General features: G+C 37.6%; 52 protein-coding genes and 1 pseudogene (1 of these 53 running past the window's edge). 25 read left to right on the top strand and 28 right to left on the bottom strand.

Features of this window, described 5'->3' with window-relative positions; all coding sequences use genetic code 11:
* From B554_RS0108335 to B554_RS0108315, 5 genes are all read right to left on the bottom strand, one after another.
* Window positions 1–569, bottom strand: the 5' portion of a protein-coding gene (locus B554_RS0108335) for an RluA family pseudouridine synthase (protein ID WP_019457709.1). It extends 70 nt beyond the left edge of the window; only the first 569 of its 639 coding nucleotides appear in the window; its start codon is at window positions 567–569; the stop codon falls past the left edge of the window.
* 132 nt (window positions 570–701) lie between these two features.
* Complete coding sequence (locus B554_RS0108330; protein WP_019457708.1) at window positions 702–1,406, bottom strand: phosphopantetheine-binding protein; 705 nt, start codon at window positions 1,404–1,406, stop codon at window positions 702–704.
* A 63-nt stretch (window positions 1,407–1,469) separates the two neighbouring features.
* Complete coding sequence (gene hemL / locus B554_RS0108325) at window positions 1,470–2,768, bottom strand: glutamate-1-semialdehyde 2,1-aminomutase (protein ID WP_013197129.1); 1,299 nt, start codon at window positions 2,766–2,768, stop codon at window positions 1,470–1,472.
* 42 nt (window positions 2,769–2,810) lie between these two features.
* Window positions 2,811–3,422 (bottom strand): thiamine phosphate synthase, encoded by a 612-nt coding sequence (gene thiE / locus B554_RS0108320; protein WP_019457707.1) that lies wholly within the window; start codon window positions 3,420–3,422, stop codon window positions 2,811–2,813.
* Window positions 3,423–3,536: 114 nt separating this feature from the next.
* Window positions 3,537–3,920 (bottom strand): DUF962 domain-containing protein, encoded by a 384-nt coding sequence (locus tag B554_RS0108315; protein WP_081400334.1) that lies wholly within the window; start codon window positions 3,918–3,920, stop codon window positions 3,537–3,539.
* Window positions 3,921–4,085: 165 nt separating this feature from the next.
* Between B554_RS0108315 and B554_RS0108310 the strand changes: the two genes are divergently transcribed.
* Entirely contained in the window at window positions 4,086–5,549 is a 1,464-nt protein-coding gene (locus tag B554_RS0108310) for a CYTH and CHAD domain-containing protein (protein ID WP_019457705.1), read from the top strand.
* 40 nt (window positions 5,550–5,589) lie between these two features.
* Here B554_RS0108310 and B554_RS0108305 read toward each other — a convergent pair whose 3' ends face one another.
* Window positions 5,590–6,222, bottom strand: coding sequence for a hypothetical protein (locus B554_RS0108305; protein WP_004700077.1), 633 nt, complete (start codon window positions 6,220–6,222; stop codon window positions 5,590–5,592).
* A gap of 104 nt (window positions 6,223–6,326) precedes the next feature.
* Between B554_RS0108305 and B554_RS0108300 the strand changes: the two genes are divergently transcribed.
* On the top strand, window positions 6,327–6,716 hold the full coding sequence (locus B554_RS0108300; protein WP_004700075.1) for a DUF3144 domain-containing protein: 390 nt from the start codon (window positions 6,327–6,329) through the stop codon (window positions 6,714–6,716).
* A 60-nt stretch (window positions 6,717–6,776) separates the two neighbouring features.
* Here the strand turns inward: B554_RS0108300 and B554_RS0108295 are convergent, their stop codons facing one another.
* The 4 genes from B554_RS0108295 to B554_RS0108280 all read right to left on the bottom strand — a co-directional run bounded on the left by B554_RS0108295 (window position 6,777) and on the right by B554_RS0108280 (window position 13,100).
* Entirely contained in the window at window positions 6,777–9,539 is a 2,763-nt protein-coding gene (locus B554_RS0108295; protein ID WP_019457704.1) for a M16 family metallopeptidase, read from the bottom strand.
* A 122-nt stretch (window positions 9,540–9,661) separates the two neighbouring features.
* Window positions 9,662–10,477 (bottom strand): PhzF family phenazine biosynthesis protein, encoded by an 816-nt coding sequence (locus B554_RS0108290; protein ID WP_019457703.1) that lies wholly within the window; start codon window positions 10,475–10,477, stop codon window positions 9,662–9,664.
* Between the two features lie 150 nt (window positions 10,478–10,627).
* Window positions 10,628–12,022: an L-cystine transporter gene (locus B554_RS0108285; protein ID WP_004700069.1), complete on the bottom strand. Its 1,395-nt coding sequence runs from the start codon at window positions 12,020–12,022 to the stop codon at window positions 10,628–10,630.
* A gap of 196 nt (window positions 12,023–12,218) precedes the next feature.
* Window positions 12,219–13,100, bottom strand: coding sequence for a LysR family transcriptional regulator (locus B554_RS0108280; protein WP_019457702.1), 882 nt, complete (start codon window positions 13,098–13,100; stop codon window positions 12,219–12,221).
* A gap of 96 nt (window positions 13,101–13,196) precedes the next feature.
* Between B554_RS0108280 and B554_RS0108275 the strand changes: the two genes are divergently transcribed.
* The 4 genes from B554_RS0108275 to B554_RS19225 all read left to right on the top strand — a co-directional run bounded on the left by B554_RS0108275 (window position 13,197) and on the right by B554_RS19225 (window position 15,612).
* Window positions 13,197–14,375 (top strand): YbfB/YjiJ family MFS transporter, encoded by a 1,179-nt coding sequence (locus tag B554_RS0108275; protein WP_019457701.1) that lies wholly within the window; start codon window positions 13,197–13,199, stop codon window positions 14,373–14,375.
* A complete protein-coding gene (locus tag B554_RS18605) occupies window positions 14,372–14,497 on the top strand; it encodes a hypothetical protein (RefSeq protein WP_019457700.1) in 126 nt (41 codons plus the stop codon). Before B554_RS0108275 ends, B554_RS18605 begins: the two co-directional genes overlap by 4 nt.
* 214 nt (window positions 14,498–14,711) lie before the next feature.
* Window positions 14,712–15,107, top strand: coding sequence for a hypothetical protein (locus B554_RS0108265; protein WP_004700063.1), 396 nt, complete (start codon window positions 14,712–14,714; stop codon window positions 15,105–15,107).
* Between the two features lie 376 nt (window positions 15,108–15,483).
* Window positions 15,484–15,612 (top strand): hypothetical protein, encoded by a 129-nt coding sequence (locus B554_RS19225; RefSeq protein ID WP_263440612.1) that lies wholly within the window; start codon window positions 15,484–15,486, stop codon window positions 15,610–15,612.
* Between the two features lie 91 nt (window positions 15,613–15,703).
* Here the strand turns inward: B554_RS19225 and icd are convergent, their stop codons facing one another.
* Window positions 15,704–16,960, bottom strand: coding sequence for an NADP-dependent isocitrate dehydrogenase (gene icd / locus B554_RS0108260; protein ID WP_019457699.1), 1,257 nt, complete (start codon window positions 16,958–16,960; stop codon window positions 15,704–15,706).
* 200 nt (window positions 16,961–17,160) lie between these two features.
* Here icd and B554_RS0108255 point away from each other — a divergent pair, with 200 nt between their 5' ends.
* On the top strand, window positions 17,161–17,949 hold the full coding sequence (locus tag B554_RS0108255) for an rRNA large subunit pseudouridine synthase E (protein ID WP_019457698.1): 789 nt from the start codon (window positions 17,161–17,163) through the stop codon (window positions 17,947–17,949).
* Between the two features lie 120 nt (window positions 17,950–18,069).
* On the opposite strand, the gene B554_RS0108250 is transcribed toward B554_RS0108255, so the two are convergent.
* Together B554_RS0108250 and B554_RS0108245 are read right to left on the bottom strand one after the other, a co-directional pair.
* Window positions 18,070–20,307, bottom strand: a complete 2,238-nt coding sequence (locus tag B554_RS0108250) for an NADP-dependent isocitrate dehydrogenase (protein ID WP_019457697.1) — start codon at window positions 20,305–20,307, stop codon at window positions 18,070–18,072.
* A gap of 400 nt (window positions 20,308–20,707) precedes the next feature.
* The gene (locus B554_RS0108245) at window positions 20,708–22,411 is read right to left on the bottom strand and encodes a M61 family metallopeptidase (RefSeq protein ID WP_019457696.1); all 1,704 of its coding nucleotides are present in this window, start codon (window positions 22,409–22,411) and stop codon (window positions 20,708–20,710) included.
* A 171-nt stretch (window positions 22,412–22,582) separates the two neighbouring features.
* Between B554_RS0108245 and B554_RS0108240 the strand changes: the two genes are divergently transcribed.
* From B554_RS0108240 to B554_RS0108200, 9 genes are all read left to right on the top strand, one after another.
* Window positions 22,583–23,902 carry a D-alanyl-D-alanine carboxypeptidase PBP6B gene (locus B554_RS0108240; RefSeq protein ID WP_019457695.1) on the top strand — a complete coding sequence of 440 codons (1,320 nt, stop codon included), beginning with the start codon at window positions 22,583–22,585 and terminating at the stop codon, window positions 23,900–23,902.
* A 98-nt stretch (window positions 23,903–24,000) separates the two neighbouring features.
* Window positions 24,001–25,287: an NAD(P)/FAD-dependent oxidoreductase gene (locus B554_RS0108235; protein ID WP_019457694.1), complete on the top strand. Its 1,287-nt coding sequence runs from the start codon at window positions 24,001–24,003 to the stop codon at window positions 25,285–25,287.
* 135 nt (window positions 25,288–25,422) lie between these two features.
* Complete coding sequence (locus B554_RS0108230) at window positions 25,423–25,905, top strand: FKBP-type peptidyl-prolyl cis-trans isomerase (RefSeq protein WP_004700040.1); 483 nt, start codon at window positions 25,423–25,425, stop codon at window positions 25,903–25,905.
* 102 nt (window positions 25,906–26,007) lie between these two features.
* A complete protein-coding gene (gene phrB / locus B554_RS0108225; RefSeq protein ID WP_019457693.1) occupies window positions 26,008–27,450 on the top strand; it encodes a deoxyribodipyrimidine photo-lyase in 1,443 nt (480 codons plus the stop codon).
* A gap of 194 nt (window positions 27,451–27,644) precedes the next feature.
* Window positions 27,645–28,385 carry a hypothetical protein gene (locus B554_RS0108220; protein WP_019457692.1) on the top strand — a complete coding sequence of 247 codons (741 nt, stop codon included), beginning with the start codon at window positions 27,645–27,647 and terminating at the stop codon, window positions 28,383–28,385.
* Window positions 28,385–29,281: a hypothetical protein gene (locus B554_RS0108215; protein ID WP_019457691.1), complete on the top strand. Its 897-nt coding sequence runs from the start codon at window positions 28,385–28,387 to the stop codon at window positions 29,279–29,281. The genes B554_RS0108220 and B554_RS0108215 overlap by 1 nt, the downstream gene beginning before the upstream one ends.
* Window positions 29,268–30,518, top strand: coding sequence for a glycosyltransferase family 2 protein (locus B554_RS0108210; protein WP_019457690.1), 1,251 nt, complete (start codon window positions 29,268–29,270; stop codon window positions 30,516–30,518). The genes B554_RS0108215 and B554_RS0108210 overlap by 14 nt, the downstream gene beginning before the upstream one ends.
* A complete protein-coding gene (locus B554_RS0108205) occupies window positions 30,519–32,363 on the top strand; it encodes a hypothetical protein (RefSeq protein ID WP_019457689.1) in 1,845 nt (614 codons plus the stop codon).
* Window positions 32,341–33,246 (top strand): hypothetical protein, encoded by a 906-nt coding sequence (locus tag B554_RS0108200; RefSeq protein WP_019457688.1) that lies wholly within the window; start codon window positions 32,341–32,343, stop codon window positions 33,244–33,246. The genes B554_RS0108205 and B554_RS0108200 overlap by 23 nt, the downstream gene beginning before the upstream one ends.
* A gap of 7 nt (window positions 33,247–33,253) precedes the next feature.
* Here the strand turns inward: B554_RS0108200 and wecB are convergent, their stop codons facing one another.
* Together wecB and B554_RS0108190 are read right to left on the bottom strand one after the other, a co-directional pair.
* Window positions 33,254–34,390 (bottom strand): non-hydrolyzing UDP-N-acetylglucosamine 2-epimerase, encoded by a 1,137-nt coding sequence (wecB, locus tag B554_RS0108195; RefSeq protein ID WP_019457687.1) that lies wholly within the window; start codon window positions 34,388–34,390, stop codon window positions 33,254–33,256.
* Window positions 34,391–34,392: 2 nt separating this feature from the next.
* Window positions 34,393–35,610, bottom strand: a complete 1,218-nt coding sequence (locus B554_RS0108190; RefSeq protein WP_025465154.1) for a tetratricopeptide repeat protein — start codon at window positions 35,608–35,610, stop codon at window positions 34,393–34,395.
* Window positions 35,611–35,860: 250 nt separating this feature from the next.
* Here B554_RS0108190 and B554_RS0108185 point away from each other — a divergent pair, with 250 nt between their 5' ends.
* Together B554_RS0108185 and B554_RS0108180 are read left to right on the top strand one after the other, a co-directional pair.
* Window positions 35,861–36,562 carry a VIT family protein gene (locus tag B554_RS0108185; protein WP_019457685.1) on the top strand — a complete coding sequence of 234 codons (702 nt, stop codon included), beginning with the start codon at window positions 35,861–35,863 and terminating at the stop codon, window positions 36,560–36,562.
* Between the two features lie 111 nt (window positions 36,563–36,673).
* Window positions 36,674–37,720 carry an NAD(P)H-dependent flavin oxidoreductase gene (locus B554_RS0108180; RefSeq protein ID WP_019457684.1) on the top strand — a complete coding sequence of 349 codons (1,047 nt, stop codon included), beginning with the start codon at window positions 36,674–36,676 and terminating at the stop codon, window positions 37,718–37,720.
* 42 nt (window positions 37,721–37,762) lie between these two features.
* Here B554_RS0108180 and dusB read toward each other — a convergent pair whose 3' ends face one another.
* A complete protein-coding gene (gene dusB / locus B554_RS0108175; protein WP_019457683.1) occupies window positions 37,763–38,788 on the bottom strand; it encodes a tRNA dihydrouridine synthase DusB in 1,026 nt (341 codons plus the stop codon).
* An 82-nt stretch (window positions 38,789–38,870) separates the two neighbouring features.
* On the opposite strand from dusB, the gene B554_RS0108170 reads away from it, so the two are divergent.
* Window positions 38,871–40,076: a DUF1615 domain-containing protein gene (locus tag B554_RS0108170; RefSeq protein WP_019457682.1), complete on the top strand. Its 1,206-nt coding sequence runs from the start codon at window positions 38,871–38,873 to the stop codon at window positions 40,074–40,076.
* On the top strand, window positions 40,046–40,702 hold the full coding sequence (locus B554_RS0108165; RefSeq protein WP_004700012.1) for an HAD-IB family hydrolase: 657 nt from the start codon (window positions 40,046–40,048) through the stop codon (window positions 40,700–40,702). The genes B554_RS0108170 and B554_RS0108165 overlap by 31 nt, the downstream gene beginning before the upstream one ends.
* Window positions 40,703–40,727: 25 nt before the next feature.
* On the opposite strand, the gene proB is transcribed toward B554_RS0108165, so the two are convergent.
* The 8 genes from proB to uvrB form a co-directional block, all read right to left on the bottom strand.
* Window positions 40,728–41,861 (bottom strand): glutamate 5-kinase, encoded by a 1,134-nt coding sequence (gene proB / locus B554_RS0108160; RefSeq protein WP_019457681.1) that lies wholly within the window; start codon window positions 41,859–41,861, stop codon window positions 40,728–40,730.
* A 15-nt stretch (window positions 41,862–41,876) separates the two neighbouring features.
* Entirely contained in the window at window positions 41,877–43,097 is a 1,221-nt protein-coding gene (gene cgtA / locus B554_RS0108155) for an Obg family GTPase CgtA (protein ID WP_019457680.1), read from the bottom strand.
* 164 nt (window positions 43,098–43,261) lie between these two features.
* Window positions 43,262–43,936 (bottom strand): hypothetical protein, encoded by a 675-nt coding sequence (locus B554_RS0108150; protein WP_019457679.1) that lies wholly within the window; start codon window positions 43,934–43,936, stop codon window positions 43,262–43,264.
* 11 nt (window positions 43,937–43,947) lie between these two features.
* On the bottom strand, window positions 43,948–44,682 hold the full coding sequence (locus B554_RS0108145; RefSeq protein WP_019457678.1) for a hypothetical protein: 735 nt from the start codon (window positions 44,680–44,682) through the stop codon (window positions 43,948–43,950).
* A gap of 151 nt (window positions 44,683–44,833) precedes the next feature.
* Complete coding sequence (locus B554_RS0108140; RefSeq protein ID WP_019457677.1) at window positions 44,834–46,291, bottom strand: glyceraldehyde-3-phosphate dehydrogenase; 1,458 nt, start codon at window positions 46,289–46,291, stop codon at window positions 44,834–44,836.
* A 216-nt stretch (window positions 46,292–46,507) separates the two neighbouring features.
* The gene (rarD, locus tag B554_RS0108135) at window positions 46,508–47,455 is read right to left on the bottom strand and encodes an EamA family transporter RarD (protein ID WP_081400332.1); all 948 of its coding nucleotides are present in this window, start codon (window positions 47,453–47,455) and stop codon (window positions 46,508–46,510) included.
* Window positions 47,456–47,562: 107 nt separating this feature from the next.
* Window positions 47,563–48,150 carry a lipocalin family protein gene (locus B554_RS0108130; RefSeq protein WP_019457675.1) on the bottom strand — a complete coding sequence of 196 codons (588 nt, stop codon included), beginning with the start codon at window positions 48,148–48,150 and terminating at the stop codon, window positions 47,563–47,565.
* A gap of 94 nt (window positions 48,151–48,244) precedes the next feature.
* A complete protein-coding gene (gene uvrB, locus B554_RS0108125) occupies window positions 48,245–50,266 on the bottom strand; it encodes an excinuclease ABC subunit UvrB (RefSeq protein ID WP_019457674.1) in 2,022 nt (673 codons plus the stop codon).
* 234 nt (window positions 50,267–50,500) lie between these two features.
* On the opposite strand from uvrB, the gene B554_RS0108120 reads away from it, so the two are divergent.
* The 3 genes from B554_RS0108120 to B554_RS0108110 all read left to right on the top strand — a co-directional run bounded on the left by B554_RS0108120 (window position 50,501) and on the right by B554_RS0108110 (window position 54,234).
* On the top strand, window positions 50,501–51,637 hold the full coding sequence (locus B554_RS0108120; protein WP_019457673.1) for a GGDEF domain-containing protein: 1,137 nt from the start codon (window positions 50,501–50,503) through the stop codon (window positions 51,635–51,637).
* 194 nt (window positions 51,638–51,831) lie between these two features.
* Window positions 51,832–52,623, top strand: coding sequence for a hypothetical protein (locus B554_RS0108115; RefSeq protein WP_019457672.1), 792 nt, complete (start codon window positions 51,832–51,834; stop codon window positions 52,621–52,623).
* Between the two features lie 174 nt (window positions 52,624–52,797).
* The gene (locus tag B554_RS0108110; protein ID WP_019457671.1) at window positions 52,798–54,234 is read left to right on the top strand and encodes a diguanylate cyclase domain-containing protein; all 1,437 of its coding nucleotides are present in this window, start codon (window positions 52,798–52,800) and stop codon (window positions 54,232–54,234) included.
* Between the two features lie 32 nt (window positions 54,235–54,266).
* Here B554_RS0108110 and B554_RS0108105 read toward each other — a convergent pair whose 3' ends face one another.
* Window positions 54,267–54,446: a hypothetical protein gene (locus B554_RS0108105; RefSeq protein WP_002118942.1), complete on the bottom strand. Its 180-nt coding sequence runs from the start codon at window positions 54,444–54,446 to the stop codon at window positions 54,267–54,269.
* A gap of 207 nt (window positions 54,447–54,653) precedes the next feature.
* On the opposite strand from B554_RS0108105, the gene B554_RS0108100 reads away from it, so the two are divergent.
* Complete coding sequence (locus B554_RS0108100; RefSeq protein ID WP_019457670.1) at window positions 54,654–55,889, top strand: pyridoxal phosphate-dependent aminotransferase; 1,236 nt, start codon at window positions 54,654–54,656, stop codon at window positions 55,887–55,889.
* A 52-nt stretch (window positions 55,890–55,941) separates the two neighbouring features.
* Here B554_RS0108100 and B554_RS0108095 read toward each other — a convergent pair whose 3' ends face one another.
* Entirely contained in the window at window positions 55,942–56,352 is a 411-nt protein-coding gene (locus tag B554_RS0108095) for a GFA family protein (protein WP_019457669.1), read from the bottom strand.
* 187 nt (window positions 56,353–56,539) lie between these two features.
* On the opposite strand from B554_RS0108095, the gene B554_RS0108090 reads away from it, so the two are divergent.
* Window positions 56,540–56,977 (top strand): PaaI family thioesterase, encoded by a 438-nt coding sequence (locus B554_RS0108090; protein WP_019457668.1) that lies wholly within the window; start codon window positions 56,540–56,542, stop codon window positions 56,975–56,977.
* Between the two features lie 15 nt (window positions 56,978–56,992).
* Here B554_RS0108090 and B554_RS0108085 read toward each other — a convergent pair whose 3' ends face one another.
* Window positions 56,993–57,421, bottom strand: a complete 429-nt coding sequence (locus tag B554_RS0108085; protein ID WP_019457667.1) for a hypothetical protein — start codon at window positions 57,419–57,421, stop codon at window positions 56,993–56,995.
* Window positions 57,422–57,522: 101 nt separating this feature from the next.
* Window positions 57,523–57,607, bottom strand: a pseudogene (locus B554_RS19135) (hypothetical protein); the annotation flags it as partial.
* Window positions 57,608–57,671: the final 64 nt, after the last annotated feature.

Below are 57,671 nucleotides of genomic sequence, written 5' to 3'. Positions count from 1 at the left end.
GCATGCAAGCACAGACGAGGAACAAGTAATTGTTCCGGTGTTGCATACAATGTATCACCTACAATCGGATGCCCAAGATATTGCATGTGTACACGGAGTTGATGAGAACGTCCGGTAATCGGTGTTAATTTCACACGAGTTACAGGCTGTCCCTGAATCTGAAAATGTTCTATTGCCTGCCAATGTGTTAAAGCAGGCTTGTTGTGAGAAGCGTCGACAATATGTAAAGGTGGTCGGCTTGGGTCATAGATAACAGGAATATCTACAGTCCCCTCGCCCTCTAAATGACCTGCGACAAGCGCTTCATATATTTTTGAAGTCTGACGATCTTGAAATTGACGTGCAATTGCACTTTGACCGCGCTTCGATAAACCAAATACTAAAATACCTGAAGTATCTCGGTCTAGACGATGAATGAGCAAAGTTTTAGGTTCAATCGCAACCAACCTTGTCAAAACGCTATCATGTAAATCACCCTTACCAGGAACACTCAAGATGTCCGAAGGTTTATGAATCACCATAAAATCATCATCACGATAGATCAGATGTTCACTTAGAAAATCACTCAAAGTTGTATTCCCAAGGTAAGATGAAAAACAAGCGGGCAATAATAAAAAGCTTACGTCCGAATTACAATGCCGTTCGGGTAAATTAACAGCAGAATTTGCAAATATTATGGATCACTTGAGGTCTATAGTCAGTCAAGGCTTTAATAAGTGCATAATATGTTGCAATGTCGGTGCTTGCATTATCTCTTCAACGCTTAAGCTCGCACCATTTGCACGCCATAGATCGACTAGATAATTCACAGCAGCCTGATCTAATCCGTAGTTTCTTAAATCAATTTCAGGATGAATCTCCATAGGATGTCGCCCCACCTGTTCAGCAATTGCCAATAAGATTCCTTTATCTGACAAGATATAGGAGGACGGCGCACTTAAAGACCATAACCGCATTAAGCTCTGCGTATTTAAATGTTTTATATGGTCAAAACTGATCTTTTCAACCCATTGGATATGCTGCTCTAGATTAGCCGCCAAGATCGCATCATTTACAACAGCTACATAATCTGTAATCGATAAAACAAGCTGCATCACTTGCTTAAACAACGGTGATAAATTTCCAGCTATTATTACTTGTGCTTGAGTGTTTGATGACAATTGTTGCCCAAGCTGTAACATGACCTGTTGAAGTTGATATGACTGAATCATCATGACTGGAATTTCGAGCGCCTGTGCTCTTTTACTTAGTAATTCTAAATGATCGGCTAATGGCTGGTTCATCCAGTCAGGGGCATTTTCAAGTTCGTTTAACCCAACCATGAGTAAAATGCTATGCGTAGATTCAATAGACCAGTTTGAAGTACTTGGGGCTAATTGGATTTTTCGAGGTAAGGGATAAAACATTGTTCTCTACAAATATAAAAAAAGCTCAAATTAAAAAGCCCGTTTAACACGGGCTTTTTTTGCTTACTTCATTTCGGCGAATGTTTCTTTTGCAGCCTGAATCGTATATTCGATATCTTCATCAGAATGAGCAGATGAAATAAATCCAGCCTCAAATGCTGAAGGTGCCAAGTTTACACCGCGCTTTAACATGCCATGAAAGAACTTTTTGAAAGCTTCAATATCGCACGCTAGCATAGAGTCAAAGCTTGTAATATCTTCTTGATCGGTAAAGTAAAGACCGAACATTGCGCCAGCTTGCTGAGTTTTAAATGGAATACCCGCTTCATTAGCTGCTGCTTGTAAGCCTGCAAGTAACTTTTCAAGTTGAGCAGATAAGTTGCTGTAAAAGTCAGGTTGACGTAAATGTTTAAACATCTCGATACCCGCACGCATAGCAAGTGGGTTACCAGATAAAGTTCCTGCTTGGTATACACCACCTAATGGTGCGATACACTCCATGATTTCACGCTTACCGCCAAACGCTCCTACAGGTAAGCCAGCACCAATAATTTTACCTAAAGTCGTTAAGTCAGGCTTTACATTATAAACTGACTGAGCACCGCCCAATGCAACGCGGAAACCTGTCATTACTTCATCAATAATAAATACAGATTTATATTCATCACACACATCACGAATGGCTTGTAAGAAACCGTCAATTGGTTTCACCATATTCATGTTACCCGCAACAGGTTCAATAATAACACCCGCAATTTCATGACCGAATTTGGCAAAACACTCTTTTAATGCAGCAATATCATTATAAGGCAGCGTTAAAGTATGTTTAGCAAAATCGACTGGAACACCTTTTGAAGTTGGCTCACCCTCGCCTAAAGTAAGTAAACCCGAACCCGCTTTTACTAAAAGTGAGTCAGAGTGACCATGGTAACAACCTTCAAACTTTACGATTTTGTCACGGCCAGTATAACCACGCGCTAAACGAATAGCGGTCATGGTCGCTTCTGTACCAGAGTTGGTCATACGTACTAATTCAATTGATGGCATGATTTCACAGATAATATCTGCCAAAGTCGTTTCATGTACGGTTGGTGCACCAAAACTTAAACCATCTTCTGCTGCTGTTTGTACCGCTTTAATAATTTCTGGATGAGCATGGCCTAAAATCATTGGTCCCCAAGAACCAACATAGTCAACATAGCGCTTGCCATCGACATCCCACAAATAAGCACCTTTAGCTTTCTCGATGAAAACTGGTGTTCCTCCAACGCCATTAAAGGCACGTACCGGAGAGTTCACACCACCAGGAATGTGTTTGCTGGCTTGTTTAAATAACTGTTCTTGCTTTGGAGATAAACTCATGGAAATGCTCGTCTTAAATATCTAAAAAATAATTTTGAAAGCTTAAGAAAATAATTGTGCCCACGCTTGTACACGGGCAGGAATTTCAGCAGTTGATCGGCCTAATATATCACTAATGACTGCGCAGAGGTCAGCTCCAGCCTCAATCACAGGTTTTGAGTTTTCAACAGTTAAACCACCAATCGCACAAATTGGTAAATCATATTGAGCTGCTGCTTGCTTAATGACTTCAATACCTACATTGCCGGCTTCTGGTTTTGTGACAGTTGCATACACAGCACCAAAGGCAATATAAGTCGCGCCATCGGCAATTGCTTTTCGAGCAAGATCTAAAGAGTTGAGGCAAGTACGGCCAATAATGACACCTTCAGGAAGTTTCGATTTTGCATCTGTGATTTCACCGTCACTTTGTCCTAAATGCACACCTAAACCAAACTGAGCAGCTAGTTGTAAGTCATCATTAATGACAAAAGGAACCTGATATTTTTCACACAATATCTTGATCTGTTCAACTTCAGCAGGCTGGTCAGTTTTTTCTATTTTTTTACGGCGGTACTGTAAAAGTGCGATTTGACGGGTTGCGAGTGCGGCGTCTAATTTTTCTAATAATAATTGGATTGGGTCATCATTGGTAATGAGATATAAACCGCGCATACTCTACTCTCGCTTTAAAAAACTACGCTAGTATAACGGATTTATAAGTCATCATAAGTACCGATTGATATAGGCTTAACAGTACCAATCGGTATATTAAAACAGGAATAAAAATTAACTCGGAATTTTATCGTGCTTCCGGTCAATCAAACTTAATCGACCAGTCGCCACATCAGATAACATTCGCCAATCAGAAATAAAGCTATAAAGAGGCTGTTTAAAACTGGCAGGTTTATTTTTTTCAAATACGAAATGTCCAACCCATGCACATGCATAGCCAGACACTAAACCATACAGTGCATATTTAGCTTGTTTCTTACGAATTGCTTTTGAAAAAAAGTATATGCCAATGCTACTGCCCACCACATGTAAGCGTCGGCTCATAATGTTACGGTGTTCAGTTAAATAAAAACGATAAAATTCCTGATAGTTTTTAATCGGTAATTCAAACTCTGGCTGAGCTTCATGGCTAAAGTTTACTGGTGCATTCACGATCATCTTCCTGATTTTTATTTGATCAAAACGTCACCTGATTGTACACCTAAAACAAAGTGTAGCGTCATAGGTTTGATTGTAACTTTCTCTATCAAAAACATTATTTTTAGCACTAAGCTATTATACTTATTCAAGATAGTTTAAATACCTGATTCAGGGAGATCCATTATGGTTGAAGTTGAGCTTAAGTTTCAGTTACCTGAATCGAAGAAAAAAACTGTTCAGCAGTATTTGAAAAAGCATAAAGCACAGCATATTCACTTGCAGGCCAAATATTACGATACACCAGACCGTCTACTCGCAAAAAATGGTATGGCCCTACGTTTACGTAAAGAAAATGATTTGTGGGTACAAACCTTTAAAGCCGCTGGTCAAAGTCATTTACACCGTGTTGAAGAAGAAGTTTTTCTAGGTAAATGCGAGCAAGAACCCGAACTAAACCTTAATCTATATAAAGATAATAAAGCAGTCACAGATTTAATTACTGAAGCTTTAGGCACTGAAGTCGAAAAGCTAAGCTTACAGTTTGAGACAGATGTACAACGTACTTATCATGTATTTGAAGCCGATGACACTGCTATTGAAGTCTGTCTTGATGACGGTGTAGTAAAAACGGCAACCACCCAAAGTAAAATTTGTGAAGTTGAGTTTGAGCTTAAACAAGGTGCTGTTAAAACACTCATTCAATTTGCACAGCAATGGATTAATCGTTATGAGTTATGGCTCGATGTTAGAAGTAAAGCCGAACGCGGTAATTTACTCGCATTAGGAAAAGCCGTTTCACCTGCTGTTCACGCAAAAAACTTGGGCTTAGATAAGAATATTTCAGCAGAACAAGCTCTCAAAAAAATTGTAGAAAACTGTTTAGGACAGTTCTTGCCTAACATGGCTGCAATTGCCGATAACGTCGCCGAAGCTGAGCATATCCATCAGGCACGTGTGAGCTTACGCCGTTTACGCAGTGCACTTCATCATTTTTCAGGATGGTCAGACGATTTAAACCCTGCTTGGGAAGAGCAAATTGCAGCACTTTTCCGCAAACTTGGAAACACGCGTGATGTAGATGCTATTCGTACTGAAATTTTACCTATGATTGTGCAACATGGTTCACCTGAGCTTTTACTTCCAATCTCAGAGGAGCCATTAAAAGATCTTGCCACACTGTTCAAATCGGCAGAAACCGTCAAGCTCGTACTCGCATTACTGGCATTTGCTTATTCAGAAGAAGATAGCCAAAGTACCAAAGGAAAATTTAAAAAGCAGATAGAAAAAAGCTTAGATAAGTTACATCACCAAGTTGTGAGTCATGCTAAAGATTTCAATGAACTCGAAGTAACTGAACAGCACAAGATACGTAAAAGAGCTAAACAGCTACGTTACTGCATCGAATTTATATCAAGCTTATATCCATCTAAAAATGTTCAACAGTTTTTAAAGAAATTGCAACCCGTGCAAAATACGTTAGGACTATATAACGATTTGTTTATAGCTGAAGATCTATTTAATAAAGCAATTGAACACGACCCGCACTTTTGGTTTGCTCTAGGATGGATTAAGACCAAACAGCCTTATTTACAAAATCAGTCTGCCGAATCTTTGCAAAAATTTAATCAAGTAAAAACTTTTTGGTAAGTATCTTATAGTCGCGACACATATGTCGCGACTTTTTATCTTATCGGTATTTACCAAATACTTTCCACACACCATTATCTGCTAACGGGTCATTATAGCTATCGCTACGCTGCTTTCTTGGTTTATCTCGGGCATCGACAAGTTCAAAGTGAGGCTCTACCCCTAGCACAATACCATTGGTATAAAAACGTGAACGTGTATATTCACTTTGACCATGCTGGAACACATAAGTTCTCAAGTCGATAAATTCACGGTGAGCAACGAGTGCTGCCGTATCATCACTCTGCAACCATTCTTGCATGGTAAAAATCTGATCTGTTTCAAATTGACCGCATTTTTCAATAAGACTTGCCACACCACGAAAAGTTTTCGACTCTTTAGCACGTGTTTTATTAATACGAATCCGATCTACATGAAAAAAGAATAATGGTAAGTTCAGATGGCTTGGTAAATGAATTGCATCTGGTAATTCATCTTCCATAAAAGGTTGAAAAAGCTCTTGTGCCCTTTCGATTAAATCTTTCCATTGTTGGTAATAGGCTAAAACTTCTTCTTGCAAACCATAATAAATTGGCAGTCCTTCCACGTGTTCCAAATATTGGGGTGGAAAAATATGCTGACGTAATAGAGCAATGTCTGTTTTTAAACTTTGAACGGCTATCGCATCTTGCATAATTAGAACTTCCAACACTTAGGCTATTTACAGACTAAGGCAAAGGTTTTGTTTCCGCAAGGCTTTGCCTATAATAAGCAGCTCTATTTTTGCGGGAATATGTCATGTCTCAAAAGATTAATGCAACAGATATTACTGAAGAAGAAGCGTTAAATGCTGTTTTCTTTGAGCGTGCGGATGAATTCATTAAACAAGCGAATGATTTTTGTCGCCCGCCTAAAGGCCAAAAGCCTGACCCTGCTGAGCTTCGCGGCCAAGTGAGTGCAGCCATGTTATTTGCCACTGCCCGTTTTAATACGTGGGTGGCTGCAAACAATTTTAAAGATGGCAATGAAATGCGCGATGCAAAAGAGCAAGTGATGTCTTATTTGCTTCAGCAATTTCAAATGATGCTCGAAGATAACTTTGATGAGTATTGTGAACAGTTCGAAAACTACTTACGTTTCCGTAAGAATGAAGATTTCCATGCTCACAAACATGACCATGATCATTAATAAGTTTTAAATATTCAAATAAAAAGCCACTTCATGTGGCTTTTTATTTGAATAAGTTAGTTATTGCTTTTGCGCTTGGCCATATTGGTCAGCCATCACTTCCACAAGGTTTGAAGGTTTAATATATTTTTTAATGACTGCATTCACATCGGCAACGGTCAGCTTAGTTAAGTCTTGATCATGCTTAACACGGTCAAGTAAAGTTTTACCCGACTCAAGCTCAATATTTAACATACCGTGAATGTTGCGCTCATCTTCTAATGCAGTAACACGTTTCTTCATGAGATCTGCTTTAGCTGCTTCAAGCTCTTGCTCAGTAATACCCTTCGTTAACAAGTCATTTAGTACTTTATGAACTGAATCAGAGACTTGTGCTGAACGCCCAGCCGTATAGTTTGCACTAATACTTAACGCACCAACATTCGTGTCCTGATCAAGTTGTAGACCTGTTCCAAAACCATATACCAATGCATTTTTTTCACGAAGCTCTTGAGCCAAACGTGATGAGATTTGAGAATCACCTAAAATATAATTCATTAAAATTAATGCAGGTGCGTCAGGATGGTTTTTCCCAACTGGTAGTGTGATTATACTTTGATAACTACCAAACTCGCGTTGTTCAGATAAAGCATGTACCTTCTGAGCAGGAAAATCGACATGTTTAATTAAGATTTTTTCGTATGGTTGATTACTGTTCCAGCTTCCAAACTCTTGATTCAATAAATTTTTCATTTTCTTTGCATCAAATGCACCAGTAATCGCAATTTGCGCATGGTTCATTGCAAAGAAATGCTGGTACAGCTCTTTAACTTGTTCTTGAGTCACATTCTTCAATTGTTTTTTAGCCAGCTCAGGTTCGAAGTGATAACGCAAATCACCCGGTTGGTATTCTTCAATTAAACGCGATAATGTTAAACCTGCCACGACATCTGGTTCAGTATAAGGACGATCAAGGCTCGATAAGCTTTGAGACTTAATTAAATCGAATTGAGATTGTTCAAATTTAGGATTTTTCATGACCTCTAAAACAAATTTGAAGAACTCATCAAATTTTTCAGTTTTAGATTGAATGTTAATAGTCATACCATTGCCGTCAGCACTTGCATAAGCTGCACCGCCTGCATCAATCGACTTATCTGCAATATCTTGCAAACTATATTTGTCAGAGCCACGCAGTAATAAATATGAAGTTAAATCAACAACTGTACCTTTATCAAATAAAGATTTTTCTGTACCAAAATCCATAGTAATAGTGGCATAGGTACGATCATCACGAGTTTCTACAGGGAACAAAGCATACTTCATTCCGTTTTTAAGTTTCCCGCGGCTAATCTTTTTCTCATTAGTTTCGGCATATTGCTTTGAGGTTTTTAAAAACTCGTTAACTTCTTGTTGATAAACTTTCGGGTCTTTTAAAGGCTCTGGTTTAACATCGGTTTGATCTAAAGTTTTAGGCTTATCTTTAGGGTCAAGTTGCAATGCTTTCTTTTGATCTTCAGGTGTCGGCAAAATATCGCCATCAATACGATGCCCAGCAACAAGGAACTGTTTCAAGGTTTGATTGACTTCATTGAGTTTCACTTTCTCAACTGCATCTAAATCTTTAAAATATTGGTCCCATTGCCCACCAGCTACACTGTAATCACTTAAACGAGAACCCAAAGCAACGGCATCTTTATTGACTAACTCACCTTGCGTTTTCATTAAGCTTTTTACGCGATTTAGCTCAGTCTCTGTAAAAGGCTTACCCTTTTCTATTCCCGAGAGTAAAGCACTTTCAACTTTATTAGGGTCATTTTTTGGTGAGTAAACCGCACCTAAAAATACGACATTAAAATCTTGATCTAACCATGTTGATGCCTGAACGTCTGTAGAAATACCCGTTTCAACCATGTTTTGGTATAAATGACCACTTGGTTGCATGGTATATAGCATTGGTGCTAAAGCGAGTGTTGGCTGAATTTTCGTGTTTTTTCCATTCATATAGATATGGAATTTGGCCAAATCACTGCCCTTTTTCACTACAAACTCACGATCCTTCATTTTTGTAGAATCTAAAACAGGTACCTGAACAGGCTTCGGCACAGCTCGTGCAGGAATCGGACTAAAATATTGGTCAATTGTTTTTAAAACATCAGTTTTATCAAACTTACCTGAAACGACCATCACAGCATTATTCGGTGCATACCAACTGCGGTAGAACTGGTTCAATTCAAGCATTTTAATAGATTTAAGCTCAGGTAAATCACCAATCGGTAACCGCCCTAAATACTTGTTTCCATAAGCCGATTTCCACATTTGATCCATTAAGACAGCAAAAGGCTGATCCATACGGACTTCACGTTCACGCTTTACGATTTCAATTTCAGAAGGTACAAATTTTTCTTGTAGCACCAATTTGTCCATACGCTCAGATTCAAGGTACAACACTTGATCTAGCGCATTTTTTTCTGGACGAACAATATTGGTATATTTGGTTGAATAGTAATCCGTGCTCGCATTTGTCATTAATGTATATTGATCTAAACGGCGCTGAAATTCTTCACCCTTTACGTTTTGCGTGCCTTTAAATGCCAAATGCTCAAGTAAATGTGCTAAGCCACTTTTACCTTGTGGGTCATTTAAAGAACCTGTCAAATAGATAGTATTAATAAAGATTTTATTTTCTTTGTCATTCGGTGCAAGCACTACCCGAAAGCCATTATCTAATTTATATTCCTCAATATTTTGCTTACTTTTTACTAATGTCGTTTGTGCAAAAGACGCAGCACTTAAACCAAGAATACATAGGGAGAGAGTCAGTTGTTTAAACTGCATGAACATAGAAATACCAATTAATTTGAATAATAAAAAATCAATAGTTGTAAGAGTATAGTAGGTAATTTAAGCTGACATTAATAGTAAAGTTTTGAAAAGAAAGCCGTTTATTTAAACGGCTTTTTATTTTAAAGAAAAATTTCTGCTTGCATATAGAGTTTGCCATATCCTGCAATTTCAATACGTTCCTGATTCAGTATATTGCAATATAAAATGCCTCCACGGCTAGAAGCTTGATAAGCCACAATATTATTTTTGCTCAGCTTTTCTGCCCATAACGGCGCTATTGCAGTATGAATTGAACCTGTAACAGGGTCTTCTTCAATGCCTGCAACAGGTGCAAAATAACGAGATACACAGTCATAGTGCTCGTCTGCTTTTGTAGTGATTACGACATCCATATCTGTAGTCGTAATAGCTGTCCGTTTACCTAAGGCTTTAAGTAAGTTCATGTCAGGCTGCTCATCCAATACGTCTTGCACTGATTCATACTCAACAATATAAGCTTGAACATTTTGATAAACAGCCTTAAATGGTTTGCTTAAAGCTTGTCGTAAAATAGCTGGATAATCTTCCACTTGTTCAGCCTTACGAATTGGAAAATTCATTCTGATTTTTCCATCTTCATCTTGGTGAACAATAAAAAGCCCTAAGTTTCGGACATGAAAATTAATAGTCTTTTTATCCGTAAAATCTTTAAAGAGTACGAAAGCACTCGCAAGAGTCGCATGACCACAAAAATCGACTTCAACCATTGGTGTAAACCAACGAATTTCATAGTTTTCAGAATCTATAATTTTTACAAAAGCAGTTTCAGATAAGTTATTTTCGAGTGCTATCTTTTGCATTAAATCTGCATCTAGCCACTCTTTTTCAACAATCACAGCAGCTGGATTTCCACGAAATAACTCTTTTGTAAAAGCATCGACTTGATACATTTTCATGATAGTGCTCTCTTTTGTACTAAGCTCATTTTCTAAAACTATTTAAAATAAAAACAGATACAGTTTTTTTAAAATTCACATCACAGTGGCAATTTAAGCATATAAAAAAACGGCTCATTCAGATATGAATGAGCCGTTTTATACTAACTATTAATGATGTTGAGTTAACTCAATTTCATCTTCACTATTTAATATGTCTTTATCTGTTTGGCCCATCAGTTGACTCGTCACTACACCTGCAGTCATTGAACCATTTACATTTAATGCAGTACGGCCCATATCAATTAACGGTTCGATTGAAATAAGCAGCGCAACCAAAGTTACAGGTAAACCCATTGCAGGAAGCACAATCAGTGCAGCAAAAGTTGCACCACCGCCAACACCAGCCACACCAATTGAACTTAAAGTCACAATACCCACTAAAGAAGCAATCCACATTGGGTCGAGTGTATTAATCCCCATAGTGGGAGCAACCATCACGGCCAACATTGCTGGGTATAAACCCGCACAACCATTTTGACCAATGGTTGCACCAAACGAAGCAGAAAAACTCGCAATAGATTCAGGAATACCCAAACGACGAGTTTGCGCTTCAATACTCAGTGGAATACTTGCTGCACTTGAACGACTTGTAAATGCGAATGTTAAAACAGGCGCAACTTTCTTAAAGAACTTAAGCGGAGAAACACCTGTTAGAGTCAAAATAATGGCATGAACGCCAAACATAATCGCCAAACCTAAATATGACGCAACTAAGAAACCACCTAGGTTTAAAATATCAGCAACGTTTGAACTTGCCACAACCTTAGTCATCAGCGCAAAAACGCCATACGGTGTAAGCGTCATGACTAAACGAACAAGCTTCATGACCCAAGACTGTAACGTCTGAATGGCAGTCAAAATACGCTGACCTTTTTCTGCATCATCTTTCATTAAATTAAGCGCAGCTATCCCTAAAAAGACAGCAAAAATAACTACACTAATAATTGAAGTCGGATTTGCACCCGTTAACTCAGCAAAAGGGTTACTTGGAATAAAGGAAAGAATAAATTGCGGTACGCTTAAGTCTGTTACTTTGCTTACATAATCAGTATTAATTGCAGTTAAACGCGCAGTTTCAGCAGCACCTTGTACTAAACCTTTGGCAGTTAAACCAAATAAGTTCGTCACAAATACACCAACCAGCGCAGCAATTAACGTTGTGAATAGTAGAGTTCCGATGGTATAGACGCTGATTTTTCCTAAAGAGGAGGCCTGATGCAACTTGGCTACTGCGCCTAAAATCGATACAAATACCAAAGGCATCACGACCATTTGTAAAAGTTTTACGTAGCCGTTACCAACAATATTAAACCAGCTAATAGATTCAGCAAGAATCGGATGGCCACCGCCATAAATCAAATGTAGTCCTAAACCAAACACTACACCTAAAACTAAGCCAGCAAGAACTTTTTTAGATAAGCTCCAGTCCGTTTTACGTGTTTGGGCGAGTAAAAATATTAACCCGACAAAAACCACAATATTGATGATTAAGGGTATATTCATTCCCAAACTCCAAATTATTGCTTGTGTCATCTTTTAAGGGGCATATTTGACCATAGCCGGCCTATATAAACTACCCTTTTCCACAATTTTCTAGCATGCAGATCATTGCCGATCTGGATGAGAATATAAAATGACTTTTAAATACATATATATCACTTTTAGGGCATAAGCTAAGTAGGACATTTATGTATTAAAATTAAGCACATTTCTGTATAAACTGTTGCTCAATAAAACCAATAAATTGCTTTAAATTGCTCCCCCATGTATCAGGAGGCTGAGCAACGACATAAGTGGTAAAGTGTGCAGATTCAGTATTAATTTCAAAACAGCTTAACGACAATTTATCAGCCACTTTAGTCAAATATGACTTTGGCAATAGCGCAAAGCCGACACCTAACTCCACACAACTGACAATACCGTCTAGACTGCCCATTTCCATAATTTGTGAAGGCGGCACACTATGGTCATTTAAAAACAGCTCAATTGCATGGCGGTAGGAACACCCTTGTCGAAATGCAATAAATCTGGTCTTTGTAAGCGTGGCAATGTTAGGAAACTCGGTTTGCTGTTTAGGGCAGACCAAAACCAATTGTTCCTGCCATATTGGATAGCTATATAACTCAGGAATCACATATTTCGAGGCAACAAAAGCGCAATCAAGCTCACCTTGCTGTACAGCGTTAATCAAATATCCTGTTGGGTGAGTTTGAAGCTCAATCGGCAAATTGGGATATTGCTGCATACACTGATTCAGCAATTGAGGAAGTCGTATGGCCGCTGTGGTTTCCATACTGCCTAAACGGATGGTTTCGTTCGGATCAATATCACTGTCTTGAAAGATTTTTTTCGCTTTATTGTGCAGCGCGATCATTTGAACAGCATAGCTATGCAACTGCTGCCCTGCATTGGTTAATGTCACGGGATTATGGCGATTTAATAAAACCACTCCTAACTCTTCTTCAAGCTTTTTCACATGACTGGTGATATTCGATTGAACCGTATACATTTTTTGTGCAGCCAGTGAAAAACTTCCACTCTCTGCAACCGCTAAAAAAAACTCTAGAGACTTAAGCAACATATCTCTATCTCAAAATAAGATAATTATTATCATATTAAATCATTTTTAAAGATTATCAAACTCGCTTTTAATAATAAAAAAATTGAGTGATTTCTCATGACTACGCTTTATCGAATGAGTCTGCTTGTATTTTTAGCAACTTGCTTGGGTATTGGTGTTTTTAGATTTTCCTACACTGCCCTCATGCCAATCATGATTGTGCAATACGGATGGACACATGACTTCGCAAGCTTCTTAGGCAGTGCAAATTTGCTGGGCTATTTGCTAGGTGCCTTGTTGGCGTTGTTTAGTATTAAAGAAAAATCTATTCCCATACTCATTGTAAGTTCGGCAGTTGTGGGCAGTTTAAGTCTACTCTGCTGTGCCTTCATACACATGCCATTGGTTTGGTTCGTGTTCTGGCGCACCATTTCAGGAATTGCAGGCAGCCTACTCATGATTTTGGCACCGAGCTTTGCCATGAAAAATATTGCAATGAGTCAAAGGCTCAAAGTCAATTTCTTAGGGTTTAGCGGCATTGGTGTAGGCGTGTTATATGCCACTATTATTATTCCCTTACTTAAAAATATGCCCGTTCAATATGTCTGGAGCATTTTTGCAGCGCTCTCTATTTTTGGCAGTTTGGTACTTTTCCAATTACTCAAACATCAACCACAGCAGTCTGTTCAAACAACTAGCCAAATCCCTCAAAGCATCAAACATTCACGCTTGGGAGTGGTCATTATTATTGCCTATATGTGCAGTGCTTTTGCCTATATTCCGCACTCTTTGTTTTGGATGGATTACTTATCGGGAACCTTGCATTTTCCATTGCAACAGCGAAATTTGTTTTGGGTGCTGTATGGCATCGGAAGCTGTATAGGCGCTTTTGTGGCGTACTGTTTAAGCCGCTTCACCGGATATTTACAAGCAATTAAATGGCTTTATGGCATTTACTGCATAGCCGTTGCATTACCGTTCTTTTCGCATGCCATCTCTTTACTTGCGTTGTCTTCATTCCTTACAGGTTTGCTCACGCCTGCCACCGTGTTTATTAGCTCCTATAGCCTTTTACAAATTTATGAGCAGCGTTATCAAAAACTCTGGAGCCTTGCCACGATTGGCTTTGCCAGTACCCAGCTTTTAGGTGGCGTGGTTATAAGCACCTTACATCATTTGCACTGGTCGTATGCCCACCTCTTTTTAATGAGTGGCATTGTTTTGCTATTCGCTTTAATCCTTTTAGTTCGCACCCGTTCTTCCATACCTATCACTCTCGGAGAAACCAAATCATGAAAACTCTGCTCTTTCCTTTATTTCTAGTTGCTTTCGTTCTTATTATTCAAGCCCTAGACCAGAGTTATCAAAAGAAAATCGGTGCACCCAAAACGGCAAAACACCATGAGTTTATGCAATAAAAAAAGCCCCGACTAATAAGGGGCTTGTCAATTTTTTCAAAATGAAAATTGACGATTAAATCTGTGTCGGAAAAAAAGTATCGTTTACATTTCTTGATTATTTACAAAGCAGCTTTATTGACAAAAAATGTCATATTTTGTCAATGTAGAGTGTTTTCCTCTCATCTATATTTATTCAAAATTTATAATTTTAATACTTAAAATAGAGTAAGACATGAGCAATAACAATTATATTGATGAGCTTTTGAAGCTCTTAGCGATGTTCGCTTTTATCTGCGTTTCATTATTAGCATTTAAATGTCGAACTATATTTGCACTGGACATCACAACATCCTATGAAGTCTCTGTAAAGATTATTATTTATATTGCCACAGCGGCTACTCTTGGCTTTTTAACACGCGATCATATTGAGTTTACAACACAATTTTTAATTGCTATTCCATTTGCATACTTTTGGCTATCGCCTGTTCTTGACTATAAAGCCATTCAAACCATCCCAGAGGTTCCATTTTACCTCTCTGGCCATGGTCAAATTTTAGGATTATTCCTCGTCATTATCTTCTGCTTTGCGCTATGGGTATTTAAAGAAACAAGCTCAAATTCGCATTAGTCTTAAAAAGTCTGAATAACGATTTTTCGTGATTTTTATAAAGTTAAAAATGGTCACTGAAATATATATTTTTATAATATATATTTTAAATAAATTACTTTATATCAATTAAAACTTAAAAATGTTAAATGTATCAAGCCCAGCAAATGCTGTTGTAGTAACTATTATTTCAATAATTGCTACATTTAGCCTTCTTATATGGAAGTTTAATGTTTATGTTGGTATAGATGTCTATACCAGTGGAGAAGTACTTTTCAAAACTCTGTTATATGTAATGGTAATAGGGCTATTTAGTTACTATTTCCGCTTTACCATTAAAATGAGTAACACGGTAATCTTTTCATTACCGCTGTTTTTCTTTTGCATTAGACCTATTTTGAACTATAAACTTACGCACAGTATTGGACAAGTTCCCCTCTACGCAACTCATTATGGTCAGGGTGGAATATTGTTAAGTTTAACTGTACTGACTTGTATGCTTTGGGCTTATACCGCTAACTCATAGCTTATTATTTGTATTAACTTCAATACTATAAAAAACTATAATACTCACAGAGTAATAAAAAAGCCCTCATTAAGGGCTTCTTTATGACAGTCTAATCTTCCATATGACGAATAATTGCCTCACCAAATTCAGAACAACGCAACAAGGTTGCTCCCGGCATTAAACGTTCAAAATCGTAAGTCACCGTTTTTGCTGAAATCGCTCCTGAAATACCTTTAATAATCAGGTCTGCCGCTTCCGTCCATCCCATATCTCGAAGCATCATTTCAGCAGAAAGAATAATTGAACCAGGGTTTACTTTATCTTGCCCAGCATATTTAGGTGCTGTGCCATGAGTTGCCTCATATACGGCAATTGCACCCCCGATATTTGCTCCCGGAGCAATTCCTATACCTCCTACTTCTGCTGCTAATGCATCAGAAATATAGTCACCATTTAAATTAAGGGTTGCTATCACTGAGTAGTCGGCAGGACGCATCAAAATTTGCTGTAAGAAAGCGTCCGCAATCACATCTTTAATTATGATATCTTTACCATTTTTAGGATTTTTAATTTTAACCCATGGACCACCATCTATGAGTTCACCACCAAAACGATCTAAAGCTAACTCATAACCCCATTCTTTAAATGCACCTTCGGTATATTTCATAATATTACCTTTATGAACAAGGGTTACCGATGGTTTGTCATTATCTATAGCAAACTGAATGGCTTTACGAACTAAACGTTGCGATCCTTCTTTAGATACTGGCTTGATTCCGATGCCGCATCCTTCTGGAAAGCGAATTTTTGTGACGCCCATTTCTTCTTGAAGGAACTTAATCACTTTTTTGGCTTCTTCAGAATCAGCTTTCCATTCAATACCCGCATAAATATCTTCCGAGTTTTCACGGAAAATCACCATGTCGGTTAGTTCAGGATGCTGAACAGGTGAAGGAACGCCTTCAAACCAACGTACAGGGCGTACACACACGTACAAGTCTAATTCTTGGCGTAATGCCACATTAAGTGAGCGAATACCGCCACCAACTGGAGTAGTTAATGGGCCTTTAATTGAAACGACAAATTCACGCAGAGCTTCAAAAGTTTCTTCTGGCATATAACTGCCATAAATTTTATTAGCCTTTTCACCGCAATAGACTTCCATCCACTCAATGGAACGTTTACCGCCATAGGCTTTTAAGACAGCCGCATCAACAACTGTTTTCATGGTCGGTGTAATATCTACACCAATACCATCACCCTCAATAAATGGAATAATTGGATGATTTGGTACATTCAGTGATAGGTCTGATTTTACTTTAATTTTATCACCGTCGGCAGGAACCACGATCTTCTGATAACCCATTGTGTAGATTCTCCCTTTTATAATATTTAACTAACCAAACAAAAATAATTATCGATAAACAATACTTTCAACTTTTATTAACGCATAATAGCTTAATCGAATTTAACCCTTTTTGAGATTTATGTGGGAAATAAGCAAATTTCACACTTAAATATAGCTCAATGTTTTTACCGCTTATTTGAAAGAAGAAGTCATTTTTTATGAAAATCGTCATTCTTAACAAACCTTATGACGTGCTCTCCCAATTTCGTAAAGACGAAGCGCACATGACGGTCTCTGACTTTATAGATGACCCGACTTTACGCATAGCAGGTCGTCTTGATATGGACTCTGAGGGTTTAGTTTTTTTAACCGATCATGGTGGTTTGAATCAGTTCATTACCAACCCTGCGAATAAAAAATACAAAACGTATTTAGTTCAAGTTGATGGCGATGTAACCGAAGAAGCGCTTGAGCAACTTCGTAAAGGTGTAGAGCTTAATGATGGTATGACTTTACCAGCTAAAGCGATTAAGGTAAGTGAACCTGAATGGTTATGGGACCGTGACCCTCCTGTACGTTACCGTGCCAACATTCCAACCTCTTGGATTGAAATCTCTATTTGTGAAGGTCGTAACCGCCAAGTTCGCCGCATGACCTCTGCGGTAGGTTTCCCAACTTTACGTCTCATTCGTACTAAAATTGGTTCAATTGATTTAGTTCAATTAGGACTAGAACCGGGTGAGACCAAAGAAATTGAACCTCTACTCTACCCTGACTTTAAAGATGTGCCAGCAGAACAACCTTATCGTTCACGTTCTTATGTGAAAAAACCGGGTGGTACAGGTGGTAAACCAATGGTTCGTAAGAACAAAGATGGTTCTGTTAAAAAGTCTGGTACAAAACGTATTTGGCAAATGGATGAAAGTGAGAAACCACGTCGTAAGACCAATGGTACAACTCGCCCAAATACCAAAGCTCCACGTGGTCGTGGCCGTAGTGGTCGATAAAACATTTACGTTTTAAAGCTCACTTAGGTGGGCTTTTTTTAATGCCATTTATTTTTATAAAAAAATAAAAAAAGCCGATGTATAAACACCGGCTTTTAAGCTATTCACATGAGTTAGTAATTAAGCACCAACACTTGCAAGAGCAGCATTAAATGTAGCGCTTGGACGCATTACAGCATTTACTTTCGCTGGATCAATTGCGTAATAACCACCGATATCGGCTGCTTTACCTTGTACTTGAGCAAGCTCAGCAACAATCTTCGGCTCTTCTTCAGCTAAAGTTTTTGCAAGTGAAGTAAACTTCGCTTTTAACTCAGCATCTTCGTTCTGTGCAGCAAGTGCTTCTGCCCAGTAAAGTGATAAGTAGAAATGGCTACCACGGTTGTCAAGCTCGCCTGTACGACGTGATGGAGACTTGTCGTTGTCAAGCAATTTACCAGTCGCTTCATCAAGTGTCTTAGCAAGCAACTTCGCACGAGCATTATTCTCTTTAACACCCATCTCTTCTAAAGAAGCTGCTAAAGCAAGGAACTCACCAAGCGAATCCCAACGTAAGTGGTTTTCTTCAACAAGTTGTTGTACGTGTTTAGGTGCTGAACCGCCTGCACCAGTTTCGTACATGCCACCACCCGCCATAAGCGGAACGATAGACAACATCTTCGCAGAAGTACCAAGTTCCATAATTGGGAACAAATCTGTTAAGTAGTCACGTAAAATGTTACCAGTCACAGAAATTGTATCTAAGCCACGAACTACGCGCTCAAGTGTGTAACGCATAGCACGTACTTGAGACATGATTTGGATATCAAGACCAGTCGTATCGTGATCTTTTAAGTACTTTTGTACTTTCTTGATCAATTCGTTTTCGTGTGGACGGTATGGGTCAAGCCAGAAGATCGCAGGCATGCCTGAGTTACGTGCACGAGTTACTGCAAGTTTTACCCAGTCACGAATCGGAGCATCTTTCACCTGACACATACGCCAGATATCGCCTTCTTCAACATTTTGAGTCAATAACACTTCACCAGTGTCAAGATCGGTAATGTTTGCGATACCAGCTTCAGCAATTTCAAAAGTCTTGTCATGAGAACCGTATTCTTCAGCTTTTTGAGCCATCAAACCAACGTTTGGTACTGTACCCATAGTCTTCGGATCGAAGTTACCATGCCATTTACAGAAATTGATCATTTCTTGGTAAATACGCGCAAATGTTGATTCAGGCATTACTGCTTTAGCATCGTATTGCTTACCATCAGCACCCCACATTTTACCACCAGCACGGATCATTGCAGGCATAGAAGCATCTACAATGATGTCGTTAGGTGAATGGAAGTTTGTGATGCCTTTTGCTGAGTCAACCATTGCAAGTGCAGGACGGTGTTCTTGGCAAGCATGTAAGTCTTCGATGATTTCTTCACGTAATGACGTTGGAAGCGTTTCGATTTTCTCGTATAACCCAGCCATACCGTTATTAACGTTAATACCTAATTCGTCAAATAACTTACCGTGTTTTTCAAAAGCTTCTTTGTAGTAGATTTTCACACAGTGACCGAACACGATCGGGTGTGAAACTTTCATCATTGTCGCTTTTACGTGTAAAGAGAATAAAATTCCTGCTTCTTTACAATCATCAAGTTCTTTTTCATAGAAATCACAAAGTGCTTTCTTGCTCATGAACATTGAGTCGATGATTTCGCCTTCTTGAAGCGCAACTTTTGGCTTAAGAACAATGCTCTTACCACTGTTTGTGATAAGTTCCATTTTTACATTACGTGCACGGTCAAGTGTCATTGACTTTTCACCGTGGTAGAAGTCACCTTCTTCCATGTGTGAAACGTGAGTTTGTGACCACTGTTTCCACTCGCTCATTGAGTGAGGGTGTTTCTTAGCGTAATTTTTAACGGCAGCAGGAGCACGACGGTCAGAGTTACCCTCACGAAGAACTGGGTTTACTGCTGAACCTAGGCATTTGCCATAACGAGCTTTAATAGTTTTTTCTTCTTCAGTCGCTGGGTTTTCCGGATAGTCAGGAATTGCAAAACCTTTAGATTGAAGTTCTTTAATACATGCTGTCAATTGCGCAACAGAGGCACTAATATTTGGGAGTTTAATAATGTTAGTATCTGGATCTTGTGTAAGACGACCTAGCTCAGCAAGGTTGTCGGATACCTTTTGCTCTTCACTTAGGTAGTCAGCGAATTCTGCGAGCACACGTGCAGCTACAGAGATGTCACTTTTAACAATCTCGATACCTGCTGGCTTAGTAAAGGTCTCAATGATCGGCAGTAGCGAATAAGTCGCCAATAATGGCGCCTCGTCAGTCAGTGTGTAAATGATAGTTGACTTTTCACCAGCCATATATAGCCCCTTCCGTTGAATTGAGTTTTGAGGACCGAGCTTTTGGCCCAGTGCCTACGAACCGATATGCTTAAATAAAACCCTGAGAGTATCGACTCTCATTGGCTTCCAGTCAACGAAATATCCAGTGATAACGACATTTCGCAGCGAAATAATACATAATTTAAATCTATTGATAATAATCTTATACCTAACTTATGGTAATACATCTAGGTTTACCAACTTTTAAGGTATAGATCAGTCTTAAATTACATGAGATATCTTTCAGAGTTCTGACAAATATTATACTTTTCATTCAAAATAAACTCAAAGATAACACCTATTTCAATTTTTAAAATCTACTAAAAAGTAAAAACCGATGTACGAAACATCGGTTTTTTATAAACTATTTAACTGTTATTCAGGCTTTTAACCATTTATCAGCTTTTGTTTGATCTTCAATAATAAGTTCAACTTCAGTTAAGTTTATACTTTCACCTGTAACTTCAAACGACAACAACTCATCACGGCGGAAAGCCAAGACTTGATAATTACCCTTTTGCTTAGCATATTTCTCAATAAGTTTTGTGGTCGCTTTTAATCCATCAATTGCGATAATGACATCATTGGCAGAAATACCTGCTTTTGCCCCAGCTCCTTCACGTTGAGCATTTTGTACCAATACACCTTCAGGTTTATCGGTTAGCTTTAAACCATAAGCCAAAGTCTTATCGTTTTTAAACGTATAACTTAAACCAAACTCAGGGAATAACTGATCTAGCGGTAACTCTTCAGTCGTGTTAATCAAATGATTGATTTGCTCAACCCAACTATCACCTGTTAACTCTTCACACAAATCAAAAACAGTACGTTCATTAACCTGAATACCGTTTTGGGTGTTTTCATACAAACGACGCATTAAGGCATCAAGACTAGAACCACGTAAACGCAAGCCTAAATCTAAACATAGGGCAACTAATGCGCCTTTGTTGTAATAGCTGGTGCCCGCATTATTCGTGTTTTCATCTGGACGATAAAACTTAATCCATGCATCAAAACTTGATTCAGCTACTGTTTGAACAAAGCGACCCGGATTTTGTAAATAACGATCAAGCTGTGACTTCAACAAATCTAGATAAGACTTTTGAGAGATCACACCACTACGTAATAAAATGAGGTCATCATAATATGAAGTGAAACCTTCAAAAATCCACAGTAGCGAGGTATAGCCTTCTTTATGAAGATTATAGTTTGCAAAATTTTCTGGGCGGATAAACTTCACCAACCAAGAATGAAAATACTCGTGGCTACACAAACCTAAGAAACGTTGATAGTCTTTCGAAGGTTCAGTTGGTTCATTCGATTTTGGTAAATCATCACGTGGTGTAATCAAACTTGTGCTGTTGCAATGCTCTAAGCCACCATAACTATTCCCTGTTGCCATCGTCATAAAGGTATAGTTTTTAAATGGCGCTGAACCAAACATTTCAATTTCAGCTGCACAGATTTTTTCAATGTCCGCTTTTAAACGGTCCACATTGGTACTGTGCTGTCCTGAAATTGCAAATTCATGTGCAATTCCGTGCGCTTCGAAACTAAAACGTGTTTGATCAGCCAGTTCAAATGGACTATCAATCAGTTGATCATAATGATCAGCTTTTAAGGTAAAACGTCCCTTAACTAAGCTTTTTGAAGCTAAGCCAGTTGCTAATTGAAAGTGTTTTAATTCATCAGGCAAAAAGATTTCTAATTCACAAGCAGATTGCTCTTGTCCATCTAAACCTAAGCATACACAGGCTGGGTTAATATATAGACGTGTTTGATCTACATAAGCACCACGTACTGATAAATCGTATGCATAGACATCATATTCAACAGTAATTAACTCATGATCGGTGTTAAATAAACGCCAGCGATTTTTTTCAGTTTTTTTAATATTGAGCATGCGTCCAGCTTCATCGTAAGCTTTTACAGCTTCAATATGCTTAGAAAATTCACGAATTAAATAACTGCCCGGAATCCACGTTGGTAACCATAGTTCCTGATTTGGATTCGCTAAAAAACGAATTGTTACGTGAACAAGGTGCTGTTTGTAATCATCGAACTCTATTTGATAATGCAACATAAATTCTTCAATTTAAAATAAGAACGGTTTCACCTTAGATTATCACTTTTTTGTATCGACTTGCGTAGATGTATTTTTTGGCAACAATTCAGACTAGCCTTCTACAAAAAAAAGGCATAGCATGCTGGGCATCTGTGTTCCGTATTTGCCAGTAAACGTCAAGGTCACCTAGTGAAATTCTTCCTATCTCTTTTTACACTGTTTAGTATTTTCTGTACTACTCTTACCAATGCTGCCCTTCTTAATATTGCTCCTGAGAGCGTCGAGGCCGCTGCATGGACAATTGTAGATACTCAATCTGGTCAAGTCATTTCTGAACATAATAGTCATGTGCAACGTGCACCAGCATCTTTAACCAAAATGATGGTTGCTTATATTGCATTAAAAGAGATTAAGGCTGGAAAATTAAAGCTAGATCAAGTTATTACTGCGACACCAGTAGTTAGCGTGGTTCAGTGGGATGAATCACAAATGTACCTTAAAGCAGGTGAGCAAATTTCAGTTGATCAGCTTTTGGCAGGTTTAATTGTGATGTCGGCAAATGATGCTGCGGTGACTTTGGCAGAAAAAATTTCTGGTGATGTGCCTCATTTTGTACAACGCATGAACCAAGAAGCTCAAGCTTTAGGCATGAAAGACACGCATTTTAGTAACCCTGCCGGGATTACAATGCCTGATCATTACACGACAGCACATGATTTAAGCTTATTAAGTCAGGCAGTGATTCACCAAACACCTGAATATTTACGTTATTCAAAAATGCCAAGCTTTAGCTACAATCAACGTTTTCACCATGCGACCAACCTTGCTTTGAAATATGATCCATCTGTAGATGGTTTAAAAACTGGCTATACCAAAGCAGCGGGTTATAACTTGGCTCTCACAGCTTCGCGTCCTTCATTTTCACCAAACTTACCGCAAAGACGTTTACTGGTTATTGTTTTAGGTACACCAAGTGCCGTAAAACGCGCTGAAATTGCCGATAAGTTAATGAATCTTGCGTATGCGTATACACGTGATGAAGTGGTTATTCCAGAGCAAAAACTAATTGCTGAGCTACCTGTGATTAAATCAACTTTAAAAATGTTTAAAGTAGAAACTAAGCAGCCAACCATTGTCACGACTTCTTTATATGCTGAGCCAGCAGCTATCGATTTAAATACGTTTGATTATGCTACACAGCGTATTCAAGTTCTTGATAGTAACAAGCAGCCTAAAACTATTGCTCCACTTGAAACCACTCAAACACGTGTAAATATTGAGTTAAATGAGCAAAAGTTAACTGCACCGTTAATGAAAGCGATGAACTTGGCAACAGTTTCAATTTATCAAAATAATCAACTGATTCGCAGCTTACAAATTGAAAATGATGTGCATATTGAAGAAGCGAACATTTTCCAAAGAATCATGATGTGGTTCTCTAATCTTTTCTCTATTTTTTCATCGAGTAACCATAGTGCAGCAAAACTCTACCCTGTAGATTCGCACTAAAAACATCAAATTGTGCACAGAGGCACAATAAATTTTATAAATAAAAGATGGCATAATTTAGCCATCTTTTTTTATAGAAAAATAATTAGGTGATAAAAATGGCCCAAAGTTTACATCATATTGTCATTGTCGGTGGTGGCGCAGGTGGTTTAGAACTTGCCACACAACTCGGTGAAACCTTTGGGAAAAGTGGTAAAGCCAAAATTACATTAGTCGACCAAAATTTGACTCATATCTGGAAGCCTCTACTTCATGAAATTGCGGCGGGTTCCTTAAACCCTCACGAAGAACAAACCAATTATTTTGCACATGCAGAAAAACATCATTACGAATTTATATTAGGAACACTTGTTGCAATTGATAAAGAGAAAAAAATAATAGATTTAGTCCCTCCTCAAGTATCTAAAGAGCAGAACACCCAAGTTCAAAAACTCAGTTATGACACGCTTATTTTAGCGCTTGGTTCAATATCCAATGACTTTAATACAACGGGTGTACGTGAAAATTGTCATTTTCTAGACAGTAGAAATCAAGCTGATATTTTCCAACAAGATCTTTTGCATTTGTACATTGAAGCACAAAATCAACCTAGCCAACGTACACTCAATATTGGAATTGTTGGTGCAGGTGCAACGGGTGTAGAACTTGCTGCAGAGCTTATAGAAACCACTAAAAACTTTTACCGATATGGTTTGAAAAAAATCCACCCTAATCAAGTCAAAATCACACTGATTGAAGCTTCCGAACGTATTTTACCTGCTTTAAGTGAGAAAACAGCTGAGCATAGTGCAAAACAGCTCCAAAAAATGGGTATCCAAATTTTAACTCGACATCGCGTTGAAAAAATTGATAAGCATTGCATCTATTTCAGTAACGGTAATGAACTCAAAAGTGATATTACGGTATGGGCAGCTGGCGTAAAAGCACCGAAAGTTCTTGAAAGTTTTACCGATTTTGAACGTGACAACATTAACCGTTTAATGGTCTATGCTACGCTGCAGACTTATTCTGACCCAAATGTATTCGCTTTTGGTGATTGTGCACACTGCCAACTTGATGCACGAAACCCTCCTCTTGGACCACGCGCTCAAGTTGCCAGTCAACAAGCAAGCTTTTTAGTTAATGCTATGGCAGCCAGACTGAATGGCCGTTCACAGCCGATGTTCACTTTTAATGACAAAGGTTCACTTGTGTCTTTAAGTCGTAATAAAGCCGTTGGAGAATTACTTGGGGATGTCAGTGTACAAGGATATATTGCTAAAACAATGTACGTATCTTTATACCGTTTACATCAAGCAACAATTCACGGATACACTAAAGCTGGACTACTCACAGTGAAAGATTTACTTACAAGACGAGTACGACCAAAAATTAAGCTGTATTGAGTTGAATTTTTTGAGTTCATCCCTATATAGGTAAAAACGCATTAGAAAAAGTGTTAAAGATTGAGATTTTGTAGTCTACAAAATTTATTTTTCACTTTATGATGTACGCTTTAATTGATTGAATGGATCAAAAACATGACTGCAATTGCAAATAACCACGTGGTTTCATTCCACTATAAATTAACAAACGCTGAGGGTGAAACACTTGATCAATCTCAAGGTGAACCACTTGCCTATTTGCACGGTGCAGGCAATATCATTCCTGGTTTAGAAAATGCATTAACTGGTAAAACTGTTGGTGATAAATTCACTGTAAACGTACCAGCTGCTGAAGGTTATGGCGAATACAACCCAGACCTAGTACAAGAAGTTCCAGCTCAAATGTTCCAAGGTGTTGATAACATTCAACCTGGTATGCAATTCCAAGCTCAAACTGATGACGGCGTTCAAATCGTTACAGTTAAAGCGGTTGAAGGCGACAACGTTGTTGTTGATGCTAACTTCCCACTTGCTGGCCAAGACTTAACTTTTGAAGTTGAAATCGTAGAAATCCGTGAAGCATCTGCTGAAGAGCTTGATCACGGTCATGTACACGGTGCTGGTGGTCACCACCACTAATTCATCTTTAACAAGATGATCAAAAGCAAAGCTTCGGCTTTGCTTTTTTTATGCATTTATTTTATATAATATTCAGTGAGTTAATTTATTATTGGACTATGCATGTCAAATGCTTATCAATTGATTTGGTTCCGACAAGATTTACGAGTGCGCGATCATGCAGCTTTATGGCATGCTTGCCAACAAGGTAATTCAATTGCATTAGTCATCTTATCGCCAGACCAGTGGAAACAGCACGACGATGCTCCAATAAAAATTAGTTTTTATTTAAGACAACTCAAAAAACTTCAAGAAGAATTGGCAGCTCTTCACATCCCTCTGGTTATTCAGGTCATCCCTTATTGGAAAGATATTGCAAAATCTATTTCTGACTTTAGTAAGAAATATAATATTGAAAATGTTTATGCCAATATTGAGGTAGGAGTAAATGAACTAAAAAGAGATAAAACTGTACAAGACATTTTAAATAAAGACAGTAAAGAACTTTTTTTATTTCATGACCGCACGATTTTTCCTCTGCGTTCAATTCGCAATAAATCAGAACAACCTTATCAAGTTTTTAGTGCCTTTAAAAAAGTGTGCTACTCAAAATTAGATACTAGTGGTTTACCTCAATGTTATCCTTTACCCAATAAACAAACTAAAGTTCCAACCGATTTATTAGAAGAGAAAAATACAAACTTAGCTGAAATTGAAAAGCTATTCTGTTCATCCATTACAACAGAACAGCAAGATTTATGGCCTGTTGGTGAGTCATATGCATTAGAACAACTAGATCATTTTATTGAAGACTCGGTATCTCACTATAAAGTCGAGCGAGATTTTCCCCACATAACAGGTACAAGTAAACTTTCGCCTTATTTAAATATTGGCATTTTATCTATACGTCAGTGTTTACAAGCATTATTCCGCAGTCAACATGGTAACTTTCATTTAACCAATGAAGGTCAGCAAACATGGTTAGATGAACTTATTTGGCGAGAGTTTTACCAACATATTTTATTTGACTTTCCTTATGTGTCTAAACATATTCCATTTAAAAAGGACACTCAAAAAATTCAATGGAATCATAACCCAGAACACCTAACTGCATGGCAAACTGGTCAAACGGGTATTCCTATAGTTGATGCCGGAATGCGCCAGCTTTTACAAACCGGCTGGATGCATAATCGAGTACGTATGATTACTGCTATGTTCTTATGTAAAAACTTACTGATCGATTGGCGTATTGGTGAGCAATGGTTTATGCAACATTTAATTGATGGAGACCTAGCTGCAAACAATGGTGGATGGCAATGGTGTGCTTCAACTGGAACAGATGCTGTACCCTATTTCCGAATTTTTAACCCGATTAGCCAATCACAAAAATTTGATCCGAATGGTGACTATATTCGCACATGGGTAAAAGAATTAGCTCATCTGGACAACAAATCTATTCATGATCCTTATTCAGCCAATAAGTCTCTTCGGTTGAATTATCCAAAACCGATTGTAGATTTAAAAGAAACGCGTCTCAAAGCAATTGAAACATTCAAGCGTATTTAGTTAACAATTACGTCTTATATGTTTGCTTTTGATTAAAAAATAATAACGGGATTTGACTATAAAGGGACTTTCAACTACAAATAAACAGTATAGATACTTAAAAAGGACATAAACAACAACAACTTCCAAAATCACGACCTTTCATTATAAAAGTATAAAAAAATTAACATTACAAAAAAGGTAGCATAAACCATATGCAACAAAAGAACCCAGGTAGAACACTCGTCTTATGGATTATTGCAGCTCATCTATTCATGGGAATGATTGCATATGAGTGGCTGCCTGTAAGTTTTAGAGGAAGCTGGATTTTTATTCTAATTCTTTTAGTTTCCGGTGCTTTTTTAGAAGTTGGTTTATCACTAATTGTGGGTTTACTCGCTTTTATTGGCGTATCTGTTTATTTTCTCCTTGACCTTGGAGCGCAAACGCATATTGAACGTCAGCTTCTTTTACTTTTTATTATTCCTCTTATTCCAGTTTTTTTAAGTGCCGTACGCCATAATATTGAAATTAACGTTCAGAAATATCGCGATATTCAAAGTTATGACCGAAATTATCGACGAGATATTTTCCCTTTAAGCGCTTTAAAATATTTTCAGCGTAGTTTTTTTAAGCTACTCGATCATCATAATGTTCAAGATTATGAAGTCTTCGTCATTAGTATTCTTAATCGTAGTCTAATCAAAGAAATGTTAGGAGATGATGTCTGGAAAACCACTCAAAATGAAATGATTACGATTTTGAGCCAACATCAGCCGAATGAAATTGTTTTCCAATTTGCTGATGATGATTTAGAGAACATATACAGCATTGTCATTCGTCAGCAAAAAACTGACGAAGAGCCTGACTTTATTAAAAAGTTAAGAGAAATTATGACACTGCGTCTTGAGGTTGAATATAAAGTTATTGTTATTCCACCTGAGGAGATGAACTAATGTCTACTCTTCTTAATATTTGTGGAATTGTGATCGCATCGAGCCAATATCCAGACGCCACTTTACAACAGTTCTATCGGCAATATTATCATTGTGAAATTAAAGCTGAACAAATAAAAACTGAAGTACAAACTCCAGAAGATCTTTCGATGTTCTTCCCTTATCAAGATACGTGGTGGCCTGTATTTACTCTTGACCAGATCAGTTCTGAAAGTTTTCAAAAGTTTATTCATAATGGAGTTCGACCCGGCATTATATTGCCAGATGAGGTTTTTGGTTTCCCTCACTATTTCTTGTTAAAAGAAGCAGTAAGCCAAGGCGCTATTCCAATCGTACTATTTAAAACTGAACAACCTCAGTATTTTGCTGCGAAGGCCACATTTTCAACAGCAATTGGTTTACGACCAATGGCTGCGTTTGTGAATACAGGATGGGATGAAAATTTAATTTCGCAGCCAGCGGGTAGTTATATTATTCAGTTAAATTCGGCAAACTTACCAATACCATCCAGAGAAATTAAACAAGGTAAACATTTATTTTATTCGGCCAAAAACTTTAACGGCCATATTTCAGGTTATGAAATTATCATTAATCCTTCGACCGATTTACCACTTTCCAATATTCGCTATCCACAACTCGGTATTTCGTGGAAATTTAATAATATTGATTATGTAAGCACACCTGAACATGTCAGTACAAATCTTATCGGTTATATATTTATTGGTTTAAGTGTAGTCGTTGTTCCTCTAGATCTGATTTTAACAACAACTTATCCAGATCTTCTCGGTACATTTGGTAGTTATATTTCATGGATCTCCTTAGTAGTAGGATTAATTCTATTATTGCTACTCATCTCTTCTATTATTAGGAGGGTCCGTACAAATGGCTCCAATTGATATTCTGTTTTTATTTGGCTTTTTAGGTATTTGGATTCCACAAGCATTTTGGGCGTGGCTAAGCTATCAAGCGTGGAAATATTCAAAAACAGCTGAAAAAGAACTACAAAATCTACCTATCCCCGAGAGATGGCCAGTCTTAAGCATTTTAATTCCCGCCTACAACGAAGGCGTAGTGATTGAAGATACTTTACATGCAATTGCTCAACAGGATTATCCAGCCGAAGCTTATGAAGTTCTACTAATTAATGATGGATCTAAAGATAACACGCTTGAAATTGCAGAAAACCTCGCAAAAATTTATCCATGCATAAAAATTGTTAATGTTCCAAAAGGTATGGGGGGTAAAGGGAAATCAAGAACCCTTAATAACGGGCTTCCTCATGCTAAAGGTGAATTAATTGTTGTTTATGATGCCGATAGTACTCCTGAACCCGATTGCGTTCGATTACTCGCACAAACCCTACTTGCAGACAAGAAACTAGTCGCTGTAAATGGCAAAGTAAGAACCCGTAACTGGCAAGATAGTATTTTGACGCGCTTTATTGCGATTGAGTTCATCTTTTTCCAATGGATCTTTCAAGGTGGACGTTGGCAACGTTTTGAGTTATCAACATTGATGGGCACTAACTACGTCATCTGGCGTGATGCCTTAGAAACCTTAGGTGGTTTTGATGAAAAGTCGCTAGTGGATGACACAGAAATGAGTTTCCGAATTTTTATCGGACAAAAACGAATTAAATGGGTTCCTTATGCAATTGGTTGGCAGCAAGATCCGCCTTCGTTAAGTGTATTCGTTAAACAGCGTTCACGTTGGACTCAAGGTAATTTTTATGTGACACGTAAATATTTACCAGTAGCGCTCAGAACACCATTCCCTATCGGAATTGAAATTCTGAATAACATCATGTGCTATATCCTTTTCGTACCAGCTCTGTTCTGGAGTCATATTACGTTAACGCTTGGTTTACTTGATATTGCAGGTATTTCAGTTCCGGGACCATTTACCCTCTTGTGGGGCCTTTCATTTTGCCTATATGTAGCGCAAATGTGGTTTACGCTTTCTCTAGAAAAGGTTAAACCAGAGCTCTATTTTTATTCAGTTTTATCTTATGTAAGTTACTCACAAATATTTTTATTTATTGTATTTAAAGCCGCATTCGACATGCTAAAAAATAAAATACAAGGTAATTCACTTCAGTGGTACAAAACAGAAAGAAGCAAGGAGAAAAAATAAATGAAAAAGACTTTTAAACTTTATCCACTCATACAAGCACTCCTTGCTAGCAGTTGCCTTATGTTAGCTGTGCCAGCTCATACCAACACATGGACTTTAGACGATATTAGTACATCAACTAAATATACCGTTGAGCCTCACTTTTTCTATATTGGAAAAGGTGCAGAGTGGCAGAACATTCAGTTTTCCAGTGACTATTCCACTGAAAGTGACACAACATTACTCGTAAAATATGACGATAAGCTCATCTACAACACCACCTTAAATGGGAGTGGACAATTTAAATTTGATATTCCAGCCAGCAAGACTGGTTTTCATCGCTTAGATTTGATTATTCAGCAATATTCTAAACCAACCTCTTTAAATCAAGCCAAAGATACATTCTGTACTGAAGATATCGATCATTTGACATATTTAAGTAATTCTCAACTCGACTTTACATCTATTCGAAATGTTTATCGCTTAAAAGATTTACCTGATGCTTTGTTTAACCCCCAAGCGAAGAGACCCACTCCTTTTGTCGGTATCTTGAAATACAACCGCAAGGAGATTACCGAAGCCTCTATGCTTGCTCGACTAGCAACTTCTTGGAGCTCTGTCACTCCTATTGAATGGATCGATTCTGGACAAACCAATTTAAACCCTGAAACCAAGTTTGTTATTGAAATAATAAAATCGACACCTCCACTTAAAAATGGAGCCTTTGTACAAATTTCAAAACCGACAGATGGTGCTCCTACCCTCTCTATCACTTATCACACACCACAAGAACTTACTGCTGCTATTAATGGATTAATTAATCCAGCTTATGTACAGCAGCTTGATACAGGCAGTGCAATTTTCCCAACTACAATTTCTCCACCAGCTTGGGCTCAATTCAAGAAAATTGATACGCTTGCAGACTTAGGTATTGAAGATTTCCGCTTAAATCACGCTGAAAAAAATTTGTTTCTCGATTTTCCAGCAGTATGGCAACCTACTGACATCCTACAAGGACAAATTGCCCTTCGTATTCAAAGCGGCCTATTACAGGGTTCAAATATTACGGCATGGCTAGATGGTGGTCTTGCAGGTAGTATGAAAACTGCAGATCTTGCCTCTGACCCAGTTAATCGACAATTCAACATTTTTGCAAAGTCTATTTCTAATACAACCAACTTTAGCTTGAAGCTTGAAAACTCGGTCATTGCCAACTCTCAATGTCTGCCCACTGCTCATGGTTCACTTTGGGTCGATACAGCCAAATCGACTGTCAAGCTTCCACACAAACTTAAAAATGGGGTGGCAGCCCTTTCCATGACATTAGCAACCAAACCAATAATTGCAATTGATGATCAATCTGGTGCATTAAATATTGCGGTTACATTAGGGCAAGTCGCTAAAAAAATGTTACTTACTGATGCTCCAATTCCACTGAATCTAGTACGTTTTTCTCCCAATGCTCCACAAGCAGTTAATGTGATTGTGAATAAACAGATTTATCAACAACAAGTCTCAATGCATCAAAACATTATTTATGCGCCAGCAGCAGCAAACGGTTTTATTGTGAGTTATAACAATAATCGCTTTGATGTCATTACTGACTCTGAAAATGGTGCACAAACTTTCATGCATCTATGGGGAACCATTCAACATAAAATTCCAAATAATGTGACCAAAATGTTGGTTTCAGAAAACGGCAATATCTATGTTCTCCAAAAATTAATTGTAGGTAATCAAAAAGCTCCATTAGTTCAACAATCTTCATTCTTTTTATTGGTTGTGATTATCTCTGCAATTATGATAATAGTGATCTTCTTGTGGTATTGGTTACGACGTAATAATGAGAAAACAGATACCAATTAAAATAACTGCTTTTATTATTTTAATTATATGTAGTGTAGTGGCTTATGCGGGGTTGTTCAAAAATCATGGACAACCCCCAGTCATCGAAGGAATTTTTTGGCAACCAGATAACAATACCACTCCTCCAAAAGGAAACTGGCATTATTTAGGAGTCAACACTTTTGTTCCCCAGTGGTCAGTCGTTGAATCTAAATCGTGGTGGACAAACTCCAACCTCCCACAATGGGAAAAAGCCATTGATATACAGAAAATTAAGCAACAACCTTGGGCTAAAAATCTCATATTAGGTTTAGCTGGTGAATATAATGAACCAGCAGCACGTGTAAATGTTGTTGCTTTAGGAGAAAAATCTGCACAAATTATTCAAGAACAAAATGATGCATCTTTAAAAGGTTACTATTTTCCAGTCGAAGCTGATCCAACTTGGTTAAGGGTAAGCACACTAGGTCATGTTCTAGAAAAACTGCCAGCACCTATTTGGGTGAGCATTTATAGTGGTGAAAGAGAACCTGAAAATTATAATTTATGGGTTAAAAGTTGGCTACCTAGCCAAGCTGGTGTCTTTTTCCAAGATGGTGTAGGTGTCGGCGTAAGAACCCCTCAACAAGCCAGACGTATTTTAGACCAACTTGAACAAACTCTTGGAAAAAATAAAACTGTTATTGTACTAGAAGCATTTCGCACCAAAAAAAATGGACAATTCCGAGCAGCCTATCCTTGGGAAATTATTTCTCAGATTAAAGCATATGAAGGCAAAACAATTTATATCTTTGATGGTCCTCACTATATGGGACGCTGGTCGGTTTATATCGTCGGTTTATGGTATCGCCTGACTTATGGCAGCATTCCTGCCACCATAAGTGAATCAGAAAATTCAAAATAAATACTTTTTATTCAGAAGTTCTGACAATTTCATCTAATATTCGCTGGGCAGCACGCCCATCACCAAACGGATTTTCAACATTTGCCATTTTTTGGTAATGCTGCGAATCTGTTAAAAGTTTTTCAGCCTCATCAATAATTTTTTGCTGATTTGTTCCAACAAGTACTCCTGCCCCGACTTCCACGACTTCAGGTCGTTCAGTGGTGTCTCGTAAAATTAATACAGGCTTATTAAACGAAGGGCTTTCCTCTTGTAAACCACCAGAGTCCGTTAAAATGAAGATAGAACGGTTTATGACGGCTAATAAACTTGGATAATCAAGTGGTTTAACCAAGTGAATTTGAGCATGATTTTTAAACTTATCATGCACTACATCATGTACAGCTGGGTTTAAATGCACAGGCCAAATAAAATGTAAATCAGGATGATGATTAGCTAAATATTCAACTGCATTACAAATATTTTGAATTCCCTCACCAAAATTTTCACGGCGGTGAGCGGTAATAAGTACGACTTTATCGTTTTGTTTTAACTCAATTCCGTAAGGTTCGAGCTGATTTTTTAAACCAGCTTTTTCAGAAATTAACTTTCTGCCTAAATATACAGCATCGACTACTGTATTGCCTGTCACTGTAATTAACGAAGGCTTGATTTGCTCATTAAGTAGATTTCTTTTTGATTGTTCAGTCGGAGCAAAATGCCATTTAGTAATACGCGAAACTAACTGACGGTTACCTTCCTCAGGGAAAGGATGATCTAAATCATAAGAACGTAAACCTGCTTCTACATGGGCAACAGGGATTTTCATTGAAAATGCGACTAATCCAGCAGCTAATACAGTGGTAGTATCACCCTGAATGACTATCGCATCTCTTTTTTTACCATCGGTGTAAACATGCTCTAGTTGAGCCAAACCATGAATTAATAGCTGATTTAGGCTTTGCCCTGCATTCATAATTTTAAGTCGGTGGTCAATTTCAACCCCAAAAAAATCTATAGCATCTCGCACTAATTCATCATGCTGACCCGTGAAAATAACTTCAACCTGAAATCGCGAGTCTTGTTTTGCTAATAAAATTACCGGAGCTAGCTTTATTAGCTCTGGACGAGTACCGAATACAATCGAAATAAAAAATTTTTTCATTATTAGAAGTCCTTATAAAAAACAAGTTCTACTCGGGTATTGTTGTAATGATCTTTTGTATTAACAGGCACGTCTTTAAAATAGTTGCCATATAGACGTTCAACACGTAGTTTTATGGGTTGATAGTTAAAAGGCTGCCATGAAATCCCTGGCCCATATTCAAATAAATTATTGTAATATTCATTTTTACTGTCTGCTAAGCCATGCAATTTCACATAAGCCTGCACAGTTCCATTGTCTCCCTTATATAAATTTAAACCTGTGCGTAAGCGCAAATCTCCAATAACGTTATAGTCTTCTCTTGAATAAGTCGCGACATTGCCATAGAGGTCAGTAAAGTAATTATCTAAACAAAGTGTATGATTACAGTTAGATTGGGAATACCACTCTTGATAACCTGTTACCCCTCCAACTACACTTTCACGAAATTTTTTTCGATTTCGATCAATCAAGTCATAACTTCCGCCAACTTCGACATAAGCTCGAACAGGAATAGAAGTCCATGGTTGATAATTTGCACCTACCCCAAGAGTAACTGCATTTTCATCAATAATTTCAGGTCGTACTCCACCTTGAGATTTAGTGTCACGGTTTAAATTAAGAAAACCGTAGACTTGAGCACGACCATTGTCGATGTTTTTACCGTACCGAACTTTTAAAGGAAAAATAACGTCGTCATAACGTGACTCATAAGAGGGTGCAAAATAGATATCCCCAAAATATGGCTTAACCTCACCTCCACTTAAATTTTTAACAGCTTGAGTTGCCTTCGCAGCAATTGCTGGATCTGAAGATGAAGTTAGTTCTTTAAATAAAACCAGTGCATCACGATTCTTTTTCTGTTGATTCAGCAAATATGCTTCTTGTAATTTTAAAGTGTCGTCTTGAGGAGCTAAAGCTCTTGCTTGTCTTAAACTTTGTAAAGCCTCATCTCTTTTTTCGAGCCGAATTTGTAAATAAGTAAGGCTTTTCCAGACTTTAATATCTGTAGGGGTCAGCTTGCTCAGCTCAACTAATATTTTTTCTGCTTCTTGAGGTTGAGACTGCTCTATTTTATAGAATCTGTCCCATTTATCATAAATGAGGTTTCCAGGTTTATATTCAGAGGTAACTGGGTCTTGTGCATAAACAGAACACACACTTACTACCGTTGAAGAAATGACTACTCCCATAAGTAATATCGAATGCGTTATAGAGTTTATTGTTTTGCTATTTCTCATTATCACCTCTACAGTAAATTAGAGTTATTAAGGGTAATTTGTTAGAATGATCAATAAATATCATAATTTAAAATAATGAGTTACATCGTTAAGTTAGGTTAAGGATGATTTAATATAAATAGTTTAGTCTCCATTTTTATTATTGATCTATTCTTTAGTATCCCTAAATTCCCTATAATGATGACATATTTTTTGATCAATAATTTGTAAAATTTCATAGCATCTATAAAACATTTATAAGGCAAAACACATGGCTTTTCCACATCATACAGAGCATCATGCAATTCACCGTTCAGGTTGGTTAAGAGCTTCAGTATTAGGAGCCAATGATGGAATTATTTCTGTCACTAGTTTAATTATGGGTATGGCAGCAAGTGGAGCTAACTCACATACTTTATTAATTACATGCATTGCTGGACTAATTTCTGGGGCTACATCAATGGCTGCTGGAGAATATATTTCCGTAAAATCTCAAGAAGATATTGAAAAAGCAGATTTAGCGATTGAAGCAAAAGAACTCTCTAAGCACCCTCAAAAAGAGTTAGATGAGCTAACTCAAATTTATATTTCTAGAGGCCTATCTAAAGAATTGGCTCAAGAAGTTGCTTTGCAGCTAACCACTCATGATGCATTGGGTGCACATGCCCGTGATGAAATCGGCATTCATGAAAATACCGCAGCCAATCCTGTACAAGCCGCACTATCATCTGCTGCATCATTTTCTTTTGGGGCTTTTTTTCCCATGCTGGCTATATTACTCAGCCCGAATCAATGGATTATGCCTGCTGTCCTAGCCACAGGAATTCTTTCATTAGCGATTTTAGGTGCACTTTCAAGTTACTTTGCTGGTACATCTAAACTTAAAGGCAGTTTACGTATTACCTTATGGGGAATTTTAGCAATGGCTTTTTCAAGCTGGATTGGTTCTTTATTTAATGTCACGCCATTATAAAAAGATCTTTTAAATAGTGTTCTAGAATATTTAAAAATTAAATAGCCAATATTATTTGCTCTTCATTCTATTTTCACGTTATGGTGAAGTGAAAGAAATGAGGTGAATAAAATGAGCCTATTACAACAACTTGCAATTAAACATCCAATTTTTTTGGCTCCCATGGCAGGAGTTTCTACACCAGAACTAGCAGCCGAGGTTTCAAATCAAGGAGGCCTTGGATCATTAGGTTTGGGAGCAAACACTCCACAAAGTGCACGTGAACAAATTTTAAAAACTCAAGCACTCACTGAAAACTCATTTCAGGTTAATTTTTTCTGTCATCAATCTACAGAACTTAACCTAGAAAAAGCACAACAATGGATTGAATATTTACGTCCTCATTTCGAAAAATTTGGTGTTCAACCTCCTCAAGAGTTGCACTGTATTTATCCAAGTTTTTTAGACAATGATGACTTTTTAAATGTTGTTTTAGAAACTAAACCTAAAGCGGTGAGCTTCCATTTTGGTATTCCGCATCCGCATCAAATTAAAGCTTTGAAAGAAGCTGGTATTTTGACTATGGTTTCGGCCACCAACCTGATTGAAGCGCAAGCGATTGAAGCAGCAGGTATCGATATCATCATTGCTCAAGGTATTGAAGCAGGTGGACATCGAGGAATTTTCAACCAGACTTTTGATGCAGCGATTAAAACCAGTGACTTGGTCCAATTGATTGTGAAGCATTGTAAGCTTCCTGTTGTAGCTGCGGGTGGCATTATGACTGGCTTGCAGGCCAAACATATGTTGCGTTTAGGAGCAACCGCAGTCCAGTTAGGTACAGCATTCGTTCAATGCCAAACTTCAAATGCTTCTGCTGAATATCGCAAAGCATTATTTACTGAACCTGTAACGCAAATTAGTGCAAGCCTTTCTGGGCGTCCAGCTCGCGGTTTATTGAACCATTGGCATACTAAAATTGATTCACCTACTCGACCTCTCCAACCTGAATACCCTTATGCTTATGATTTAGCAAAACAACTCAATGCTCTTGCGAGTAAACACCATGACTATGGTTTTGGTGCATTTTGGGCAGGAAGTAATGTTGCACAAATACGCGAATTAGGCGCTTCTGATCTGGTCAATCAACTGGTTGTTGAAATGTTAGATAATGAATAAATAAAGATTTTAAGCAACCAGTCGTGTACTGGTTGCTTTATTTTAGTGAGTAGCTAATAAATTAACTTGTTCAACCTGAACATCACTCATCAAATTACCTTCTGCAAGCAATTGATTAAAATAACTCTCGACCACTAATGCTTGTTCAGCAGTAGTTTCAACTTTATACATATTTTGACGGAATTCGTTACTCGAACGTAAGCCTTTGGTGTACCAAGCAATATGCTTACGAGCAATACGACATCCAGAATATTCACCATAAAATTGATATAACTCAGACAAATGTCCTAAAAGTACATCTTTGACTTCTTCAATATTTGGAGCAGCCAAATGCTCACCAGTTTTTAAATAATGGGCAATTTCACGGAAAATCCATGGACGACCTTGTGCGGCCCGTCCAATCATAATTGCATCGGCACCAGTATAGTCCAGTACATATTTTGCTTTCTCAGGACTATCAATGTCACCATTGGCAATCACAGGAATATTAATTAATTCTTTAACATGTTTAATTAATTCATAACGTGCTGTATTTAAATACATGTCTTCACGTGTACGGCCATGCAATGCTAACGCAGCAATCCCCGCCTCTTCAGCACGTTTAGCCACGCGTAAAATATTTTCTTGGCCATTTAAAAATCCCAAACGGGTTTTTAACGTCACAGGAACATCAACTGCTTCAACAACAGCATCTAGTATTCGAGCTACCAAGTCCTCATCTTGTAATAATGCTGAACCTGCTAATTTATTGCATACTTTTTTTGCAGGACATCCCATATTGATATCAACAATTTGTGCCCCATTTGCAACTTGATAGCGAGCAGCCTCAGCTAACTGTTCTGGGTCAGAACCTGCGATTTGCGCAGAGATAGGAGCCAACTCTCCATCAAAATTCGCACGATAAAGACTTTTTTTAGTCATTCGCAAAGTTTTGTCGGCAGTCATCATTTCACTCACCGCATGACCCGCACCAAAATACTTGCACAGTGTTCTAAATGGACGGTCAGTTACACCAGCCATAGGAGCAACAATTAAATTATTTGACAGTTGATAGGGACCAATATACATATATATTCATACAATTCATGATCAACATAGTATACTTCATCCGCTTGATCAGCTCATCTTTTTTGCAGGTGCTTTCCTCGCCATGAACAAACCGTTGTCTTCCCGTTTTTTATTAAAATCATTCGGTGTAGTCACCGTATGCATGAGTTTAGCTGCTTGTGGAGATAAAGCCTGGTGGTCAAAAAATGATGAGCCCGATTTAGAAAGTCAGCAAATTAAAAAGTTAATTCCATCGCGCGTGCATGATCGTGAGTCATGGGCCAAAGATATTGACGATATTATGCAGGAATTAAAAATTCCGAAAACCAAGCAAAATGTTTGTAGTATTGTCGCGATTGTAGATCAGGAATCTAACTTTGTTGCCAATCCTGTAGTACCGGGTCTTGGTAAAAAAGCGGTCGATGAAGTCAGTACCCGTTTAAATGAAAAGTTTGAAGATAAACTTGGGCAAAAAGTGGGTGGCACTGTCGCAGGCTACTTCGAAGAAGTATTAAAAACCCAGCCTTCTCCTGATAACAACTACATGAGTCAGATGCGTAAAGTAAAAACTGAAAAAGATCTCGACTTACTTTATCGTCAAATTTTTGATTTTATGACTCAACATTATCATGTTAGTGCTTTAACGGGTGCAGCCAAACTGGTTGGACAAGATATTGGCGAGAAAATGAATCCAATCACTACACTGGGTTCAATGCAAGTTCATATTAATTATGCAAAAGCTCATAAGCGCACTAGTATGAATATTAATGATCTTAGAAATGATCTTTATACGCAATATGGTGGTTTATATTATGGCATTCATCGCTTGATGGTATATCCAGCAGACTATGATAAGGCGATTTACCGTTTTGCTGATTATAACTCAGGTATGTACTCTAGCCGTAATGCTGCTTTTCAAAGCATGCTCGATGCCCTTACTGATACTAAACTTACTTTAGATGGTGATTTATTACTTTACAATAAATCTGGTGATCCACTCGCAGTTCAGAGTCAGTCAGAAAAAGAGTTAATGAAACTATTTACTGCAAATAATGTTTTAATTACTCCAAGACAACTTCGCGATGATCTGAAGTTAGAAAAAGAGAAAAAGTTTGAAAGTACAACAACTTATATTGCATTAACTAAACTTTATAAGGCTAAAACTGGCAAAGAACCGATCTATGCCATGATGCCTCAAGTGGTCATTTCTGGGCCTAAATTAAGTCGTGACTATAATACTAACTGGTATGCAACCCGCGTAAACGGACGATATGAATCATGTATGCAACGAGCGAAACGAATAAGATAATAAAAAACCTCGCCCTGTTCGATTTTGATGGAACCTTGTGCACTAAAGACAGTTTTACAGGCTTCATCTTTTATGCATTATCTAAGCGCCACATTGTGAAGCAAGGCTTGAAAATCCTGCCATGGATTCAAGCCTATTATCTTAATTTTTATCCAGCTCATGCGATGCGAGCTAAACTTTTTCGCAGTATGTTTAGCAATACTCCAGCCATTGAACTGCAAAGGTTAGGCGAAGAATATGCACAAGAGCTCGTCTCAACGCTTTCACCTGAAATCTTCGCACAGCTACAACAACATCAGTTACTTGGTGATCAAGTAGTATTGGTTTCAGCTTCAATTGATATCTATCTTGCTCCACTTTGCAAATTACTCGATATCGAATTAATTTGTACTGAAACTCAAATTAAAAATGGCATGATGACGGGCTACTATTCAACGCCAGATTGTAGTAATGAACAAAAGAAGTTAAGAATACATGAACAATATTCTTTGCAGGATTATTATCAAATTTATGCTTATGGGAATACTTCAGAAGATTTAGACATGCTGAGTCTTGCCACCCACCCTTTTATGGTTGGTGAAGATCGAATCTTGCCATCATTAACACCACAAAAAAAGCTCGCATAAAGCGAGCTTTTTAATTTATCACAACTTAATAAATTGCCATATGATCACGATGAATCATTTCAAGTGAACGAGCTTCACCTAACACTTGATAAACCTTATCCGAGGCTAAGCCTTTAATGATTTCAGCAGAACGCGAACTAAAGTTTACTCGTCCAACTGCAATGCGCTTACCCTGTTTATCAACGCATTCAACCACATCGCCACGATCAAAGTGACCTTCAACAGTTTTGACTCCAACAGGGAGTAAACTACGGTGTTTCAATTTAATCGCTTCAACCGCACCATCATCAATCACCAGACGACCTGCTGTTTGCAAATGCGCAGCAAGCCACTGTTGATGCGCTGTCATACGGTCTTTATCAGTCGTGAATAACGTACCTAACATTTCGCCAGCCATTACTCGTGACAATACATTGTCACTTTCACCACTAGCAATCAGTGTTGGACAGCCTGACTTGGCAGCTAAACGCGCAGCACGAACTTTAGTGACCATGCCACCTCGTCCAAGAAGTCCACCACCACCAGCCATTTCAAATAAGACATCGTCCATGGCACGCACAGTTGATAACAACTTTGCATCAGGGTTATGGCGTGGGTCTGAGTCAAACATGCCTTGCTGATCTGTTAAAATGATCAGTAAATCAGCATGTACTTGACCAGCAACCATTGCTGCTAAGGTATCGTTATCACCAAAACGAATCTCGTCAGTAGAGACTGTGTCGTTTTCATTGATAACCGGAATAACACGCCAGTCAATCAAGTTCTGCAACGCATCGCATGAGTTCAAATAACGACGGCGATCTGCCAAATCATCATGTGTTAGTAACACTTGCGCTGTTCGAATACTATGATTTTCAAGCACGCTAGACCACGTATGAATTAGGCCCATCTGCCCAATTGCGGCACATGCTTGTAAACTGGGTAGATCGGTGGGTCGACTCGCAAGCTTCATACGAACCATACCTTCAGCTACAGCTCCTGAAGACACTAAAATAATTTCGTGCCCAGCATTGTGTAAATCTGCAATCTGTTTCGCCCAATGCGAAATAGCTTCCAGATCTAGCCCCTGCCCATTTGCTGTGAGTAAAGATGATCCGATTTTAACAACGATTCGTTTACACTCACTGAGCTTACGTTGCCCATCGACCACTTCTATCATGTTTTCCTCGGTTTTTTAGTCACGAACGTAGATGCTTTCTACATCATTGTCGTCTTCATCATCGTCAAAATCATCATCATCGTCCATCATACTTTCGAGACGTTGTGCTCGACGCATCGCACGATATGCTTCTTTTGCCGCAATGGTTTGTTCACGTGTTTCAACTTCTAGTTGTTCACGGAAAGCTCTTACTTCTGCTGCGTATTCAGGATCTTCAACTTCGCGTTCGCGTTGTTGTTCAATCTGATCCATCAAGTAATACACAACGTCTTTTGTTCCTTCGCTTAATAAGCCTGAAGTCTTAAAGACAGGACCAGTCCATTTCAACTCGTCTAGAATGTGCTGACACCACTCTTCACGACTTTCTTCAGCAATTTGATCCAATTTATTGAGTACTAAAACAACTGGTAGTTTGGCTAAAGTAGGAGAAAACTTAGCCAACTCATTCATAATTGCTTTTGCATTATGCGCTGGATCTGAACCATCAATTGGTTGCACATCAATAATGTGTAGAAGAATACGAGTACGTGCCAAGTGTTTAAGGAAACGAATTCCTAGACCTGCACCTTCTGCCGCACCTTCAATAAGACCCGGAATATCGGCCATTACAAATGAACGATGACGGTCAGCATCTACAACACCTAAGTTTGGAACCATAGTGGTAAATGGATAGTCCGCTACTTTCGGTTTTGCAGCACTTACAGCACGAATGAAAGTAGATTTACCAGCGTTTGGCATACCTAATAAGCCAACATCCGCTAATACTTTCAACTCAAGACGAATTTCACGAAATTCACCTTTTATACCAGTCGTACATTTACGTGGAGCACGGTTAGTTGATGATTTGAAGTGAGTATTACCTAAACCACCTTCACCACCACCTGCAACCAGAATTCTTTGGCCGTCTTCAACCAAGTCGCCAATAATATCGCCAGAATCTGTATCAACAATTGTTGTACCTACAGGTACTTTTAAAACCACATCTTCACCACCACGTCCGGTACAGTTAGCACCTGCACCGTTTTTACCACGCTCAGCGCGGAATTTACGGGTGTAACGGTAATCGACTAAGGTACTTGTATCATCATCAGCTTGAATATAGATACTTCCACCACGTCCGCCATCACCACCATCTGGGCCACCAAATGGTACAAATTTTTCACGGCGAAAACTGGCTACGCCATTGCCACCGTCGCCAGCCTCTACGGTAATGACTGCTTCATCAACAAAGCGCATTTGCCAATCCTCTAAAAACTCTAAAACCGCCTATTCTGCCATATTTTCATAAAATTCTCGAATAGAAAATCGAGAGAATTCAACTTTCCTAGGTCTTATTCTATATCTTTTGATATTGATAAAAGTTTAAAGCTGATCAGAGTCGCTTTTTATGCGTTAATCCCTTATGGATGAACATTGCGTAAAGGCAAATCCATCTTCATATCTAAATTCGCTTTGGTGTGCTGTACAGAGTTATACATAATGGCATTAAAGCTTGAGATATTGCCCATTTCCATTGCATCATTAATTTTCAAACTTGGATTAAACTGATGTTTAACTGGTAAATTTACCGACTCATCGAACTCAAAATAAACTGGACCATTAAAAGCAATTTTAACGGGAATGGTATAACTACGTTTTAACTGAAATGGAATATCAAGATTAATAGGAATATTTAATTTTAATGGAAATCTAGGTAATAACTTATTTTGGTAAATTAAATCGGTAGTTGTTTCCAAAGGCATAACCTGATCAACTTTCAGAGTTGTCGCATAATCGACACTTACCGTAATTGGCGTCTCGACTTCAAACTCTAAATCAGCCAAATACCTTCCCTTTAATGGTACTGAAATCTGACGATCAATCTTAATTGAGGTATCTAGTTTACCTATAGACTGTACCTGTAAATTATTACCAACATGAATTTTTGTCTCTAATGACTCCGGTAAACGAATATCCGACTCATGTGCAGACACTACAACTGAAGCTTGTATATTTAAATAAAGCCAAAATAAAATTGCCGTGAGCACCATAATCAGAAAAAAACTGATCAGCATACTTTTTATTGAACCAAGCATCAGTCACCTTCCTACTTATTCTGGTTCTGATCAGGTACAGATGTAGCATTATCGGCTTTAACGCGATTAAGGCTCATACTTGATAAAGGTATTTTTAACTCACCATGCTCAATTCTAACTGGCAACGTATTTTTCACATCTACAGAAGCATTTAAAGCAGTTTTTACAGGTACATTCAAACTACCTTGAATCGGAATATTGGTCTTTAATTGAGCATTTAGAGGAATATGAAGATCTTCTTTTAAAACTGTTTTAACTGGAGCATCAAACTTCAAATGAACTTTTTGATCGAGTGGTACTTGAATATCAATAGGTACATCAAGCTTTAATGGAATATTACCTTTTAATGGCAAAGTGATGTCCTTACCTAATACTCTGACTTGAACTTTAGTATCTATTGGGAGGCTTTGATCAACTTTTAATGTTTCTTTAACTGGAATAACAGTGCTAATTGGCACCATATTATCGAAATAGACCCGTGGGGTTAACGTCTGTGTGAGAGGGATGGTTAACTTTTCATTAATAGGAATATTCGCATTTACTCTACCCTTTACATCTACATTTAAGGCATCTTTGACTTTAACCTGTACCTGCAAAGGTTCTTGTAAATCAATCGCTACAGCTTGGTTTTTCAGAGGGATATAAATATTAAAATGCTTGAAAACCCAAATGGCGATGAGTACACCACATATATTCGCGATGATGATGAAAAAGAAGACGATTAATAATCTTTTAAACTGCTGCAATTCCAATCCCTTTTACTATTTCTTTTTGTTCCTTAAATCCTATTCTCATTGATTTTTAAAAAATAATCAGCATATATTTTGTACGGTTGTAAAAAAACCCAGTCTAAACTGGGTCTTTTTGTCACAATATTTTATCCAACGTTAAATCAAATTAAGCGTTAGTTTCTGCAGGAATTTTTGTATAGCTTACGCCACACATTTGTTCAGCAATACGTAATACCTGGCAGCTATAACCTACTTCATTATCGTACCAAACATATGCAGTTAAGCGGTTACCAGAAGTAATCGTTGCTTGAGCATCATATACACCAGCTGTACGAGAACCGATAAAGTCGCTTGATACCACTTCTGTAGAGTTGGTATAACCGATTTGACCTTGAAGGCTAGAGTTAATCGAGATTTGACGAATGTATTCGTTCACTTCTTCACGATCAACTTCTTTATCAAGCGTTAAGTTTAAAATCGCAAGAGATACGTTTGGTGTAGGAACACGTACAGAGTTACCAGTTAACTTACCTTTTAATGCAGGTAATGCTTTAGCAACAGCTTTAGCAGCACCAGTTTCAGTAATAACCATGTTCAATGTAGCGGCACGACCACGACGATCAGCTTTGTGGTAGTTATCAATTAAGTTCTGGTCATTTGTAAATGAGTGAACTGTTTCAACGTGACCATTAAGAACTTTATATTTGTCATCCAATACTTTAAGAATTGGAGTGATTGCATTTGTTGTACAACTTGCAGCAGAGATGATTTTGTCTTCATCTAAGATGTCAGTGTTATTTACACCAAATACAACGTTTTTCATTTCGCCTTTACTTGGTGCAGTTAATACTACACGTGCAACGCCTGGGCATTTCAAGTGTTGGCTTAAGCCTTCAGCATCACGCCATTTACCAGTGTTGTCGATTAAAAGCGCGTTTTCAATACCGTATTCAGTGTAGTCAACTTCACTTGGGCTAGATGCATAGATGACTTTAATGAAGTTACCATTCGCAATGATTGCTTCGTTTTCTTCATCAACAGAGATTGTACCAGCGAAAGTACCGTGAATAGAGTCACGACGAAGTAAAGAAGCACGTTTCGCCAAGTCACCGTCAGAAGACTTACGAACAACAATCGCTTTAAGGCTTAAACCACGACCTAAACCTGATTGGCTAATGATTAAACGAGCTAAGATACGACCAATACGACCAAAACCGTAAAGAACTACGTCTTTTGGTTGTTCAGAAGTTGCGCTACCTTTAATTGACTCAACTGCTTGAGCAACAAACGCATCAACATCACCGCCTTTTTCTTTATATTCAACTGCAAGTTTACCGATATCAACTTCTGCAGAACCAATGTTTTCAACTTTTGCTAAAGCTTCTAAAATTGGGAATGTATTTACAACAGAAAGCTCAACATCTACAACACGTGTACGACGGTGAGTTTTCAAAATTTGAATAACAGAACGGTTAATTAAAGAGCGACCGTAAACAGATACGACAATATTTTTTTCACGGTATAATTGACCGATTAATGCAATCATACGTTCCGCGATTTCTTCACGGTTTTTCCAACGACCTTGGTGTTCAGCATGCAGGGCGATGATAGTGTCTTTGCTCACAGATACGTCCTCTAATTAATTATATCTAGGCGTGATTTTTAAAACCCCGTAATTGTAATGGAATTATTGGCAAGAATGAATCAAAAGCTGACGTTAGTAGCTAGATTTTCCTAAAATTCATCATAAATTCATAAAATACCTATAATTATTTTTTATTATCTTATTGTTTAAAGCAGCTAAATTTTTGCTTTTTCTTACTTTTTGGATTCTGATGCTCTAATGATGAGCATCATTTTTTAATCTTTTTTGATATTTTTCGATATTTAACTGCAAATTTTTGGCTTTTTGCTGCTGTTGATAAAGATGAAAAGCACCTTCTAAAACAAGTACAAAAACAGCGCACCAGATTGGAATATAAGTAAACCACTCTTCTCGACCAATACTTTCACCTAAAACCAACGACGCCAAAGCAAGCAATACAGGTTCTAGATATCCGAGCAACCCAAATAACACTAAGGGTAAAAAACGACTCGCTAATATATAACTTCCTAAACCTATAGCACTAAGCACCCCTAGCCCCATAATGACCAAAGCAAGGATTGGTTGATCTATAAATTTAGCATATGGCAATACACCTGTATGGGTCAGATAAATCGCTACAGGCATAATAATCACAAGATCCCACCAAAAACCGCCTAAATTATCGGTTTTAATTTTCTTGCGTAATAAGAAATAAGCTGAATAACCAATTGCAACTAAAGCAGTTTCCCAAGCAATGCTTCCTAAGCGAAAAATTTCATGGCCTACCCCAACTATGGCCAGAATAATAGCGACCCACTGAAATTTTGATATTTTTTCGCCATATAGCAGACTACCAGCTAACACCAATACAAGCGGTAGAAGGAAATATCCCAAGGAAACTTGTAAACCACGCCCATGCATTGGCCCCCACAAAAAGAGCCATAACTGTACCGACGTCAACACAGAGGTTGTGATGAGCAATAAAAGAAAAGTGGGGTTTACCAAAATACGCTGATAGATATTTTTAATATGGCTTAAGTCACCACTCCACCACATAAACAAAGTTAAAAATGGCAAAGTCGCAATAATACGCCACCCAAACGTCTGCTCACTATCAAGTTGGCCGAGTAATTGGGTATAGAAATAAAGTACACCGAAAGTTAATGATGCCATGACAGAGAAAATCACGCCTTTTAACATCACCAACCTCTTTATACTTCAATAAAAATAAAGCGATACAATACTTGATTTATCCACTATACAAAAGAAAAAACCATGTGAAGACATGGTTTTTTCTTAAGCAAATTTTTTTACTCTTTGTGCTCAGAGTGAATAATATCTCGAATATCAAATCCTAATGTTTTTGCATAATTCAGATATTCATCAACTACCTCTTTTTTAGGGTGCGGCGTTCGAGATAATACCCAAAGATATTTACGAGAAGGCTCTCCAACTAAAACAGTCTGATAGTCTTCATCTAGTTTTAAAATCCAATAATCACCACGAATTACGGGTATCCATCTTACAGCCTCAGGTAAAAAACTAACCTTTAGTTTAGTGTTATATGGTGGATTCACTACAAATGCTTCACCAATAGATTGCTGTAATTGTTTTTGATTATCATAACAACGGTTATCTACAACAATATTTCCATTTTCATTTAATGTATATGTTGCAGATACGTTATAAGCACATTTTTTTTGAAAAAAAGCTGGTTTACGTGCGACTTCATACCACACACCTAAATAACGGTCTAATTCAACTTTATCGACAGTTGGTAACGGTTTTTGCTGGGCGTAGGCATATGTTCCAACGGCTAAGCCAGTCAGAACAATCCCGCCCAATGCAATTTTTGCCAAGCGCCAACTGGCTTGCGGAACATTTTTTCGAAATGCCATTGTTGCCCTCAACTTTTAGTTGTGAATACAAAAATAACTTAAACATCTACAGTAGCTTGTTTTTTAAACAAATAATGTAGTGTTATGTATCCGTTTATTGCAACATTTGCGCTTTTAAACGAACAATTTCATCACGAATGCGAGCAGCTTGCTCGAATTGTAAGTCTTTCGATGCCTTTAACATTTCTTTCTCAAGCTTAGTAATATGTTTACTAAACAGTTTAGGATCAGAAAGAATATGTCGATCATCGGCACTCAGTGCTTTTGACTGCTCTAATACCTTCTCATCAATTTGATCATCTGAAAGCACTTCACCTGAATCAATTTCTTTGATGACCTGACGAACAGCACTACGAGGTGTAATACCATGTAGCTCGTTGAACTCAATTTGTTTGGCTCTACGGCGCTCGGTTTCATCAATTGCTTTTTGCATAGAATCGGTAATTCTATCTGCATATAAAATTGCTTTACCTTTCACATTTCGGGCAGCTCGACCAATGGTCTGAATAAGCGAACGTTCTGAACGTAAAAAGCCCTCTTTATCTGCATCCAAAATGGCAACTAAAGAAACTTCCGGCATATCTAAGCCTTCACGAAGCAAGTTAATACCGACTAAAACGTCGAATACACCTGTACGTAACTCATGAATAATTTTGACACGCTCAACCGTATCAATATCTGAGTGCAAATAAGCAACCTTAACGCCATATTCCTTTAAGTAAGACGTTAAATCTTCAGCCATACGTTTAGTTAAAGTCGTCACCAATACACGTTCATTTAAATTCTTACGAATATTAATTTCAGAAAGAACATCATCGACTTGAGTAAGTACTGGGCGAACTTCAATTTCTGGATCAATCAAACCTGTAGGACGAACGACCTGCTCAACCACTTGTTCTGACTTTTCCAATTCGTATTTAGCTGGCGTTGCGCTCACAAATATAGTAGTTGGTACAATACGCTCCCACTCTTCAAATTTCATAGGGCGATTATCAAGTGCACTAGGTAAACGGAAACCATAATTCACTAAGTTTTCTTTACGTGAACGGTCACCTTTATACATTGCGCCAATCTGAGGAACCGTTACATGCGATTCATCAATAATAAGTAAGGCATCGTCTGGCACATAATCAAACAATGTCGGTGGTGCTTCACCTGCTGGACGGCCCGATAAATGACGAGAGTAGTTTTCAATACCATTGGTATAGCCTAGCTGCTGCATCATTTCCAAATCATAACGAGTACGTTGTTCAATACGCTGAGCTTCAAGTAACTTGTCATGTTCACGGAAGAAGTTAAGCTGGTCTTGAAGTTCATCCTTAATGGTATCAATCGCACGTGTTAAATTGTCTTTTGGCGTCACATAATGGCTTTTCGGATAAATCGTTACACGTGGTACTTTGCGCACCATCTTACCGGTGAGTGGATCAAACCAGCGAATTGAATCTACTTCATCATCAAAAAGCTCAATACGAATCGCATGTTGGTCTGATTCAGCTGGGAAAATGTCAATAATTTCACCGCGTATACGATAGGTACCACGTAAGAACTCAAGCTCATTACGGGTATATTGCATTTCAACCAAACGGCGAATAATTTCGTCTCGACTCACTCGGTCACCCTGCACCACATGCAATAACATTTGCATATAAGCATTTGGGTCACCCAAACCGTAAATAGCAGATACAGAAGCAACAATAATTGCATCACGACGCTCTAACAAAGCACGTGTTGCCGATAAACGCATTTGGTCAATATGGTCATTAATTGCTGCGTCTTTTTCAATAAACGTATCTGAAGACGGAACATAAGCTTCTGGTTGATAGTAGTCGTAATAACTTACGAAGTATTCAACTGCATTATTTGGGAAAAAGGCTTTAAATTCACCATAGAGTTGCGCTGCTAAGGTCTTATTGTGCGCCATCACAATAGTTGGCCGTTGTGTTTGGGCAATGACATTTGCCATGGTATAGGTCTTACCGGAACCAGTCACACCCAACAGTAACTGATTACGAAAACCTTTTTCGACGCCATTTACCAGCTTTTCAATTGCCTGTGGCTGATCACCCGCTGGCTGGTAATGAGTGACCAAATCGAAAGGTTGATTTTCGTTCACAGTTCTCTCTCTTTTATAAATATGCGTAATTTGCTATTAATGGAGTCAATAAGCCAAATTTACAATCATTTTTCTGTACTTTAATCAGATTTTTGATTACATATAAGTGAATATCTTCAAATTTTATATTTTCATAATTTAAAGTCTCAACCTTGAATTCACACATGAATACATTTTATTCTATGCCTTTCAAAAATATGAAAATTTACAAAAATTGCTGTGAATCCCATCAATATGCAATATTTTATATTAATTGTTCCAAGTTGCCTGTTTTTGATTGGACTCGCTTTTACATTTTGCCGCTTAATTTTTAAAGCTGATCTTTTTTTATTATGGATTGGCTTAGCTTATGTCATTCCCTCAATTGCATTATTTGCTCAATGTTTAATGGACAATGCACAACTTACTGTAGCGGCTCCTTTCACAGCAATTTTATATTTATTAGGCAGTTGGTTCGGTGCCTATGCTATTAGTCTGAAGTTAAAGGTTTCTTTTAGGCACAAATTAGCATTAGCGATTAGTTTATGTACGATTGCTATATTGACCTATTTTTCATATATACAGCCCCAAATATGGGTACGATTAATTATTTTAAATATTTCTTTGGGTTTAGTAGGTTTTATTACAATTCCATATGTACTAAAAAAATTACCGTCCTCTAAATCATTTGATAAATGGATCTTAATTTTTTATTTGATCAGTGTTTCATATTCTTTTTTTCGAGCTGGAATTAACTTCATCTTTTTAGAGCCTATAGATCAAAGTCAGTTTACCTTAACCTCATCAGTATGGTGGCTGCTATGTATGTCAGCCAACATCCTCTTAAATATTTTATTTGCTCTAGTCATTAGTGGATGCGCCGTCAAAGATGTTATTCATCATCTCAATAATGAACGTTTTCAAGATCCGCTCACGCATTTATTAAATCGTCGTGGTTTTTTTGAAAAAAATAAGGTTATAGATTTTGATAATAGTTTTTATTTTTTAATATACTTCGATCTTGATCATTTCAAAACAATTAATGATACATGGGGTCATTATACAGGTGATCTAATTTTAAAAGGCGTTAGTGAAATAATATTAAATAATAAAAAGGCTAATGACTTAGTAGCACGCTTTGGAGGTGAAGAATTTATTTGCTTGATCTCGGCTAAAAATGAAATAGATGCTTTACACCAGACACAACGGCTTAAAGCTTTGATAGAACAAACTGTATTTACGAATAATAAAATTAGAATTACAGCAAGTTATGGACTCACCGCTATAAAAAATTTACAAGATATTGAACAGGCTTTGCATCGTGCTGATCATCTGCTCTATAGAGCTAAAGCAAATGGTAGAAATCAAATTTCATGTGATTTTGTTATTTAAGTAAGACCTTTACTTTATGACTCTATAAAAACATATCAGTTTCTTATAAGCCTTTCTTTATAAAATGAATTGATAACTTTCATCTTCATTGAGTACAGTCTTATAAAAAATTATAAAAGAAAAATGCAAACAGGTATTGACCCTTCCCGCAATCAACTGCAACATGAGCTTATACTCTATTTAATGATAAGAATATGTCATACCAATACCATGATGAAAGCATTGTAACGGAACTTCCTGAAGATACAGTTTTCGTATTTGGAAGCAATCTTGCCGGGCAACACGGTAGTGGAGCTGCGCGAGTTGCTAGTCAGCACTTTGGTGCAGTTGAAGGTGTAGGTCGTGGCTGGGCTGGACAAAGCTTTGCAATTCCAACTCTAAATGAACATATTCAACAAATGCCACTCTCCCAAATCGAGCATTATGTTGAAGACTTTAAAATTTATGCAAAAAATCATCCTAAAATGAAGTACTTTGTGACTGCTTTAGGATGTGGAATCGCAGGTTATAAAGTCTCTGAAATTGCTCCACTTTTTAAGGGCATATATCACAATGTAATTTTCCCTGAATCATTTAAACCATATGTCGAAGAAAACGCTGTTTCACAGTTCCCGACACTTACTCAAAAAATGGTTCAAAGTTTCATTAATGATGAAGTCATCTTTTACTTTAATCATGGTAGCGAGTCTTTTGAAGAAGCTTTAGATAAAACAGATTTATCGAATGCTGAAAAAGCAGTAGCACTTATCGTACTTAATGAAGAATTGTATCCTCGTGACCGTTATGGCAGAGGCCGTGATCATGAATTAAGTGATATTTTGGGTAAGCTCAATGGTAAGATTTTCAATATTCATGGTAATTCAGAAGGCGCGATGATTTTCGTAAGTGTTATTGTTGCTCTTATGGAACTCTATGATTTTGATGAGCAAGACTTTATTAAATTGTGGCGTGGTGAAAAACACATTCAACACCCAATTAACCGCTAATTTATTTTGTCATTTTATGAGTTAAGCAGATAACCTCTGCTTTCTCATTATATTATTTCACTTACATTAAATATTCTTTATTTTAATTATTCTAATAGATTTAATCTGTTTATCTTTCCAAATCTTAATTTTTCTCACTATACTTTGAGACAAACTGAATACTTAAAGAAACATATGGAAACTTTAGATTCTTCAATTTTTGACCTAACCCCAATTCCAATGTGGATTGAGGATTTCAGTGAAGTTAAACAGTTATTTGACTTATGGAAAAGCCAAGGGATTGAAAACCTATATGATTTTCTAAGCCAAAATAAAAATCTGATTATTGAATGTGCCCATAAAATTAAAGTGATCAAAGTAAATCAAAAAGCTTTAGAACTTTTTGAAGCAAAAGACCAAGAAGAATTGTGCGCCAACTTAGATCTTATTTTTAAAAAAGAGATGTTTGAAGCCCATATTCATGAACTCGAGGCGTTATGGAATGGCAAAACCCACTTCTCAAGTACTACTATAAATTACACGCTCTCTGGTAAACCTATTGATGTACAACTGCGAGGGGCAATTTTACCAGGCTCTGAAACTACCTTTAGCCGTATTTTAATTACGACTGAAGACATTACTCCTTACAAAAATGCACTCCGTCAAGAAGAGAAAAATAGACGTTTAGCAGAGTCAATGTTTATTTACTCACCCACTTCTCTTTGGGTCGAAGATTTTAGTCGTATTAAAAACAGAATTGATCAGCTTAGATTATTAGGTATAGAAGATTTTAGAACTTTTTTAGATGTACATCCTGAATTTGTTCGTCAATGTATCGAAGATATTTTGATTTTAGATGTTAATCAGTCGACCCTCGATTTATTTAAAGCACCTGATAAAAACACTTTGCTAAAAAATACCCATAAAATTTTTGCCGATGAGATGGTGGAAACCTTTAGAGAACAACTGATTGAACTGTGGCAAGGAAATATTCACCACAAGCGTGAAGCAATTAATTATGCATTAGATGGACAAATTAGAAATGTCCTACTGCAATTTACCGTATTCCCAGGCTATGAAGAGACATGGGGACTGGTACAGGTTGCACTCACAGATATTACAGCTCGAAAGAAAGCTGAAAACTATCTCGAATATTTAGGGCAACATGATGTACTGACTAAACTCTATAACCGCGCATTCTTTACAGAAGAACTTAATCGTTTAAATCGCAGTATTATCCGCCCTGTTTCATCAATTTTTTTAGATATGAATGGTTTAAAAGAAACCAATGATCAACTGGGTCATGATATTGGCGATGGGTTGTTACGCCGTGTAGGTAATATTCTAAATCAGGCAATCACAAATACTGCTTATACCGCTTCTCGAATTGGTGGAGATGAGTTCGTTGTTTTAATGCCCGGAGCAGACGAAGCGAATGTTTTAATGATGCTTCAAACGATTCAGGAACTTTTCAATATAGATAATCAATATTACTCAAGTCACCCAATTAGTATTGCTATTGGGCATGCAACAACAAAAGACAATGAACAGGTGGAAGATATGCTAAAACGCGCAGATCACCATATGTATCAAAAGAAAAAAATCTATTATCAAGAAATATTACAGCAATAAAAAACAGGCAATATGCCTGTTTCTTATTTAAATTAGCGTTTACCCATTGAGCGACGAGTACCACGAGGAGGCATCCAAGTTCTATCAGCATATTGCTCTGGCTTCGGACGCACTTGGTTGTGTACGGCATCATCTGCTTGATTACTTTCATTCGGCATTGGGAATGGCAATTTCACCAAAGCCTTTTTCTGTTTTGGCTGTTGCTCAGTCATAATTCAGTCTCGAAATTTCGATTGCCGCCTATTATAAAGTATTTTTCTCCTTTCTTTCCAAAAAAGCTTTAATTGAATAAAAGCGCAACAAGATCTTTCTTAAATTAAACTTTTTTACATCTAAAAATACCTGCATCCGCAAATTACCTAATTTTTGCGATAAGATAGTATGCTTTTTATTTTTAATCCCATAAGAGGAATATTGCCGTGGACGTACGTCTTTCTGATCGTGTCAATGCTATCAAACCGTCCCCTACACTTGCTGTAACTAACAAAGCTGCTGAGCTTAAAGCTGCTGGCAAGAATGTGATTGGTTTAGGTGCTGGCGAGCCAGATTTTGATACCCCTCAACACATTAAAGATGCTGCAATTGAAGCGATTAATAATGGTTTCACCAAATATACGGCTGTAGATGGTACTCCTGGGTTAAAAAAAGCAATTATTGCTAAATTGAAGCGTGATAATAATCTTGATTATCAAGCGAACCAGATTTTGGTTTCATGTGGTGGTAAGCAAAGCTTCTTTAACTTGGCACTTGCATTATTAAATAAAGGTGATGAAGTGATCATCCCTGCACCGTTCTGGGTAAGCTATCCAGATATGGTGATTATTGCTGAAGGTACACCAGTTATTGTGAAATGTGGCGAAGACCAACGTTTCAAAATCACTCCTGAACAATTAGAAGCTGCGATTACACCAAACACTCGTTTAGTGGTATTAAACAGCCCATCTAACCCAACAGGTATGATTTATAGTAAAGCTGAATTAGAAGCTTTAGCTGAAGTTTTACGTCGTCATCCACAAGTATTTGTTGCTTCTGATGACATGTATGAACCAATTCGTTGGGAAGATGAGTTCTACAACATTGCAACTGTTGCTCCAGATTTATATGACCGCACAATTGTTTTAAATGGTGTTTCTAAGGCATATGCAATGACTGGTTGGCGTATTGGCTATGCAGCCGGCCCAGCAAAAATCATTGGTGCAATGAAAAAAATCCAGTCTCAATCAACTTCTAACCCAACTTCAATTTCACAAGTTGCTGCTGAAGCTGCATTGAATGGTCCACAAGATGTTTTAGAACCAATGATTGAAGCGTTTAAACGCCGTCATGACTTAGTTGTAAACGGCTTAAACGACATCAAAGGTATCTCTTGCTTACCTGCTGATGGTGCATTCTACGCGTATGCAAACATTCGCCCTCTTATTCGTGCAAAAGGCTTAAAATCTTGCACAGAATTCTCTGAATGGTTACTTGAAGAAACTGGCGTAGCAGTTGTTCCTGGTGATGCATTTGGTTTAGGCGGTTTCATGCGTATTTCATATGCAACAGCTGATGAAGTACTTGTTGATGCGTTAGCACGTATCAAAAAAGCTGCTGAATCGATTGAAGGTGTTGACGCTGCGATCGCTTCAATTGAAGCAGAAAAAGCTGCTAAATAATTTGTAAAATTAAAAAAGGCCTCAAAATTGAGGCCTTTTTTTATAATTAAAATTATTCTGGGTTAAACAAGGCGACCACCTCGGCCTCAGTTAGTTTTTTTGTTTGATTTTGGAAAGTATAAAAATCGGGTTTTGAATCAATAAAAATTTCCATATCTAAATTCAAGTCTTCTATTGGCTCATTTAAAGAAAATACATTGATATTACAGTAGCTTTGATCTTTCGTTCTCCAAAAAATTGTTGTTCCACAAGTATTACAAAAGCCTCTTTCGCCCCATTCAGAAGAGTTAAATACGCTAAGATGCTTTTGCTGAATAAACTTTAAACTACCTTTGACCACATCAACTGTCATAATGACACCACTAGTTTGTCTACGACACATCGAACAATGGCAAGCATGTACATCATGATTTTTTAATTCAACTTCAAAAATTGTTTCACCGCATAAACACTGACCGTTCATTATTATTTTCCACAAGAAGTTTATATTTTTAGGGTTATAAAATATTCTACTCAACTACATTTTACAAGTTTATAAACTATAAAACAGCCATATTTCTTATACTTGCCAACTTGACAATATGCATTTTAGCGCCTAATTTAACATCAAGTTCCATTTTAGAACTTTAATTACTGAAGGACTCCAAAAAATGAAAAATCCTATGGAAATGACAGGCCTCGAATTTTTACAAGCCATGATTGAAGGTCACATTCCACCTGCCAGTATTAGCAAAACGATTCCAATGCAACCTACTGAAATTTCAGAAGGATCTGTGACCTTTAAAGCACAAGCAGATCACAACCATTTAAACCCTTTAGGTGGTGTACATGGTGGCTTTGCTGCAACAGTCCTAGACTCCGTAACAGGCTGTGCTGTTCATACAATGTTACCTACAGGTGTGGGTTATGGCACCATCGACCTTAATGTAAAAATGTGCCGCCCTATTCCCCAAAATCAGGATTTAATTGCCACAGGCAAAGTTATTAATTTAAGTAAAAACTTGGGTATTTCCGAAGGTAAAATTATTGATGAAGAAGGTAAACTGTATGCTTATGCGACAGCAACCTGCATGATTATTCGCCCATAAAGAATAAAGGCAGCTTTAAACGGCTGCCTTTTTTATGACGTAAGGAATAATTGGACGTTCACAAGTTTGAGCAATCACATATGGCGCCCAAATATTTTTAAGTTGAAGCTCGACCACCTCACGATGCTGAGTAGACCAAGCCAAAACTTTATTTTTACCTAATAATAATTCGCCATTGAGCTGGAAAATATAAAGAGGTTGCGATTGATCTAGCAATTTGGAACACTTTAAGACTTTAAATGAAGTACGCACATTCCACTTTGAACTAAACCAGAGTTGTAGCAAATCACCTAAGTACAATCTCTGCTTTTTAAATGGAAAAGCATCAATCCACGCATCTTCTACACATGTGTAATAAGATTCTGGTTGATTTAATATATTAAGATAATTACGTTGATAAAAATCAAAATTAGAAAAAATAGAAGCAATAGTAAGTGTTTTCATACTTATCTCCGATTTAGCCATTTTAGTGCTGGCAAGTTGGTTTAAATCCACACTGTTTGGATTTCTCCAAACGCTTGTTCTTTTTTGAATCTAGCAATTCAGTTTTTAAAGTGCAAGTAATTTATGAGTTTGCCACCCAACCTGATCAAATAAAAAGCATACAACACAAAAATGAAGGAAACATGACGATTTTCACTTGACCCTTGTCAAAATCTCCTTATAATCGCATGCAGATTCTCCCATAGCTCAG

This window comes from Acinetobacter sp. GG2 (assembly GCF_000292385.1).
Lineage (GTDB): Bacteria > Pseudomonadota > Gammaproteobacteria > Pseudomonadales > Moraxellaceae > Acinetobacter > Acinetobacter seifertii.
The sequence above is the reverse complement of the archived record's forward strand: the minus strand, read 5'-3'. Positions and strand labels throughout refer to the sequence as shown.

Excerpts from the sequence above, each read along its gene's own strand:
- B554_RS0108330 (WP_019457708.1), bottom strand. The coding sequence starts at position 1,406 with ATGTTTTATCCCTTACCTCGAAAAATCCAATTAGCCCCAAGTACTTCA.
- hemL (WP_013197129.1), bottom strand. The coding sequence starts at position 2,768 with ATGAGTTTATCTCCAAAGCAAGAACAGTTATTTAAACAAGCCAGCAAA.
- thiE (WP_019457707.1), bottom strand. The coding sequence starts at position 3,422 with ATGCGCGGTTTATATCTCATTACCAATGATGACCCAATCCAATTATTA.
- B554_RS0108315 (WP_081400334.1), bottom strand. The coding sequence starts at position 3,920 with ATGATCGTGAATGCACCAGTAAACTTTAGCCATGAAGCTCAGCCAGAG.
- B554_RS0108310 (WP_019457705.1), top strand. The coding sequence starts at position 4,086 with ATGGTTGAAGTTGAGCTTAAGTTTCAGTTACCTGAATCGAAGAAAAAA.
- B554_RS0108305 (WP_004700077.1), bottom strand. The coding sequence starts at position 6,222 with ATGCAAGATGCGATAGCCGTTCAAAGTTTAAAAACAGACATTGCTCTA.
- B554_RS0108300 (WP_004700075.1), top strand. The coding sequence starts at position 6,327 with ATGTCTCAAAAGATTAATGCAACAGATATTACTGAAGAAGAAGCGTTA.
- B554_RS0108295 (WP_019457704.1), bottom strand. The coding sequence starts at position 9,539 with ATGTTCATGCAGTTTAAACAACTGACTCTCTCCCTATGTATTCTTGGT.
- B554_RS0108290 (WP_019457703.1), bottom strand. The coding sequence starts at position 10,477 with ATGAAAATGTATCAAGTCGATGCTTTTACAAAAGAGTTATTTCGTGGA.
- B554_RS0108285 (WP_004700069.1), bottom strand. The coding sequence starts at position 12,022 with ATGAATATACCCTTAATCATCAATATTGTGGTTTTTGTCGGGTTAATA.
- B554_RS0108280 (WP_019457702.1), bottom strand. The coding sequence starts at position 13,100 with ATGTTGCTTAAGTCTCTAGAGTTTTTTTTAGCGGTTGCAGAGAGTGGA.
- B554_RS0108275 (WP_019457701.1), top strand. The coding sequence starts at position 13,197 with ATGACTACGCTTTATCGAATGAGTCTGCTTGTATTTTTAGCAACTTGC.
- B554_RS18605 (WP_019457700.1), top strand. The coding sequence starts at position 14,372 with ATGAAAACTCTGCTCTTTCCTTTATTTCTAGTTGCTTTCGTTCTTATT.
- B554_RS0108265 (WP_004700063.1), top strand. The coding sequence starts at position 14,712 with ATGAGCAATAACAATTATATTGATGAGCTTTTGAAGCTCTTAGCGATG.
- icd (WP_019457699.1), bottom strand. The coding sequence starts at position 16,960 with ATGGGTTATCAGAAGATCGTGGTTCCTGCCGACGGTGATAAAATTAAA.
- B554_RS0108255 (WP_019457698.1), top strand. The coding sequence starts at position 17,161 with ATGAAAATCGTCATTCTTAACAAACCTTATGACGTGCTCTCCCAATTT.
- B554_RS0108250 (WP_019457697.1), bottom strand. The coding sequence starts at position 20,307 with ATGGCTGGTGAAAAGTCAACTATCATTTACACACTGACTGACGAGGCG.
- B554_RS0108245 (WP_019457696.1), bottom strand. The coding sequence starts at position 22,411 with ATGTTGCATTATCAAATAGAGTTCGATGATTACAAACAGCACCTTGTT.
- B554_RS0108235 (WP_019457694.1), top strand. The coding sequence starts at position 24,001 with ATGGCCCAAAGTTTACATCATATTGTCATTGTCGGTGGTGGCGCAGGT.
- B554_RS0108230 (WP_004700040.1), top strand. The coding sequence starts at position 25,423 with ATGACTGCAATTGCAAATAACCACGTGGTTTCATTCCACTATAAATTA.
- phrB (WP_019457693.1), top strand. The coding sequence starts at position 26,008 with ATGTCAAATGCTTATCAATTGATTTGGTTCCGACAAGATTTACGAGTG.
- B554_RS0108220 (WP_019457692.1), top strand. The coding sequence starts at position 27,645 with ATGCAACAAAAGAACCCAGGTAGAACACTCGTCTTATGGATTATTGCA.
- B554_RS0108215 (WP_019457691.1), top strand. The coding sequence starts at position 28,385 with ATGTCTACTCTTCTTAATATTTGTGGAATTGTGATCGCATCGAGCCAA.
- B554_RS0108210 (WP_019457690.1), top strand. The coding sequence starts at position 29,268 with ATGGCTCCAATTGATATTCTGTTTTTATTTGGCTTTTTAGGTATTTGG.
- B554_RS0108205 (WP_019457689.1), top strand. The coding sequence starts at position 30,519 with ATGAAAAAGACTTTTAAACTTTATCCACTCATACAAGCACTCCTTGCT.
- B554_RS0108200 (WP_019457688.1), top strand. The coding sequence starts at position 32,341 with ATGAGAAAACAGATACCAATTAAAATAACTGCTTTTATTATTTTAATT.
- wecB (WP_019457687.1), bottom strand. The coding sequence starts at position 34,390 with ATGAAAAAATTTTTTATTTCGATTGTATTCGGTACTCGTCCAGAGCTA.
- B554_RS0108190 (WP_025465154.1), bottom strand. The coding sequence starts at position 35,610 with ATGAGAAATAGCAAAACAATAAACTCTATAACGCATTCGATATTACTT.
- B554_RS0108185 (WP_019457685.1), top strand. The coding sequence starts at position 35,861 with ATGGCTTTTCCACATCATACAGAGCATCATGCAATTCACCGTTCAGGT.
- B554_RS0108180 (WP_019457684.1), top strand. The coding sequence starts at position 36,674 with ATGAGCCTATTACAACAACTTGCAATTAAACATCCAATTTTTTTGGCT.
- dusB (WP_019457683.1), bottom strand. The coding sequence starts at position 38,788 with ATGTATATTGGTCCCTATCAACTGTCAAATAATTTAATTGTTGCTCCT.
- B554_RS0108170 (WP_019457682.1), top strand. The coding sequence starts at position 38,871 with ATGAACAAACCGTTGTCTTCCCGTTTTTTATTAAAATCATTCGGTGTA.
- B554_RS0108165 (WP_004700012.1), top strand. The coding sequence starts at position 40,046 with ATGTATGCAACGAGCGAAACGAATAAGATAATAAAAAACCTCGCCCTG.
- proB (WP_019457681.1), bottom strand. The coding sequence starts at position 41,861 with ATGATAGAAGTGGTCGATGGGCAACGTAAGCTCAGTGAGTGTAAACGA.
- cgtA (WP_019457680.1), bottom strand. The coding sequence starts at position 43,097 with ATGCGCTTTGTTGATGAAGCAGTCATTACCGTAGAGGCTGGCGACGGT.
- B554_RS0108150 (WP_019457679.1), bottom strand. The coding sequence starts at position 43,936 with ATGCTTGGTTCAATAAAAAGTATGCTGATCAGTTTTTTTCTGATTATG.
- B554_RS0108130 (WP_019457675.1), bottom strand. The coding sequence starts at position 48,150 with ATGGCATTTCGAAAAAATGTTCCGCAAGCCAGTTGGCGCTTGGCAAAA.
- B554_RS0108120 (WP_019457673.1), top strand. The coding sequence starts at position 50,501 with ATGCAATATTTTATATTAATTGTTCCAAGTTGCCTGTTTTTGATTGGA.
- B554_RS0108115 (WP_019457672.1), top strand. The coding sequence starts at position 51,832 with ATGTCATACCAATACCATGATGAAAGCATTGTAACGGAACTTCCTGAA.
- B554_RS0108110 (WP_019457671.1), top strand. The coding sequence starts at position 52,798 with ATGGAAACTTTAGATTCTTCAATTTTTGACCTAACCCCAATTCCAATG.
- B554_RS0108105 (WP_002118942.1), bottom strand. The coding sequence starts at position 54,446 with ATGACTGAGCAACAGCCAAAACAGAAAAAGGCTTTGGTGAAATTGCCA.
- B554_RS0108095 (WP_019457669.1), bottom strand. The coding sequence starts at position 56,352 with ATGAACGGTCAGTGTTTATGCGGTGAAACAATTTTTGAAGTTGAATTA.
- B554_RS0108090 (WP_019457668.1), top strand. The coding sequence starts at position 56,540 with ATGAAAAATCCTATGGAAATGACAGGCCTCGAATTTTTACAAGCCATG.
- B554_RS0108085 (WP_019457667.1), bottom strand. The coding sequence starts at position 57,421 with ATGAAAACACTTACTATTGCTTCTATTTTTTCTAATTTTGATTTTTAT.